The sequence below is a fragment of the Cellulomonas sp. P1_C4 genome (assembly GCF_056406355.1).
In genome coordinates this window covers 1-54,747 of record NZ_JBFUAI010000012.1, presented here as the reverse complement: position 1 = coordinate 54,747, position 54,747 = coordinate 1, and the positions used below count along the sequence as shown (strand labels likewise).

57 protein-coding genes and 4 tRNA genes (1 of these 61 only partly in view) are annotated in these 54,747 nt (G+C 73.6%); 39 read left to right on the top strand and 22 right to left on the bottom strand.

Going from position 1 to position 54,747, the window contains the following annotated elements; genetic code table 11:
* On the bottom strand, positions 1–277 hold the 5' portion of the coding sequence (locus AC1DYZ_RS11030; RefSeq protein WP_477065330.1) for an ABC transporter ATP-binding protein. The gene continues 710 nt to the left of window position 1, outside the view; the window shows 277 of its 987 coding nt (coding positions 1–277); the start codon lies at positions 275–277; the stop codon falls past the left edge of the window.
* A gap of 8 nt (positions 278–285) precedes the next feature.
* Complete coding sequence (locus AC1DYZ_RS11025; protein WP_477065233.1) at positions 286–1,524, bottom strand: LolA family protein; 1,239 nt, start codon at positions 1,522–1,524, stop codon at positions 286–288.
* A gap of 83 nt (positions 1,525–1,607) precedes the next feature.
* Between AC1DYZ_RS11025 and AC1DYZ_RS11020 the strand changes: the two genes are divergently transcribed.
* From AC1DYZ_RS11020 to AC1DYZ_RS11010, 3 genes are all read left to right on the top strand, one after another.
* Positions 1,608–2,261, top strand: coding sequence for a response regulator transcription factor (locus AC1DYZ_RS11020; protein ID WP_456825888.1), 654 nt, complete (start codon positions 1,608–1,610; stop codon positions 2,259–2,261).
* 2 nt (positions 2,262–2,263) lie between these two features.
* The gene (locus AC1DYZ_RS11015; RefSeq protein WP_477065232.1) at positions 2,264–3,580 is read left to right on the top strand and encodes an ATP-binding protein; all 1,317 of its coding nucleotides are present in this window, start codon (positions 2,264–2,266) and stop codon (positions 3,578–3,580) included.
* Between the two features lie 65 nt (positions 3,581–3,645).
* Entirely contained in the window at positions 3,646–4,206 is a 561-nt protein-coding gene (locus tag AC1DYZ_RS11010; RefSeq protein WP_477065231.1) for a DnaJ family domain-containing protein, read from the top strand.
* A 3-nt stretch (positions 4,207–4,209) separates the two neighbouring features.
* On the opposite strand, the gene AC1DYZ_RS11005 is transcribed toward AC1DYZ_RS11010, so the two are convergent.
* From AC1DYZ_RS11005 to AC1DYZ_RS10990, 4 genes are all read right to left on the bottom strand, one after another.
* Entirely contained in the window at positions 4,210–4,434 is a 225-nt protein-coding gene (locus tag AC1DYZ_RS11005; protein WP_477065230.1) for a hypothetical protein, read from the bottom strand.
* Between the two features lie 75 nt (positions 4,435–4,509).
* Positions 4,510–6,015 (bottom strand): MDR family MFS transporter, encoded by a 1,506-nt coding sequence (locus tag AC1DYZ_RS11000; protein WP_477065229.1) that lies wholly within the window; start codon positions 6,013–6,015, stop codon positions 4,510–4,512.
* Positions 6,016–6,133: 118 nt separating this feature from the next.
* Positions 6,134–6,469, bottom strand: coding sequence for a YciI family protein (locus AC1DYZ_RS10995; RefSeq protein ID WP_477065228.1), 336 nt, complete (start codon positions 6,467–6,469; stop codon positions 6,134–6,136).
* A gap of 85 nt (positions 6,470–6,554) precedes the next feature.
* Entirely contained in the window at positions 6,555–7,487 is a 933-nt protein-coding gene (locus tag AC1DYZ_RS10990; protein ID WP_477065227.1) for a DNA-3-methyladenine glycosylase family protein, read from the bottom strand.
* 38 nt (positions 7,488–7,525) lie between these two features.
* On the opposite strand from AC1DYZ_RS10990, the gene AC1DYZ_RS10985 reads away from it, so the two are divergent.
* Positions 7,526–8,422: a DUF72 domain-containing protein gene (locus AC1DYZ_RS10985; RefSeq protein ID WP_477065226.1), complete on the top strand. Its 897-nt coding sequence runs from the start codon at positions 7,526–7,528 to the stop codon at positions 8,420–8,422.
* On the opposite strand, the gene AC1DYZ_RS10980 is transcribed toward AC1DYZ_RS10985, so the two are convergent.
* Positions 8,409–8,777 carry an RNA-binding S4 domain-containing protein gene (locus tag AC1DYZ_RS10980; RefSeq protein ID WP_477065225.1) on the bottom strand — a complete coding sequence of 123 codons (369 nt, stop codon included), beginning with the start codon at positions 8,775–8,777 and terminating at the stop codon, positions 8,409–8,411. The genes AC1DYZ_RS10985 and AC1DYZ_RS10980 overlap by 14 nt on opposite strands.
* A 175-nt stretch (positions 8,778–8,952) precedes the next feature.
* Between AC1DYZ_RS10980 and AC1DYZ_RS10975 the strand changes: the two genes are divergently transcribed.
* Entirely contained in the window at positions 8,953–10,191 is a 1,239-nt protein-coding gene (locus tag AC1DYZ_RS10975) for an amidohydrolase (RefSeq protein WP_477065224.1), read from the top strand.
* Between the two features lie 157 nt (positions 10,192–10,348).
* On the opposite strand, the gene pgi is transcribed toward AC1DYZ_RS10975, so the two are convergent.
* Positions 10,349–12,019 (bottom strand): glucose-6-phosphate isomerase, encoded by a 1,671-nt coding sequence (gene pgi, locus AC1DYZ_RS10970; RefSeq protein ID WP_477065223.1) that lies wholly within the window; start codon positions 12,017–12,019, stop codon positions 10,349–10,351.
* 234 nt (positions 12,020–12,253) lie between these two features.
* On the opposite strand from pgi, the gene AC1DYZ_RS10965 reads away from it, so the two are divergent.
* The 4 genes from AC1DYZ_RS10965 to AC1DYZ_RS10950 all read left to right on the top strand — a co-directional run bounded on the left by AC1DYZ_RS10965 (position 12,254) and on the right by AC1DYZ_RS10950 (position 15,371).
* On the top strand, positions 12,254–12,571 hold the full coding sequence (locus tag AC1DYZ_RS10965; protein ID WP_477065222.1) for a hypothetical protein: 318 nt from the start codon (positions 12,254–12,256) through the stop codon (positions 12,569–12,571).
* Positions 12,571–13,449 (top strand): PfkB family carbohydrate kinase, encoded by an 879-nt coding sequence (locus AC1DYZ_RS10960; RefSeq protein WP_477065221.1) that lies wholly within the window; start codon positions 12,571–12,573, stop codon positions 13,447–13,449. The genes AC1DYZ_RS10965 and AC1DYZ_RS10960 overlap by 1 nt, the downstream gene beginning before the upstream one ends.
* A 79-nt stretch (positions 13,450–13,528) precedes the next feature.
* Positions 13,529–14,671 (top strand): sensor histidine kinase, encoded by a 1,143-nt coding sequence (locus AC1DYZ_RS10955; protein ID WP_477065220.1) that lies wholly within the window; start codon positions 13,529–13,531, stop codon positions 14,669–14,671.
* Between the two features lie 37 nt (positions 14,672–14,708).
* Positions 14,709–15,371, top strand: coding sequence for a response regulator (locus AC1DYZ_RS10950; RefSeq protein WP_477065329.1), 663 nt, complete (start codon positions 14,709–14,711; stop codon positions 15,369–15,371).
* Here the strand turns inward: AC1DYZ_RS10950 and AC1DYZ_RS10945 are convergent.
* Positions 15,368–16,417 carry an LLM class flavin-dependent oxidoreductase gene (locus tag AC1DYZ_RS10945; protein ID WP_477065219.1) on the bottom strand — a complete coding sequence of 350 codons (1,050 nt, stop codon included), beginning with the start codon at positions 16,415–16,417 and terminating at the stop codon, positions 15,368–15,370. The genes AC1DYZ_RS10950 and AC1DYZ_RS10945 overlap by 4 nt on opposite strands.
* Positions 16,418–16,610: 193 nt before the next feature.
* On the opposite strand from AC1DYZ_RS10945, the gene AC1DYZ_RS10940 reads away from it, so the two are divergent.
* From AC1DYZ_RS10940 to AC1DYZ_RS10900, 9 genes are all read left to right on the top strand, one after another.
* Complete coding sequence (locus AC1DYZ_RS10940; protein ID WP_477065218.1) at positions 16,611–17,786, top strand: ROK family transcriptional regulator; 1,176 nt, start codon at positions 16,611–16,613, stop codon at positions 17,784–17,786.
* Positions 17,787–17,872: 86 nt separating this feature from the next.
* Positions 17,873–19,201, top strand: coding sequence for an extracellular solute-binding protein (locus tag AC1DYZ_RS10935; RefSeq protein WP_477065217.1), 1,329 nt, complete (start codon positions 17,873–17,875; stop codon positions 19,199–19,201).
* A 193-nt stretch (positions 19,202–19,394) separates the two neighbouring features.
* Positions 19,395–20,336: a carbohydrate ABC transporter permease gene (locus tag AC1DYZ_RS10930; RefSeq protein ID WP_477065216.1), complete on the top strand. Its 942-nt coding sequence runs from the start codon at positions 19,395–19,397 to the stop codon at positions 20,334–20,336.
* Positions 20,333–21,256 (top strand): carbohydrate ABC transporter permease, encoded by a 924-nt coding sequence (locus AC1DYZ_RS10925; RefSeq protein ID WP_477065215.1) that lies wholly within the window; start codon positions 20,333–20,335, stop codon positions 21,254–21,256. The genes AC1DYZ_RS10930 and AC1DYZ_RS10925 overlap by 4 nt, the downstream gene beginning before the upstream one ends.
* 1 nt (position 21,257) lies before the next feature.
* Positions 21,258–22,256 (top strand): ROK family protein, encoded by a 999-nt coding sequence (locus AC1DYZ_RS10920; protein ID WP_477065214.1) that lies wholly within the window; start codon positions 21,258–21,260, stop codon positions 22,254–22,256.
* Positions 22,256–23,038, top strand: a complete 783-nt coding sequence (gene nagB / locus AC1DYZ_RS10915; RefSeq protein ID WP_477065213.1) for a glucosamine-6-phosphate deaminase — start codon at positions 22,256–22,258, stop codon at positions 23,036–23,038. Before AC1DYZ_RS10920 ends, nagB begins: the two co-directional genes overlap by 1 nt.
* 82 nt (positions 23,039–23,120) lie before the next feature.
* Complete coding sequence (locus AC1DYZ_RS10910) at positions 23,121–23,495, top strand: DUF3039 domain-containing protein (protein WP_477065212.1); 375 nt, start codon at positions 23,121–23,123, stop codon at positions 23,493–23,495.
* On the top strand, positions 23,492–25,303 hold the full coding sequence (locus AC1DYZ_RS10905; protein WP_477065211.1) for a DEAD/DEAH box helicase: 1,812 nt from the start codon (positions 23,492–23,494) through the stop codon (positions 25,301–25,303). The genes AC1DYZ_RS10910 and AC1DYZ_RS10905 overlap by 4 nt, the downstream gene beginning before the upstream one ends.
* 262 nt (positions 25,304–25,565) lie before the next feature.
* Positions 25,566–25,721, top strand: coding sequence for a hypothetical protein (locus tag AC1DYZ_RS10900; RefSeq protein WP_477065210.1), 156 nt, complete (start codon positions 25,566–25,568; stop codon positions 25,719–25,721).
* A 127-nt stretch (positions 25,722–25,848) separates the two neighbouring features.
* Here the strand turns inward: AC1DYZ_RS10900 and AC1DYZ_RS10895 are convergent, their stop codons facing one another.
* Positions 25,849–27,192, bottom strand: a complete 1,344-nt coding sequence (locus AC1DYZ_RS10895) for a nicotinate phosphoribosyltransferase (protein WP_477065209.1) — start codon at positions 27,190–27,192, stop codon at positions 25,849–25,851.
* A 71-nt stretch (positions 27,193–27,263) separates the two neighbouring features.
* Between AC1DYZ_RS10895 and clpS the strand changes: the two genes are divergently transcribed.
* From clpS to AC1DYZ_RS10860, 7 genes are all read left to right on the top strand, one after another.
* Entirely contained in the window at positions 27,264–27,557 is a 294-nt protein-coding gene (gene clpS, locus AC1DYZ_RS10890; protein WP_456825913.1) for an ATP-dependent Clp protease adapter ClpS, read from the top strand.
* On the top strand, positions 27,557–28,207 hold the full coding sequence (locus AC1DYZ_RS10885; protein WP_477065208.1) for a DUF2017 domain-containing protein: 651 nt from the start codon (positions 27,557–27,559) through the stop codon (positions 28,205–28,207). The genes clpS and AC1DYZ_RS10885 overlap by 1 nt, the downstream gene beginning before the upstream one ends.
* 25 nt (positions 28,208–28,232) lie before the next feature.
* Positions 28,233–29,048 carry a glutamate racemase gene (murI, locus tag AC1DYZ_RS10880; RefSeq protein ID WP_477065207.1) on the top strand — a complete coding sequence of 272 codons (816 nt, stop codon included), beginning with the start codon at positions 28,233–28,235 and terminating at the stop codon, positions 29,046–29,048.
* On the top strand, positions 29,045–29,833 hold the full coding sequence (locus tag AC1DYZ_RS10875; protein ID WP_477065206.1) for an MBL fold metallo-hydrolase: 789 nt from the start codon (positions 29,045–29,047) through the stop codon (positions 29,831–29,833). Before murI ends, AC1DYZ_RS10875 begins: the two co-directional genes overlap by 4 nt.
* 131 nt (positions 29,834–29,964) lie before the next feature.
* On the top strand, positions 29,965–30,759 hold the full coding sequence (rph, locus tag AC1DYZ_RS10870; RefSeq protein WP_477065205.1) for a ribonuclease PH: 795 nt from the start codon (positions 29,965–29,967) through the stop codon (positions 30,757–30,759).
* The gene (gene rdgB / locus AC1DYZ_RS10865) at positions 30,756–31,382 is read left to right on the top strand and encodes an RdgB/HAM1 family non-canonical purine NTP pyrophosphatase (protein WP_477065204.1); all 627 of its coding nucleotides are present in this window, start codon (positions 30,756–30,758) and stop codon (positions 31,380–31,382) included. Before rph ends, rdgB begins: the two co-directional genes overlap by 4 nt.
* A gap of 6 nt (positions 31,383–31,388) precedes the next feature.
* On the top strand, positions 31,389–33,062 hold the full coding sequence (locus AC1DYZ_RS10860; RefSeq protein ID WP_477065203.1) for an ABC-F family ATP-binding cassette domain-containing protein: 1,674 nt from the start codon (positions 31,389–31,391) through the stop codon (positions 33,060–33,062).
* 11 nt (positions 33,063–33,073) lie between these two features.
* Here AC1DYZ_RS10860 and AC1DYZ_RS10855 read toward each other — a convergent pair whose 3' ends face one another.
* Entirely contained in the window at positions 33,074–33,628 is a 555-nt protein-coding gene (locus AC1DYZ_RS10855) for an NUDIX hydrolase family protein (RefSeq protein WP_456825920.1), read from the bottom strand.
* Between the two features lie 159 nt (positions 33,629–33,787).
* On the opposite strand from AC1DYZ_RS10855, the gene trxA reads away from it, so the two are divergent.
* Complete coding sequence (gene trxA, locus AC1DYZ_RS10850) at positions 33,788–34,156, top strand: thioredoxin (protein ID WP_370503817.1); 369 nt, start codon at positions 33,788–33,790, stop codon at positions 34,154–34,156.
* Positions 34,157–34,298: 142 nt separating this feature from the next.
* Here trxA and AC1DYZ_RS10845 read toward each other — a convergent pair.
* Both AC1DYZ_RS10845 and bcp read right to left on the bottom strand, forming a co-directional pair.
* Positions 34,299–34,384, bottom strand: a tRNA-Leu gene (locus AC1DYZ_RS10845).
* A 48-nt stretch (positions 34,385–34,432) separates the two neighbouring features.
* Entirely contained in the window at positions 34,433–34,900 is a 468-nt protein-coding gene (gene bcp, locus AC1DYZ_RS10840) for a thioredoxin-dependent thiol peroxidase (RefSeq protein WP_477065202.1), read from the bottom strand.
* A gap of 112 nt (positions 34,901–35,012) precedes the next feature.
* Here bcp and AC1DYZ_RS10835 point away from each other — a divergent pair, with 112 nt between their 5' ends.
* The 3 genes from AC1DYZ_RS10835 to AC1DYZ_RS10825 all read left to right on the top strand — a co-directional run bounded on the left by AC1DYZ_RS10835 (position 35,013) and on the right by AC1DYZ_RS10825 (position 35,786).
* The gene (locus AC1DYZ_RS10835) at positions 35,013–35,309 is read left to right on the top strand and encodes a GroES family chaperonin (protein ID WP_477052384.1); all 297 of its coding nucleotides are present in this window, start codon (positions 35,013–35,015) and stop codon (positions 35,307–35,309) included.
* A 131-nt stretch (positions 35,310–35,440) separates the two neighbouring features.
* Positions 35,441–35,644: a hypothetical protein gene (locus tag AC1DYZ_RS10830; protein ID WP_477065201.1), complete on the top strand. Its 204-nt coding sequence runs from the start codon at positions 35,441–35,443 to the stop codon at positions 35,642–35,644.
* A 66-nt stretch (positions 35,645–35,710) separates the two neighbouring features.
* A tRNA-Lys gene (locus AC1DYZ_RS10825) sits at positions 35,711–35,786 on the top strand.
* Between the two features lie 55 nt (positions 35,787–35,841).
* On the opposite strand, the gene AC1DYZ_RS10820 is transcribed toward AC1DYZ_RS10825, so the two are convergent.
* The 4 genes from AC1DYZ_RS10820 to AC1DYZ_RS10805 form a co-directional block, all read right to left on the bottom strand.
* Complete coding sequence (locus AC1DYZ_RS10820; RefSeq protein ID WP_477065200.1) at positions 35,842–36,243, bottom strand: nuclear transport factor 2 family protein; 402 nt, start codon at positions 36,241–36,243, stop codon at positions 35,842–35,844.
* A gap of 90 nt (positions 36,244–36,333) precedes the next feature.
* The gene (locus AC1DYZ_RS10815; RefSeq protein WP_477065199.1) at positions 36,334–37,338 is read right to left on the bottom strand and encodes a glycine betaine ABC transporter substrate-binding protein; all 1,005 of its coding nucleotides are present in this window, start codon (positions 37,336–37,338) and stop codon (positions 36,334–36,336) included.
* Between the two features lie 73 nt (positions 37,339–37,411).
* The gene (locus AC1DYZ_RS10810; RefSeq protein WP_477065198.1) at positions 37,412–38,188 is read right to left on the bottom strand and encodes an ABC transporter permease; all 777 of its coding nucleotides are present in this window, start codon (positions 38,186–38,188) and stop codon (positions 37,412–37,414) included.
* 1 nt (position 38,189) lies between these two features.
* Positions 38,190–38,864 carry an ABC transporter permease gene (locus AC1DYZ_RS10805; protein WP_477065197.1) on the bottom strand — a complete coding sequence of 225 codons (675 nt, stop codon included), beginning with the start codon at positions 38,862–38,864 and terminating at the stop codon, positions 38,190–38,192.
* Positions 38,865–38,963: 99 nt separating this feature from the next.
* Here AC1DYZ_RS10805 and AC1DYZ_RS10800 point away from each other — a divergent pair, with 99 nt between their 5' ends.
* The 3 genes from AC1DYZ_RS10800 (at position 38,964) to AC1DYZ_RS10790 (ending at position 41,117) form a co-directional block, all read left to right on the top strand.
* Entirely contained in the window at positions 38,964–40,016 is a 1,053-nt protein-coding gene (locus AC1DYZ_RS10800) for an ABC transporter ATP-binding protein (RefSeq protein WP_477065196.1), read from the top strand.
* On the top strand, positions 40,013–40,942 hold the full coding sequence (locus AC1DYZ_RS10795) for an ATP-grasp domain-containing protein (protein WP_477065195.1): 930 nt from the start codon (positions 40,013–40,015) through the stop codon (positions 40,940–40,942). The genes AC1DYZ_RS10800 and AC1DYZ_RS10795 overlap by 4 nt, the downstream gene beginning before the upstream one ends.
* Positions 40,943–41,041: 99 nt before the next feature.
* Positions 41,042–41,117: transfer RNA gene (locus AC1DYZ_RS10790), tRNA-His, on the top strand.
* On the opposite strand, the gene AC1DYZ_RS10785 is transcribed toward AC1DYZ_RS10790, so the two are convergent.
* Positions 41,096–43,366 carry an FUSC family protein gene (locus AC1DYZ_RS10785; RefSeq protein ID WP_477065194.1) on the bottom strand — a complete coding sequence of 757 codons (2,271 nt, stop codon included), beginning with the start codon at positions 43,364–43,366 and terminating at the stop codon, positions 41,096–41,098. The genes AC1DYZ_RS10790 and AC1DYZ_RS10785 overlap by 22 nt on opposite strands.
* Positions 43,367–43,385: 19 nt before the next feature.
* A complete protein-coding gene (gene orn, locus AC1DYZ_RS10780) occupies positions 43,386–44,057 on the bottom strand; it encodes an oligoribonuclease (RefSeq protein ID WP_477065193.1) in 672 nt (223 codons plus the stop codon).
* Positions 44,058–44,128: 71 nt separating this feature from the next.
* On the opposite strand from orn, the gene AC1DYZ_RS10775 reads away from it, so the two are divergent.
* Positions 44,129–44,830: a phosphatase PAP2 family protein gene (locus AC1DYZ_RS10775; RefSeq protein ID WP_477065192.1), complete on the top strand. Its 702-nt coding sequence runs from the start codon at positions 44,129–44,131 to the stop codon at positions 44,828–44,830.
* Positions 44,831–44,833: 3 nt separating this feature from the next.
* Here the strand turns inward: AC1DYZ_RS10775 and AC1DYZ_RS10770 are convergent, their stop codons facing one another.
* Complete coding sequence (locus AC1DYZ_RS10770; RefSeq protein ID WP_477065191.1) at positions 44,834–45,085, bottom strand: hypothetical protein; 252 nt, start codon at positions 45,083–45,085, stop codon at positions 44,834–44,836.
* A gap of 126 nt (positions 45,086–45,211) precedes the next feature.
* Entirely contained in the window at positions 45,212–45,394 is a 183-nt protein-coding gene (locus AC1DYZ_RS10765) for a hypothetical protein (protein WP_477065190.1), read from the bottom strand.
* 155 nt (positions 45,395–45,549) lie between these two features.
* On the opposite strand from AC1DYZ_RS10765, the gene AC1DYZ_RS10760 reads away from it, so the two are divergent.
* Positions 45,550–46,968 (top strand): APC family permease, encoded by a 1,419-nt coding sequence (locus AC1DYZ_RS10760; RefSeq protein ID WP_477065328.1) that lies wholly within the window; start codon positions 45,550–45,552, stop codon positions 46,966–46,968.
* Here the strand turns inward: AC1DYZ_RS10760 and AC1DYZ_RS10755 are convergent.
* Positions 46,930–47,002 (bottom strand) — tRNA-Arg (locus AC1DYZ_RS10755). The two genes, AC1DYZ_RS10760 and AC1DYZ_RS10755, sit on opposite strands and share 39 nt — an antisense overlap.
* A gap of 118 nt (positions 47,003–47,120) precedes the next feature.
* Between AC1DYZ_RS10755 and AC1DYZ_RS10750 the strand changes: the two genes are divergently transcribed.
* The 5 genes from AC1DYZ_RS10750 to AC1DYZ_RS10730 form a co-directional block, all read left to right on the top strand.
* Complete coding sequence (locus AC1DYZ_RS10750; protein ID WP_477065189.1) at positions 47,121–48,887, top strand: GTPase; 1,767 nt, start codon at positions 47,121–47,123, stop codon at positions 48,885–48,887.
* Complete coding sequence (locus tag AC1DYZ_RS10745) at positions 48,884–50,371, top strand: GTPase (protein ID WP_477065188.1); 1,488 nt, start codon at positions 48,884–48,886, stop codon at positions 50,369–50,371. Before AC1DYZ_RS10750 ends, AC1DYZ_RS10745 begins: the two co-directional genes overlap by 4 nt.
* Positions 50,372–50,569: 198 nt before the next feature.
* Positions 50,570–51,085 carry a single-stranded DNA-binding protein gene (locus AC1DYZ_RS10740; protein WP_477065187.1) on the top strand — a complete coding sequence of 172 codons (516 nt, stop codon included), beginning with the start codon at positions 50,570–50,572 and terminating at the stop codon, positions 51,083–51,085.
* A 159-nt stretch (positions 51,086–51,244) separates the two neighbouring features.
* Positions 51,245–52,927, top strand: a complete 1,683-nt coding sequence (ettA, locus tag AC1DYZ_RS10735; RefSeq protein ID WP_456825936.1) for an energy-dependent translational throttle protein EttA — start codon at positions 51,245–51,247, stop codon at positions 52,925–52,927.
* A gap of 112 nt (positions 52,928–53,039) precedes the next feature.
* Positions 53,040–54,747: dynamin family protein (locus tag AC1DYZ_RS10730; protein WP_477065186.1), on the top strand; the 1,708-nt coding region annotated here is incomplete at its 3' end.

Genomic DNA, 54,747 nt, shown 5'->3' with positions numbered 1-54,747 from the left:
GCACGACCGCGCCGGCCTCGGGCATCGGCGAGCCCAGCAGGTACGCGCGCCCGCTGGTCGGGCGGACCAGCCCGAGCAGCATCCGGATGGTCGTCGTCTTGCCCGAGCCGTTCGGGCCGATGAAGCCGTAGACCGCACCGCGCGGCACCCGCAGGTCGATCCCGTCGACGGCCACCTGCCCGGACCGGAACCGCTTGGTGAGCCCGTCGGTGCGGATCGCGAGGTCGACATCAGACGCGACCGAAGCCGCGCTCGGCGGGAGCGCGGCTTCGGTCAGGGGTTCGGTCACTGCGCCGCCAGGGCCTGCAGCGTGGCGCCGGGCACCGCGCCGACGAGCACGCGGCCGTCGTCGGTCACCAGCACGGACAGCAGCGCCGACTGGAGCAGCCGACCCTCGGGCACGGCGGTCGTGAGCGTGTCGTACAGCGCCGAGCTGTCCAGGGAGCCCATCGGCGACCCCGAACCCTCCTCGGGCACGAACTCCTTGTAGAGCTGCTCGGCACCCTGCGAGCCGAAGCTCTTGTCGACGCCGGGCAGGGCGCCCGCCGCGCTTGGGTCGCCGGCGATCAGTCCGGCCACGTCCAGGTCGGAAGCCTGCACGACGGTGTCCCAGCCGGTGCCGGAGACGGTCACGCCGGGCGGCAGCTCCTTGTCGGGCACGGGGCTCGCGGCCGCCGGCTCGTCGGGCAGCGGCACGACGACGTCCCGCGTGGAGGCGCCGGCCGGAGCCGAGAACGCGAGGACAGAGTCGGCGGGCGTCGCGAACGAGACGTCGGTGAATCCGATCTCCAGCGCCGGGGTCTCGGTGTCGGCCTTGCTCCAGACCTGGACGCGCAGCGGGGTCGAGGTCTTCGCGTCCACGGCCACCACGATCCTCCCGACGAGGGTCGCGTCGCTGGTCGGCGTGACCACCAGCTGGTAGGCGGCGTGCCCCGCGACCTCGGTCTGCGCGTCGAGGGTGACCGTCGACGACTGCTTGGCCAGCCCGACCGCCTCCCGGCCGGCCTCGGCGGGCGTCGGCAGGTCGTCCTGGACGGGCAGCTCGCCGGCCTCCGCCTGGGCGGCCAGCTGGTCGTACCGGGCCGCGTCCGCGGCGTCGAGGCTGTAGTGGACGACGGCGTCGTCGGTGCTGGAGTACGTCCACGCCTCCGGGCCGTCCTGCACGACGGAGTACTCGCTGGTCGGCCCGAGCAGGGCGACACGGGAGCGCTGGGCGCCGTCCGACCAGACGCGCATGGTGGAGCTGCCGCTCAGCAGGGCCACCGGGTTCGCGCCGCCGACGTCGCCGAAGGGGAGCTCGGGCAGGCCGAGCCGCGCGGTGTAGACGACGGTGCCGGACAGCGGCGACGGCTCCGCGCTCGCGACCTTTGCGGCGAGGTCCTCGGGGCTGATGGTCGGCAGGCCCGCGTCGTCGGCGGAGGCGAACAGCGGCGGGGCAGCGAAGGCCAGGCCGACCGCGACGGCGGCGACGACGGGGACGGCCCAGCGGGTGCGAGGCGAGAGGGTTCGGCGGGACTCGTTCATGCGACCACTGTGCATCGTGCCTGCTGAGGGCACCCTGAGAGCGCGCGGGCCCCCCGGCGGCCGCCGGGTGCGATGCTCGAGGCATGCGGGTGCTGGTGGTCGACGACGAGCGCGGGCTCGTGCGCGCCCTGCACCGCGGGCTGACCGCCGAGGGGTTCGCGGTCGACGTGGCCTACGACGGCGAGCGCGGGCTCGAGCTGGCCTCGGAGGACACCTACGACGCGATCGTGCTCGACGTCATGCTCCCGCGCCGCAACGGGTACGACGTCGTCACCGAGCTGCGCGCGCGGGACGTCTGGACGCCGGTGCTCATGCTCAGCGCCAAGGACGGCGAGTACGACGTGGCCGACGGGCTCGACGTGGGGGCCGACGACTACCTGACCAAGCCGTTCGCGTTCGTCGTGCTGGTCTCGCGACTGCGCGCGCTGCTGCGCCGGCAGGGGCAGGTGCGCCCGCCGGTGCTGACGGTGGGCGACCTCGTGCTCGACCCCGCGACGCGGCGCGTGAGCCGGGGCGGCGAGGCGGTGTCGCTGACCACCCGCGAGCTGGCGCTACTCGAGTACCTCATGCACCACGCCGACCGCGTCGTCGGCAAGGTCGAGCTGCGGGACCACGTCTGGGACGGCACGGGTGAGGACGTCAACGTCGTCGAGGTCTACGTGGGCTACCTGCGCCGCAAGCTGGGCCGCGACGTCGTGGAGACCGTCCGCGGGGCCGGGTACCGGGTGGCGGGCTAGCCGTGGCGGAGGTGYGACGGGGCGCGTCGCTGCGCCTGCGGCTCACCCTCTTCGCGTCCGGCGCCCTGTGCGTGGCGCTGATCGTGGGAGCGATCGCGCTGACGGTCGTGCTGCGCAGCACGCGCGTCGCCGCCCTGTCCGACGTGGTCCGCGACCGCGCCGCGACCGTGGCCGCGCTCGCGGCCGACGAGCGGCTGCCCGACACGCTGCCGGTGGCGGAGCCGGGCGAGATCGTGCAGCTGATCGACGCCCACGGCGCCGTGCTGGCGACGTCCCCCAACGCGAGCCGGACCCTGCCGGTGCTGACCCCCGACGCGCTCGCGGGTCTCGACGGGATCTCCACCACCGACCAGAGCGCCTACGACGACGTCGCGAGGATCGCCGTGGAGGCGACCACCTACCGGGGGGAGCCGGCCACCGTCGTCGCGAGCGTGCCGCTCACGGAGGTGCAGGGCGTGCTCGATGCCCTGCGGCTCGCTCTCGCGGTCGTCGTCCCCCTGCTGACCGTCGCGCTCGGGCTCGTGGTCTGGATCATCCTCGGGCGCGCGCTGCGGCCGGTCGAGGAGCTGCGCCGCGGCGCGGCCCGCGTGGCGTCGTCGGGCGGACCGGGCTCGCTGCCCGTACCCGCGCGCGACGACGAGCTGGGCGCGCTGGCCCGCACGCTGAACTCGATGCTCGACCGGCTCGAGGCCGGGGCGGCACGCCAGCGGGCCTTCGTCGCCGACGCGGCGCACGAGCTGCGCTCCCCGCTCGCGGCCCTGCGCACCAGCATCGAGGTCGCCCGAGCGCACCCGGCGTCCTACGGCACCGACGAGCTCGCCGCCGACCTGGAGGGGGAGGTGCTCCGGATGCAGGTGCTGGTGGACGACCTGCTGCTGCTCGCCCGGGTCGGCTCGACGCCGCTGGCGCACGAGGACCTCGACCTCGGTGCCGTGGCGCGCGACGTGGTCCGGCCGGGCGGTGCCGTGTCGGTCACCGTGTCCGGGGACGGTCGCGCGCGGGGCGATGCGACGGCGGTGGGCCGAGTGCTGCGCAACCTCGTCGACAACGCCGCGCGGCACGCGGTCGACCGCGTCGACGTCCTGGTCGCTGACGGGTGCGTGCGCGTCGAGGACGACGGCGCCGGGCTCGCACCTGCCGACCGGGAGCGGGTGTTCGAGCGGTTCGTGCGGCTGGACGAGGCGCGGGAGCGCGACGCGGGCGGCAGCGGGCTCGGGCTGGCGATCGCCCGGGAGATCGCGCGGGAGCAAGGCGGCGACGTGGTGCTCGGAGACGCGGCGCTGGGCGGGTTGCGGGCGGAGCTGCGACTGCCGCAGTGAGAGAGGCCGTGCACATCTGCCCCGGGCCGTCGTAGTTTGGGTGGCGACGAGCCCCGGAGGTGACGATGCCCGAGCACGACCCGGTGCGCGACGCCGCCCGGTATCGCGTGGACCGCGACACGGCGCGCGACGGCGAGCCGCAGCAGGCCGACGGCCCGCCGCGGGCGGCCGGCCGGATGGCGAACCGGCACCTGTGGGTCGACGTCGTGGTCGACCAGGCGATCGCCCGCGGGGAGTTCGACGACTTGCCCCTGGCCGGCAAGCCCATCCCCGGCATCGGCGCCCAGCACGACCCCGACTGGTGGCTCAAGGCGCTCATCGCCCGCGAGCAGATCACCGGCGTCCTGCCCGAGGCAATCCAGCTGCGCAAGGACGACGCGGTGCTGCTCGAGCGGCTCGACGCGCTGCGCACCGAGACGGACGTGCGCGAGGCCCTGGCCGAGCTCAACGCGCGGATCGTGTCCGCGCGGCGTCAGCTGATGGGCGGTCCGCCGGTGGTCACGCCGCTGCGCGACGTGGAGGTCGAGGTGCGCCAGTGGCACGCGCGCCGGACGCCGCCGCCCGTGCCGGTCGAGCCGACGCCACCCGCGGAGCCGAGACGCCGCCGGTGGCGACGGGCTCGCTGAGGGTCAGCGGTCCTCGAGGGCCGGCAGGATCGTCGTCGGGATGGCGAAGGCCAGGGTGATCGACAGGATGCCGCCGGCGAAGACCCACGGGGCCGCGTCGCCGAGGTTGAAGGCGACGGTGAACAGCCCGAGGCCCAGCACGAACACGATCGCCGGGAAGACGACGGCCAGGGCGCGACCGGGGTTGCTCGACTCGGTCTCGCGAGGCTCGATCACCGGGTAGCTCATGGTCGTCCTCCTGGACTGCGGTGCCCGACGGGCTGGCGGCCCCGGCGCCGGATCGGCCGGGGACCACCAGCGTAGTCAGTAGGCGAGGGCCTCCGCCGCCTCGTCCGCGGAGTCGTCGTGCGGCGAGGGCGCCGCGCGCACGAAGAACGCGGCGGGGATGGCGACGAGCGAGATGACCGCGCCCACCACGAATGCCGCGTGGATGCCGCCGGCGGTGGCGTCGAGCACGTCCGAGCCGCCGGCCGCGAGCGTCGCGCTCTGGGCGGTGAGGACCGTGATGAACAGCGCCGTGCCCGCCGCCCCGGCCACCTGCTGGACCGTGCCGACGACCGCGCTGCCGTGCGAGTAGAGGTGCGCCGGCAGCGCGCCCAGGGCGGAGGTGAACAGCGGCGTGAACATGAGGGCGAGCCCCGCACTGAGCAGCACGTGCGACGCGAGCATGAGCCACGGCGAGCTCGTCGTGCCCAGGAGCGTGAAGCCCCACGCGCCCGCGCTGACCACGACCGCTCCCGGGACCAGAAGTGGCCGCGGGCCGTACTTGTCGTAGGCGCGGCCGACGCTCGGGGCGAGCAGGCCCATGAGCAGGCCGCCCGGGAGCAGGAGCAGCCCGGTCTGCAGCGCCTCCAGCCCGAGGACGGTCTGCGCGTAGAGCGGGACCAGGATCAGGGTGCCGAACAGCGACATCATGCTGATCGCCATCACACCGACGGAGATGCGGAACGTCGACGACGAGAACGTGCGCAGGTCGAGGAGGGCGTCGTCGACCTTCTGCAGCTGGATCTGCCGCCAGATGAAGATCGCCAGCGCGACGGCGCCGACCCCGAGCGAGACCCACGTGGTGGTCGAGATGCCGGTGGTCGTCGCGGTGCCGAGCCCGCTCAGCCCGTAGACCAGACCGCCGAACGCCAGGGCCGACAGGATGACCGACCCGATGTCGACGCGGGCGAGCTTCGGCTCGGTGAGGTTGGGCATACGGATCGCGCCGAGGGCGAGCGCGCCCACCGCGATCGGCAGCACGAGCGCGAACAGCCACCGCCAGTCGAGGACGCTCAGGACGAGGCCGGAGATGGTGGGGCCGATGGCCGGGGCGACCGAGATGACGATCGAGATGTTGCCCATCGTGCGGCCGCGGGTGGCCGGCGGCGTGACCGTCATGACGGTGGTCATCAGCAGCGGCAGCATGATCGCGGTGCCACCCGCCTGCACCACGCGGCCGGCGATGAGCACACCGAAACCGGGCGCCAGGGCGCAGATCGCCGTGCCGATGCTGAACAGGGTCATCGCGGTGATGAAGGTGGTCCGGGTGGTGAACCGCTGGATCACGAAGCCGGTTACCGGGATGACCACGGCCATGGTCAGCATGAACGCGGTGGTGACCCATTGCGCCGTGCTGGCGGGGATGTCCAGGTCGGTCATCAGGTGGGGGAGCGCGACGCCCATGATCGTCTCGTTGAGGATGACGACGAACGTCGAGGTGAGCAGCAGGCGCACGGCGAGGCGGTCGCGCGGGCCGTGGTCCGGCGCCGTGTTCTCGGTCGTGCTGCCGGGTGGCTGGGTGGTGGTCAGGGTCTCGTCGGTCACAGCGGTGCACCTCGGGAGTGAGAGGGAAGGGTGTGGCGCGGCCGATGGCGGCGCGGACGGTCAGGCCAGTCTGTGCGGCGCGACCCCGTGGGGTCGACGTGTTTCGCGGGGAGGAGAATCAGAGCCCGAGCGGCCAGACCGCGCGGACCTCCACGCGCCCGAACCGGGCCATGGGGTGCTTCGACGCCCGCTCGAGCGCCTCGTCGAGGTCGGCACACTCGAGGACGTCGAACCCGGCGATGTGCTCCTGGGTCTCGGCGAACGGACCGTCCGTGACGAGGAGCTGCGACGAGCGCACGCGCACGGTGCGGGCGTCCTCCACCGGCCGCAGCCTGTCGCCCACGACGGTGAGACCTCGGCGGTCGTTCTCGGCCGCCCAGTCGACGATGTTGTCGTCCTCGGGGCGGTACGGCTCGGCCTCCGGGTCGTCACAGATGAGCAGCAGGAATCGCATGGGTCCTCCAGGTCGGGTCGTTCGATCCTTCACCTGATGGACGAAGCCGGGCGCCCCGGATCGACACGATCCGGCGAGAAACTTCTCAGCGGAGCGGTCGGGCCCGCGGCGCGCGCGGCCCGAAGCGCGGTGCGTTCGCGGCCTGCGTGAGCTCGAGGAGCCGGATCACGCGCTGCCGCTGGCCGGCCCACGGCTCGAGCAGAGTCAGCATCCCGGCGTCGTCGGTGCGCCGCCCGGTGAGCGCCCAGCCGACCAGGTGGGCCAGGTGGAAGTCGCCGACGGAGACCGCGTCGGCGTCGCCGAGCGCGCGCGAGGCGATCTCGGCGACCGTCCACGGGCCGATGCCGCGCACKGTGAGCAGGCGCCGGCGCGCCTCGTCGATCGGCAGGTGTGCGCCCTCCTGCAGCCGGGGCGCGACGACCGCGGCGCGCAGCACCGTGCCGGCGCGCGCCTCCTCCACACCCGCGCGACGCCAGTCCCAGACRGGGACCGCGCGCCACGCCTCGGCTGTCGGCGGMACGCGCAACGTGGCCGGCGCCGGCCCGGGCGCGGGGGCGCCGTGCTGCCGCACCAGCCGTCGCCAGGCCGCCTTGGCGTCCAGGCCGACCACCCGCTGCTCGAGCACGGCGGGCACGAGCGCCTCGAAGACGTTGCCCGACCGCGGGATCCGCAGGCCGGGCAGCCGGTGGTGGGCGTCGCGGACCACCGGGTGCCGTGCGGCGTCGAACCCCGTGGCGTCGTCGCCGGCACCGAGCAGGTCGGGGACCTCCGCGAGGGCGCGTTCCGCGCCGGGTCCCCACGCGGTGACGTGGATGCCGTCGCTGCGCCGGACCAGGTGCCGGGTCGCGGGGCCGTCGGACGTCATCGTGGCCTGCCAGACCGAGCCGTCGGGGACGAACAGCCACGCGGGGTCGCCCCCGCCGCGGCGGAGGTGGCCGAGCGTGCGCCGGACGTCGACCGGCTGCGTCGGCCGGTAGACCGAGGTGAGCCACTGCTCGTCGGCCTGCGTGGGGATCACGTCACCACTATGCGCCGCGGTCACGGCACACTGCCTGCATGACCATCCGCACCGGGATCTCCGGCTGGCGCTACCCGCCCTGGCGCACGGTCTTCTACCCGCCCGGCCTGCCGCAGCGCCGGGAGCTGGAGTACGCCTCGCGGCGGCTGACGTCGATCGAGATCAACGGGTCGTTCTACTCGCTGCAGCGCCCGGAGAACTACACGACGTGGGCGGCGGAGACCCCCGACGGCTTCCTGTTCTCGGTGAAGGGTCCCCGGTTCGTCACGCACATGAAGAAGCTGACCGACGTCCGCGTGCCGGTCGCCAACTTCTTCGCCAGCGGCGTGCTCGCGCTCGGGCCGAAGCTCGGGCCCGTCCTCTGGCAGCTGCCGCCCAACCTCGGCTTCCATCCCGACAAGCTCGCGGCCTTCTTCGACCTCCTGCCGCGCAGCACGGCGGCCGCCGCCGAGCTCGCGACCCACCACGACGAGCGGCTGGACGACCGGGCCTGGACCGCGACCGACGCCGACCGACCGCTGCGGCACGTGCTCGAGGTGCGGCACCCGACCTTCGAGGTGCCGGAGTTCGTCGAGCTCCTGCGCGCGCACGGCATCGGCGTCGTGGTCGCCGACGCGGCCGGTCGGTGGCCCGTGATCGAGGACGTCACGGCCGACCTGGTCTACGTGCGCCTGCACGGCGAGACCGAGCTCTACGCCAGCGGGTACGACGACGAGTCGCTCGACCGCTGGGCGGCGAAGGTGCGGATCTGGGCGGCCGGCGGCACGCCCCCGGACGCGCGCACGCTGGCGGCCCCCGCCGACCCGGCCACCGAGCGGGACGTGTTCGTCTACTTCGACAACGACATCAAGGTCCGGGCCCCGTACGACTCGATGGCGCTCGCGGCCCGCCTGGGCATCACGCCGGCGCCGGAGGACTCGCTCAGCGGCCCTTGAGCCGCTGGATGAGCCGACGGTCGCGCTTGGTCGGCCGGCCCGCGCCGCGGTCGCGCTCGCCGGCTACCACGTGCTCCTTGGGCAGCGGCGCGGGGGAGCGGTCGAGGTAGCAGGTCACCGCGACGGGGGCGCCGACGCGCTTCACCACCGTGCGCTGCACGACGACGATCCGCTCGCGCTCGCCGCCGCGGACGTGCACCTCGTCGCCGGGCACCACCATCGTCGCGGGCTTGGCACGGTCCCCGTTCACACGCACGTGACCGGCGCGGCAGGCGGCCGCCGCGGCGGACCGGGTGGCGAACAACCGCACCGCCCAGGTCCACGCGTCCACGCGCGCTCGCGTCACCTCAGCCACGAGCCGAGCCTCTCACGGCCCRCGGACGACGAACGCGTCGCGGCCGACGAGCCGACCCGCCGTCGGCGGCGGGTCTCGAACCCGACATGGCTGCCGTCCAGGCGACCCGAGACGGCACCCACGTCGGGTTCGGCGTCGGCTCTCGGGGGAAGACGCCCCGACATACGGTGGAGCGATGACCACCACATCCCCGCAGGTCGTCGCCGTCGTCGGCGGCTACGTCGTCCCCGTCGTCTCCGAGCCGATCGACGGCGGCACCGTGCTCGTCGTCGACGGACGCATCACGGCGGTCGGCGCGGACGTCGAGGTGCCGGACGGCGCCCGGATCATCGACGCGACCGGCCGGTGGGTGCTGCCGGGGTTCGTCGAGTCGCACGGGCACGTCGGCCTGCACGAGGAGGGCGAGGGCGCGGCCGGCAACGACACCAACGAGATGACGACGCCCAACGCGGCGGCGGTCCGGGCGATCGACGCGATCAACATCGACGACGAGGGCTTCCGCGACGCGCTGAGCGGTGGGATCACGTCGATCGTCGTGAAGCCGGGATCGGGGAACCCGATCGGCGGACAGTCCGTGGCGATCAAGGCGTGGGGCGGGCGGACGGTCGACGAGCAGGTGATCTCGGAGTCGGTGAGCGTGAAGTCGGCGCTGGGAGAGAACCCGAAGCGCGTCTACGGCGAGCGCAAGCAGACCCCCTCCACCCGGCTGGGGACGGCGCTGGTCATCCGCGAGGCGTTCACGCGCGCGCAGCACTACGCGGCCGCGCGCGCCGCCGCGGCGACCAAGGGCGAGCCGTTCAAGACCGACCTCGCGCTGGAGACGCTCGCCCGGGTGCTGGACGGCGAGCTCGCCTGGGACCAGCACACGCACCGGCACGACGACATCGCGACGGCCCTGCGGCTCGCCGACGAGTTCGGCTACCGCCTGGTCATCAACCACGGCACCGAGGCGCACAAGATCGCCGACGTGCTGGCCGAGCGCGACATCCCCGTGATCTTCGGGCCGATGTTCACCACGCGGTCGAAGGTCGAGCTGCGCGACCGGGCCATCGCGAACCTGGCCACCCTGGCCGCGGCCGGCGTGCGGGTCGCCATCACCACCGACCACCCCGTGGTGCCCATCAACTTTCTGGTCCACCAGGCGACGCTCGCCGTCAAGGAGGGGCTGCCGCGGCAGACCGCCCTCGAGGCGCTGACCGTGAACCCGGCGACGTTCCTGCGGCTGCACGAGCGCGTCGGCGCGCTGGCGCCCGGGCTCGACGGCGACGTCGTCGTGTGGTCGGGCGACCCGCTCGACGTCGCGTCGCGCGCCGAGCACGTGCTCATCGGTGGTCGGACGGTCTACACCTGGGACGATGACAGTGGCCGCGGCGTGGTGGTGGAGCGCGGCACGCGCTTCACCGACCAGAGCTAGCGCCAGCCTCGGCCGCCCCGACGAGCGGCGGAGCCGCACGCACCCATACCCGACGAGCGGCCGAGGGCCAACGAGGCGACTTCGTCCTGCTGGGCAGGACGAAGTCGCCTCGATCGCGTCGGAGGCGCCCGACGTGCGCCGACGAGCTACGGGACCGTTAGTCGCGCAGCTCTAGGTACTTGCTGATCAGCGCGCGCGTCGACGGGTCCTGCGCGTCCAGCGCGGCGGTGTCCCCCTGCACCGCCGGAGCGATCTCGAGCGCGAGCTTCTTGCCCAGCTCGACGCCCCACTGGTCGAACGAGTCGATGCCCCACACGACGCCCTGCACGAACGTGATGTGCTCGTACAGCGCGATGAGCTGACCGAGCACGCTGGGCGTGAGCGACGCGGCGAGGATCGACGTGGTCGGGCGGTTCCCGGAGAACACCCGCGCGGGAACGATGTCCTCGGCCGTGCCCTCGGCGCGAACCTCGTCGGCGGTCTTGCCGAAGGCCAGGGCCTTGGTCTGCGCGAAGAAGTTGGCCAGGAACAGGCCGTGCACGTCGACGCCGCCGTCGGTGAGCGGGTGCGCCGGGTTGGCGACCGCGATGAAGTCGGCCGGGATCAGGCGTGTGCCCTGGTGGATCAGCTGGTAGAACGCGTGCTGGCCGTTGGTGCCCGGCTCGCCCCAGAACACCTCGCCGGTCTGTGTGGTGACGGGGGTGCCGTCCCAGCGCACCGACTTGCCGTTCGACTCCATGGTCAGCTGCTGCAGGTACGCCGCGAACCGGTGCAGGTACTGCGCGTAGGGCAGCACGGCGTGGGTGTGCGCGCCGAGGAAGTTGACGTACCAGACGTTCAGCAGGCCCATGAGGACGGGCACGTTCTGCGCGAACGGCGTCGCCGCGACGTGCTCGTCGACCGCGTGGAAGCCGGCGAGGAAGTCCCGGAAGCCGTCGGGTCCGATCGCGATGGCGAGGGACGTGCCGATGGTCGAGTCGACCGAGTACCGGCCCCCGACCCAGTCCCAGAAGCCGAACGCGTTGGTGGGGTCGATGCCGAACGCCGCGACCTTGTCGAGCGCCGTCGAGACCGCCACGAAGTGCTTGGCGACCGCGGCGTTGCGCGCCTCGTCGTCGTCGGCCGTGCCCAGCTGCTCCCAGAGCCACGCGCGCGCGAGCCGGGCGTTGGTCAGCGTCTCGAGCGTGCCGAAGGTCTTGGACGCGACGATGAACAGTGTGGTCGCCGGGTCGAGGCCCTTGACCGTCTCCGCGAGGTCGCTGGGGTCGATGTTGGAGACGAACCGCACCTCCAGGCCGTCCTGCACGTACGGCTTGAGCGCCTCGTACGCCATGACCGGCCCGAGGTCGGAGCCGCCGATGCCGATGTTGACGACGGTCCGCACCCGCGAACCGGTCACGCCCGTCCACTCCCCGGAGCGGACCTTGTCGGCGAACGCGAACATCTTGGTCAGCTCGGCCTGGACGTCGGTGTCGATGTCCTGGCCGTCGACGGTGAGCGACGGGGACGCGCCGGGCGGGCGGCGCAGGGCCGTGTGCAGCACCGCGCGGTCCTCGGTCACGTTGATGTGGTCGCCGCGCAGCATCGCCTGCAGGCGGTCGGCGAGCCCGACCTCCTCCGCGAGCCGGACGAGCAGCGCGAGCGTCTCGTCGGTGACGAGGTTCTTCGAGAGGTCGACCGTGAGGTCCGCCAGCGGGAGGGTGAGGCGCGCGGCGCGCTCGGGGTCGGCGGCGAACCAGCCGCGCAGGTCAGGGGACAGGGTCGACTCGTGGACGCTGAGCTCCTGCCAGGCGGTCGTGGTCGTGGCGTCGATGGGCGGCGTGGTCACGGGTGTTCCCTCTCTGCCGAGGTCCACCCGGCCACGCGAAGGCGGCGCGGCGGGTGTGCGGCGGTGTGCGGAGTGTTGCGCGACGGCGGTCACGACGTCGGGCTGGGTCCACCGTATTGCGCGCGGACGACCCGACGCACCGCGCGACGACCAGGCGGTCGGATCGCGGCGGTCGGTCGTGGGCACGACGCGCGGACGAGCCCAGCCCGGCACGCCGCGGTTAGGTTGTGGGACATGTCTCGGGTCCCCACCGCCGTCATCGCCGCGCTCACCCTCGTGGTCGGGTTCGCCGTCGCGGAGCTCACCGACGTGCGCGCACTGGGCGGCGTCGTGCTGGTCGCCGGGGTGCTGTGGTGCGCGGTCCGCGCCCGGGCGGCCGGCTGGTGGCGCGTCGGAGCCCTCGTGCTGGTCGGCGCGGTGTGCTTCGCTGGGTCGCACCTGCTGGGGCGTGTGATCGGGGCGTGGCCCGCGGTCATCGTGGCGGCGCTGGTGCTCGGCGCAGCGACGTTCGCGCTGGTGGACCGACCGGTCGTTCGGCCGGCGACGGTCTGATGGGGAGCGCCGCCTTCCTTGTCTGCTGCGGTCTGGCGACGCTCGACGTCGTGCAGGTGGTCGACCGGCTGCCCCGTGCCGACGAGAAGGTGGTGGCCCGGAACCTCGACGTGACGTTCGGCGGGCCGGCGGCCAACGCCGCGGCGACGGCCGTGGCGCTGGGTGTGCGCACGCGCCTGGTGACCGCGCTCGGGTCCGGGCCGGTGGCCGACCTGGTCCGCGACGGGCTCGTCGCCGCGGGTGTCGAGGTCGTCGACCTGCTGGCTGGGAGCCCCGGCTCGCCCGCGGTGTCGACCGTGCTGGTGACTGCCGGGACGGGGGAGCGGGCAGTGGTGTCCGTCAACGCCACGGGTGTCGAGGCCCTGCCGCCCCCGGCGCTGGACGTGCTCGACGGAGCGACCGCGCTGCTGGTCGACGGGCACCATCTCGAGGCCGGACTCGCGCTCGCCACCGCCGCGCACGACCGGGGGATCGCGGTGCTGCTCGACGGCGGCAGCTGGAAGCCCGGGCTGGACCGGCTCCTGGCCGTCGTCGACCACGCGGTCCTGTCCGCGGACTTCGCGCTGCCCGACGCACCCGAGGACCTCCTGGACCGGGTCGCAGCCCTCGGCCCCGGCACCGTCGCGCGGTCGGCCGGCGCGGGCCGGGTGCGCCTCCGCGTCGCGGCACCCGACGGACGCGTCTCGTGGTCCGCCATCGACCCACCGGTCGTGCAGGTGGTCGACACGCTCGGGGCCGGCGACGTCCTGCACGGCGCGACGGCCGCCGCGCTCGCGCAGGGGCAGCCGATCCCCGCCGCGCTGGCCGAGGGCGTCCGGCGGGCGTCCGAGTCGGTGCGATGGCCGGGTGCGCTCGGCTGGGTGCGCGCGTCGACCTGAGGGGTCCCGCGGACGGCGGAGGCGCAGGTAGGCCGTTCGGCCGAGCCATCGAGGGCCGGGCCGTGCCTAGGCTGCACGCGTGATCCCCGACGCCCTCCGTCCGCTGTGGACGGCACCCCGACCCCCGGGCGCTCCCGCGCGGGTCTGGCGGGACTGGGTGCTGGTCGGGCTGCTGGTGCCGGTCGCGGTGCTCGAGGCTGTGCAGCGGCACGACGTGCCGTGGAAGGCCGTGTCCTTCGTCGTGGCCCTCGTGACAGTTCTCGCGCTGCTGTGGCGTCGGACGCACCCGCTCGCCGTGGTCGCCGTCGTGTTCGGCAGCCTGGCGGTCGTCGACGCGGCAGCCCTGGTGGCCGGGGTGGGCGAGTGGGGACCGTACACCTCGGCCTGCATCCTCCTGGTGCCGTACGCGCTGGTCCGCTGGGGGAGCGGACGCGAGATCGTCCTCGGGCTGGGCATCGTCGCGATCGCCCTCGCGCTGGGGATCGCCGGCCACTGGACGGGCATCGGGGACGCCATCCTCGAGGTGGTGTTCCTGCTGTCGCCGGCCGCGATCGGTGCGTGGGTCCGCTACGGCGCCACGTCGCGGGTCCGCGAGCAGGAGCAGGTCCGGCTGCGCGAGCGCGAGCAGCTCGCGCGGGAGCTGCACGACACGGTGGCCCACCACGTGTCCGCGATCGCGGTCCGCGCGCAGGCGGGTCGGGTCGTGGCCGCGACGAACCCCGACGCGGCCGTCGAGGCTCTGCGCGTCATCGAGACCGAGGCGTCCCGGGCGCTCACCGAGATGCGGCTCATGGTGGGCGCCCTGCGCGGCGGCGGCGCCCCCGAGCTGGCCCCGCAGCAGGGCGTGGCGGACATCGAGCGGCTCGCGCGCGCCGTCGGCGGCCCGCCCCGCGTCGAGCTGGAGCTCTCGGGGGACCTGGACGACCTGCGCCCCGCCGTCGGCGTCGCGGTCTACCGCCTGACGCAGGAGTCGATCACGAACGCGCTCCGCCATGCGCGGCACGCCTCGCGGATCGATGTCCGCCTCGTCGGGGACGACGACTGCGTGCGGCTGACCGTCCAGGACGACGGCGAGATCCAGGCGCGCAGCGGGACCGGCTACGGGTTGGTCGGGATGACCGAGCGGGCGACCCTGCTCGGCGGCACCCTCGCCGCGGGGCCGGGCACGGACCGCGGCTGGACGGTCGCCGCGGTCCTGCCGCGAGAGGGCGCGGTCCGATGAGCGCTCCAGGCGCGCCGACGAGGACGGGTGCATGCCGATGACGATCCGGGTGCTGGTGGCCGACGACCAGGAGATCGTCCGCACGGGCCTGGCGATGATCCTCGCCGCGCAGCCCGGGATCGAGGTGGTCGCCCAGGTCGCCGACGGGCGCCAGGCGGTGGCCCGGGCGCGCGAGCTGCGGCCCGACGTGTGCCTGCTCGACATCCGGATGCCCGAGATGGACGGCATCGAGGCCACGCGACGGCTGGCCGGACCGGACGTCGCCGACCCGCTCGCGGTCGTCGTCATCACCACGTTCGACCTCGACGAGTACGTGCACGGCGCCCTGAGGGCCGGCGCCCGCGGCTTCCTGCTCAAGGACGCCGGCCCCGAGCTGCTGGTCCAGGCGGTGCACGCGGCGGCCGCCGGTGACGCGCTGATCGCGCCGAACGTCACGGTCCGGCTGCTCGCGGCGTTCGCGGCGGGTGGGGACGGGCGGCCGCCGGCGCAGCCCATCGCTCCGCTCACGGTCCGCGAGGAGGAGGTGCTGGTCACGGTCGCGCGGGGGAAGACCAACTCCGAGATCGCCGAGGAGCTCCGCATCAGCCTCGGCACCGTGAAGACCCACCTCGGCAGCCTCATGGACAAGCTCGGTGCCCGGAACCGCGTGGAGCTGGCGATGTGGGCCTACGAGACGGGCCGCATGGGGCGCTCCAGCTAGCCGGCGAGCGCCTCGCGGACCAGCGGCGCGACCTTCGTGCCCAGCAGCTCGATCGAGCGCAGGGACTCCGCCTGCGGGACGCCCGAGAGGTCCATCTGGAACGACTGCCGGTCGTGGTGCAGCACCTCGTGCAGGGCGACGATCCGCTCCGCAACCTGCTCGGGCTCGCCGACGAAGTACGCGCCGCCGCGCGCCGCCTGCGACTCGTACGAGATGCGGTTGGGCATCGGGAAGCCACGCTCGGCCGAGATCTTGCTCATCGAGGCCAGCCAGTACGGGTAGAAGAAGTCCCGGGCCGCCTTGCCGTCGTTCGCGAAGAACCCCATGCCGGCCACCGACACGAAGCGGTCGGCGGCGTCGTGACCGGACTCGGCGTGCGCGCGACGGTAGAGGTCGACCAGCGGCGCGAACTGGGCGGGCTGGCCGCCGATGATCGCGTAGCTGATGGGCAGCCCGAGCACCCCGGCGCGCACCGACGACTGCGGGTTGCCGCCCGTGGCCACGGCGATGCGCAGGTGCTGACCCCGTCCTGGGTGGTCGAACGGGCGGGGGAGGACCAGGGCGTCGTCGAGCGCGGGCCGGAAGCGGCCGCTCCACGTCACGCGTTCCTGGGCGTCGAGCCGCAGGAGCAGCTGGATCTTCTCGTCGTAGAGGTCGTCGTAGTCGTCGAGCGACGCCCCGAACAAGGGGTACGACTCGATGAACGAACCGCGCCCGGCGAGCAGCTCGACGCGCCCCTCGGACAGCAGGTCCATCGTCGCGAACTGCTGGAACACGCGGACGGGGTCCTCGGTGGACAGGACCGTCACGGCGCTGCCGACGGTGAGCCGGGACGTCTGCGCGAGGGCCGCGGCGATCACCGTGGACGGCGACGAGATGGCGTAGTCGGGCCGGTGGTGCTCGCCGATCCCGACGTAGTCGAGGCCCACCTCCTCGGCCAGCCGGATCCGTTCGAGCACCTCGCGGAGGCGCTGACCGGGGGAGACCTGGGCCCCGGTGGTGGGGTCGGGGTGGACGTCGCCGAACGTGTACAGGCCGAGTTCCATGACGATGCGAACGCATCGACCGCTTCGCCTGTTCCCGCGTTCCCGCTGGTGAGGGCGCTGTACCAGGTCACCGCGTCGGGCCCGCGAGTGAATCGTTTTCCTGTGAGTCGGCCAGGTGAACGTCCGGTCACGATGTGGTCACAGTCACAGACGAGAGTTGACTTCGATTAGTAAGGAAGGTCTACTAACAAACGTGACAGCGACCACGCAGCCCCTCGCGGCAGCCCGCGGAGTCGGTCGGGCACTGCGCCCGACCGGCAAGGTGCTGCCCGAGCACGCTCGTGCGCACAACCGGTCGCTCGTCCTCGCGCACCTGTTCCACAGCGGGACCGCGTCCCGCGCCGACATCGCCCGCAGCACCGGCCTGACCCGTGTCACCGTGTCGGGCCTGGTGGCCGACCTCATCGCCGAGGGGCTGGTCGAGGAGCTCGGCATTCGTGCCGAGGGCAAGGTCGGCAAGCCGGCCACGCTCGTCGGGATGCGAACCGCGGACTTCCAGATCATCGCCGTCGACCTGACCGACGACTCGCGCCTGCTGGGCGCCGTGATGACCCTGGTCGGTGGCGTCGTCGACCGCCGCTCGGTCGCCCTGGAGGGGCGCACCGGCGACGCCGCGGCCGACCTGCTCGAGAGCCTCTGCCGCGACCTGCTGGCCGCCGCGACCCGTCCGGTCATCGGCATCGGCATCGCGTCGCCCGGCGTCATCGACCTCGCGGGCACCGTCGTCCAGGCGCCGAACCGGGGCTGGTACGACCTCCCGCTCGCCGCGAACCTCACCCGGGCGCTGGGCGTGCCCGTGCACGTCGCCAACGACGCCAACACGCGCGCGCTGGGCGAGTTCACCTACGGCTCCGCCGCCGGGTCGGGCTGCATGGTGCTCACGGTCGGGGAGGGCGTCGGCGCCGGGATCGTCGTCGACGGCGCGCTCGTGCTCGGCCGCCACCACGCGGCCGGCGAGATCGGCCACGTGACGGTGGTCGACGGCGACGTGCGCGACGAGCCCCCGCTCGACTGCGCGTGCGGCCGCTCCGGCTGCCTCGAGACCGTGCTGAGCGTCCCGGCCCTGCGCCGACGGACCGCCGGTCTGTCCCCCCAAGACTCCGACGCCGCGCTGGCGTCGGTCGGACGGCTGCTGGGCATCGCCCTGGCACCCGTCGTCAGTGCGCTCGACCTCGCCGAGGTCCTGTTCTCCGGTCCGCCGGAGCTGCTGGACGGACCTCTGCGCGACTCGGCGCTCGCCACCATCCGTGCGCGGACCATGCCCGTCATCGGGCACGGTCTCGCCATGCGGATGGGATCCCTCGACGAGGACGGGGCTCTCGCTGGTGCGGCAGTCCTGGTCCTGTCGGGCCAGCTGGGGGTCTCGTGACGACCCCCAGCCGGCCCCTTGCAGGTCGGAAGAAACCCCCGGCGACGCCGTCCGGCGCTCGTCTCGTTCACGGGAGGAACCCCAACGTGAAGATCCTACGTTTCGCGGCCGTCGGCGTGGCGGCTGCGCTCACGCTCGCGGCCTGCGGCTCCGGCGACGACGCTGGCGACGACGCCAGCGCTCCGGCCGGTACCCCCGAGCCCGCCACGATCAAGCTGTGGCTCAACGGCACGGACACCCCGCAGGCGCTGCGCGACTACCTCACCACGACCTTCGAGTCGGAGAACCCCGGCTCGAAGCTCGTCATCGAGGAGCAGGACTGGAGTGGGCTCGTCCCGCGTCTGCAGACCGCGCTCGCCTCGGAGGACCAGACCCCCGACCTGGTCGAGATCGGCAACACGCAGTCGCCGACCTTCACCTACGCCGGCGCCTTTGCCGACATCACGGACATGTACGACGAGCTGGGCGGCGAGAAGCTCCTCCAGGGCTTCGTCGACGCCGGTAGCGCGGACGGCAAGTTCTACGCCGCCCCGTACTACTCCGGTGCCCGCGCCGTGTTCTACAACAAGGACGCCTTCGCCGCGGCCGGGGTCGAGGTCCCGACCACGCTCGAGGAGTTCACCGAGGTCGCGAAGAAGCTGCAGACGGACACGCAGTCCGGCTTCTGGCTGCCCGGCCAGGACTGGTACAACGGCGCGGCCTGGATCTACACCAACGGCGGCGACCTCGCGGTCAAGGAGGGCGACTCCTGGAAGGGCGCGCTCTCCTCGCCCGAGTCGATCAAGGGCCTCGAGGAGGTCCAGGACCTCTTCCAGAACGCCACGCACGCTCCGGCCGACAGCGACTCCAACGAGCCGTGGGTCCCGTTCAACGCGGGCCAGGCGGCCATGTTCTCCGCGCCGACGTGGGCGCGGTGGAGCATCGACCTGCCCGCCTGCAACAAGGGCGTGGCGGCCGACGACAAGTCGGACGCGGCCAAGGCGCTGCTCGCCGAGCAGCAGAAGTGCAACGAGGAGCACACCGGTGTCTTCCCGCTGCCGGGTCTCGACGCCGGTTCGTACGCGAACGGCTTCGCGGGCGGCTCGAACATCGCCGTCGCGGCGAAGTCCAAGCACCCTGAGCTGGCCAAGAGCCTCCTGAAGATCATCTTCACGGAGGAGTTCCAGAACCAGCTGGGCCAGAACGGCCTCATCCCGGGCAACACGGAGTACGCCGCCTCGATGGGTGACGACGTGTACGCCCAGGCCGCTGTCGCCGCCGCGCTCAACGCCAAGCTCACGCCGGCGGCCGAGAAGTGGGCCGACGTCGAGGGCGACCGCATCCTGGAGGACTTCTTCCAGAAGCTCGCCACCGGTGCGGACGTCAAGGAGAGCGCCGCTGCGACGGACAAGCTCCTCGAGAGCGCGCTGAACTGATCCGGCTCCGGCCGGCCGCGTCCCCMCCCCGGGCGCGGCCGGCCGGGACCTGGATCGGCCGGACGACCTTCGGCCGATCTCCCGCTCGACGATCACGGTCCGCCGGTCCTCGATCGGCCGACCACCTGATCCGGGCACGACCGGGCCTGCCGACGCAGGCCGGCCCGGTCGTGCCACCAGACAGGAGTTCCCCATGGCAGCCTCTGCCCCCGCGCTGCAGCAGGACGACGTCGCCGTCGCCCACCCGCGCCGCCGCCGACGCAAGGTCGGCGTGTACGGCCTGCTCGTCCCGGCCGCCGTCCTCATGGGCGTCGCCCTCGGCTACCCGCTGATCCGCCAGTTCGTCATCTCCTTCCAGGAATACGGCCTGCGCCAGCAGTTCGGTCAGCCCGCCGAGTGGGTCGGCCTCCAGAACTACGTCGACCTCCTGACCGACCCCTACGTGTGGCAGGTCATCGGTCGCTCGATCGCCTTCTGCCTGATCAACGCCGCCGTGACGATGCTCATCGGCATCGCGTTCGCCGTTCTCATGTCGCGGGTCAGCACGACCTCGCGCATCACGCTGCAGGTCTCCCTCCTGCTGGCCTGGGGCACCCCGGTGCTCGCCTCGATGACGGTCTGGCAGTGGCTGTTCGACTCGCAGTACGGCGTCATCAACTGGGTCCTGGCGAACGTCTTCGGTCTCGACGACATGGCCGGGCACTCGTGGATCATCCAGCCGCTGTCGTTCTACTTCGTCGCGACGGTCATCGTCGTGTGGATGTCCGTGCCGTTCGTCGCGTTCTCCGTCTACGCCGGCCTGCTCCAGGTGCCGGAGGAGACGATGGAGGCGGCCCAGCTGGACGGCGCCTCGTCGCGCCAGCGGTTCTGGAACATCACGATGCCGATGATCCGGCCGGTGCTCTCGATCGTGCTGCTGCTGCAGGTGATCTGGGACCTCAAGGTGTTCACGCAGATCTACGTGCTCCAGCGGGCCGGCGCGCCGACGCGCGAGACCAACCTGCTGGGCACCCTCATCTACTCCTACGCCAAGGAGTTCTCGCTGGCCGGCGCGCTCGCCACGATCATGCTGGTGCTGACGCTCGCCCTCACCGGGTTCTACATCCGGCAGATGCTGAAGGAGGACGAGCTGTGAGCGCCGTCGACGTCCCGGCACCCGCGCCGCAGGCCACGCCGAGCGAGATCCCGCTCCGCAAGGCGACGAAGTCGTCCGAGGCCGGCCGTGCGCAGTCCCGCGGTGGCCGCCGCGCCCTCAGCGCCCTGGCGATCGTCCTCGCGGTCCTGTGGGTCTTCCCCATCTACTGGATGATCAACAGCGCGTTCCTGCCGCTCAACAAGCTGCAGACGCCGGACCCGACGTTCTTCCCGCTGGGCGGCACGCTCTCGAACTTCCGGCGGGTGCTGAACGACCCGACGTTCTGGGCCGCGATGCGCATCTCGCTGGCGGTCGTCGTCATCGTGCTGCTCGCCGCGCTGATCTTTGCGTTCCTGGCCGCGCTGGCCGTGAGCCGGTTCCGGTTCCGGGGCCGCAAGGGCTTCATCCTCACCATCCTCGTGGTGCAGATGATCCCGGCCGAGGGGCTGTTCATCTCGCAGTACCAGATGCTCGACGGCTGGAACCTGGTCAACAAGGTCGCCGGCCTGGCGCTCGTCTACACCGCGGCGATCCTGCCGTTCACCATCTGGATGCTGCGCGGGTTCGTCGCCGGGGTGCCGATCGAGCTCGAGGAGGCCGGCATGGTCGACGGGCTGTCGCGCACGGGCGCCTTCTTCCGCATCACGTTCCCGCTGCTGGCGCCCGGCCTGGTCGCCGCCGGTGTGTACGGGTTCCTGCAGGCGTGGAACGAGTACACCCTCGCGCTCGTCGTCATGACCGACCCGTCGCAGCGCACGCTGCCGCTGTGGCTGCAGGGGCTCGTCGAGTCCAACCGCGCCACCGACTGGGGCGTCGTGATGGCCGGCTCGGCGCTCATCGCGATCCCCGTCATCGTGTTCTTCCTGTTCGTCCAGAACAAGATGACGTCCGGGCTCGTCGCGGGTGCGGTGAAGGGCTGACGTGAGCGCGCAGGGGATCCCGACGCCGCAGGGGCGGGCGTCGGACGGGAACGCACGTCCGTGGTCCGTCGGGCTGGACGTCGGCGGCACCAAGGTGCTCGGCGTCCTGCTGGACGCCGACGGCGTCGCGCGCCACCAGCTGCGTTCGGCCACCACGGGCGGAGCGGACGGCGTGGTCGAGACGATCGTGGGCGTGGTCCAGGAGCTCGCCGCGAGTGCCGGCGTGCCGGTCGCCGAGCTGGCGGGCGTCGGGATCGGTCTGCCCGGCGTCGTCGACGCCGCCGACGGCACCGTCGAGCATGCGGTCAACCTCGGCATCGAGCGTCGCACCCCGCTCGCGGCCCTCGTCTCCGAGCGGCTGGGGCTGCCCGTCCGGGTGGAGAACGACCTCACGGTCGCCGTCGTCGGCGCCGCGCACACCGTCGACGGTCGCCGCGCGGCCGCGGATGCCGACGTCGTGCACGACCTCGCGTTCCTCGCGCTCGGCACGGGGCTCGCCGCGGGCCTGCTGCTCGAGGGTCGCCTGCGCCGCGGCTCGACGGGCGGCGCGGGGGAGATCGGGCACCTGACGCTGGTCCCCGGCGGTCTGCCCTGCAAGTGCGGGCAGCTCGGCTGCCTGGAGCAGTACGCGTCGGGCTCCGCCCTCGACGCCGCGTGGCCCAGCCGATACGGGCGGCCGGCGCCGGAGGAGCTCTTCGTCGCGGCGGAGGCGGGCGATGCCCGGGCCGTCGAGATCCGGGACCAGTTCGCCTGGGCCGTCGCGTCGGCCGTGCGGATCCTGGTCCTGACCTGCGACGTGGAGATGGTCGTCATCGGCGGCGGCGTCAGCGCCCTGGGGCAGCCGCTCCTGCGGGCGGTGAAGGCGGAGCTGGCGCGCGAGGCGCAGGCGTCGCCGTTCCTCGCCTCGATGGGGCTGGCCGAGCGCGTCAGCCTCGCGCCCGCCGACGTGCCGGTCGGCGCCGTCGGTGCCGCGCTGCTGGGCAGAGGGGAGTACGTCTGATGGAGGTCGTCATCGCACCCGGCGCCGAGCTGGGTCGGCTCGCCGCCGCGGCGATCGAGCAGCTGGTGCGCGCCGAGCCCGATGCGGTCCTGGGCCTGGCGACGGGCTCGAGCCCGCTCGCGGTCTACGACGAGCTGGCCCGCCGGCATGTCGAGCACGGCCTGTCGTTCTCCCGCGCCCGCGCGTTCATGCTCGACGAGTACGTGGGCCTCGCCGCCGACCACCCGCAGCGCTATCGCAACGTCATCGACGCCGAGATCGCCTCCCGCGTCGACTTCGCACCGGGCGCCGTGCAGGGGCCGGACGGTCTCGCCGAGGACCTGGTCGCGGCCTGCGCGGCCTACGAGGACGCGATCGCGGCGGTCGGCGGCGTCGACCTGCAGCTCCTCGGCATCGGCACGGACGGGCACATCGCCTTCAACGAGCCGGGGTCGTCGCTGGCCTCGCGCACGCGCATCAAGACGCTTACGCGCCAGACGCGCGAGGACAACGCCCGGTTCTTCGGCGGCGACATCGACCAGGTGCCGCAGCACTGCCTCACCCAGGGCCTCGCGACGATCATGGCCGCGCGCCACCTGGTCCTGCTGGCCACCGGCCGGGGCAAGGCCGAGGCCGTGCACCAGCTGGTGGAGGGACCCGTCAGCGCCATGTGGCCGGCGACGATCCTGCAGCACCACCCGCACGTCACGGTGCTCGTGGACGACGCCGCGGCGAGCCGCCTGCAGCTCGCCGACTACTACCGCGAGACCTTCGCGTCGAAGCCGGACTGGCAGGGTCTCTGAGGCTGTTCGGCATGCGCCCGGTGACCTTCCGCACCCCGGACGGACCGGGGTCGTGTCGGCCCTCCGACGTACACTCGTCGCCATGAGCGAGCCCCTGCCTCCGAGCACCGGACCCGACGACCCGTTCTCCTCGGACCCGGGGACGTCGACCAGCGTGCTGGAGCGCGAGGAGACCGTCGAGCAGGTCGAGCCGGGGGATCACGAGCGGTTCGCGCACTACGTGCGCAAGGAGAAGATCCTCGACTCCGCCATCAGCGGCAAGCCCGTGATCGCGCTCTGCGGCAAGGTCTGGGTGCCGGGCCGGGACCCGAACAAGTTCCCCGTCTGCCCCGTGTGCAAGGAGATCTACGAGGGTCTTCGTGAGCCGCAGGACGGCGACAAGAACGAGGGCGGCAAGGGCTCCGGCGGCGGTCGCAAGTGGGGCTTCGGCCGCAACCCCGGCAGCGGCGGCGCGTGACGGCCGCCCCGCGCCCGTCGTCCCTCCCGTCCACCCACGCCTCCTCGTCGGCGGCCTCCCAGCTCCCGCCGGCGTTCCCTGCGCGTGCGCCGTGGGGGACGGCGGGAAAGCTGCGCGCCTGGCAGGCCGAGGCGATCGAGCACTACCGGACGTCCAACCCGCGCGACTTCCTCGCCGTGGCCACGCCGGGCGCAGGCAAGACGACGTTCGCTCTGCGGATCGCGACCGAGCTGCTCGAGGCCAAGCTCGTGCGCCGCGTGACGGTCGTCGCGCCGACGGAGCACCTCAAGCGGCAGTGGGCCGACGCCGCGGCGCGCGTGGGCATCACGCTCGACCCCAACTTCAGCAACGCCCAGGGGCGTCACGGCCACGGGTTCGACGGCGTCGCCGTGACCTACGCCCAGGTGGCCAGCAAGCCCGCGCTGCACGCCGCGCGGACGGCGGCCGCTCCCACTCTGGTGATCCTCGACGAGGTGCACCACGGCGGTGACGCGCTGTCGTGGGGCGACGCGGTGCGCGAGGCGTTCGAGGGCGCTACGCGCCGGCTCGCGCTGACCGGGACGCCGTTCCGGTCCGACACCGCGGCGATCCCGTTCGTGCGGTACGACCGCGACCTCCAGGGCATCCGCCGGAGCGTCGCGGACTACACCTACGGCTACGGAGACGCGCTGCGCGACCACGTCGTGCGACCGGTGATCTTCCTGTCCTACAGCGGCTCGATGCGCTGGCGCACCAAGGCCGGCGACGAGATCAGCGCCCGGCTGGGGGAGCCGCTGACCAAGGACATCACCGCGCAGGCCTGGCGCACGGCGCTGGACCCGAACGGCGAGTGGATCCCGAGCGTGCTCGCGGCCGCCGACCGCCGGCTGTCCGAGGTGCGGCGCGCGATTCCCGACGCGGGCGCGATGGTCATCGCGACCGATCAGACGGACGCCCGGGCGTACGCCGGCCACCTCGCCCGGATCACCGGGAAGTCGCCCACCGTCGTGCTGTCGGACGACGACGGTGCGAGCGACCGGATCGACGAGTTCTCCGCGGGCGACTCCCGCTGGCTGGTCGCCGTCCGCATGGTCTCGGAGGGGGTCGACGTGCCGCGCCTGGCGGTCGGCGTCTACGCCACGAGCACGGCGACGCCGCTGTTCTTCGCGCAGGCCGTCGGCCGGTTCGTGCGCGCGCGGCGTCGCGGCGAGACGGCCTCGGTGTTCCTGCCCAGCGTCCCGCAGCTGCTCGCGCTGGCCCACACCCTCGAGCTCGAGCGCGACCACGCCCTGGACCGGCCGAAGACGCTCGAGGAGCAGGGCGTGGACGTCGGTCTGGACGACGACGCGCTGGCCGAGGCGAACCGCGAGCGCAACGGACCGGACGAGCTCGGGCCGGACGGCAAGCAGGGCGCGTTCGAGGCGCTGGAGGCGCAGGCGTCGTTCGACCGCGTGCTGTTCGACGGCGGCGAGTTCGGCACGGGCGCGGAGATGGGCTCCGAGGAGGAGCTCGACTTCCTGGGCCTGCCCGGGCTGCTCGACGCCGACCAGGTCTCCGCGCTCCTGCGCCAGCGTCAGGCGGACCAGATCAGCGGCCGGAAGAAGGCGCCGGAGGCGCTGGCCGAGATGGACCACCGCAAGCAGGCCGAGCTGCGCAAGGAGCTGTCGCAGCTGGTCGGTGCCTGGGCGCGCAAGAGCGGGCAGCCGCACGGCTCGGTGCACAACGAGCTGCGCCGCCGGTGCGGGGGACCCGAGGTCGCGCTGGCGGATCCCGACCAGCTCACGGCCCGCGTGGCCATGGTGCGCGGGTGGTTCGTCGGCAAGCGCTGATGCCTGCCTTCGGTGAGCATCGCGCGAGTACATCCGCTACCTGGATGAAACAAGGCGCATCTCACCATGTGGACCTGCTCAAAAACACGTAAAGCCGCAGGTCACAGCCCTGGACGCGCGACCACATAGCATTTCGGTTCGCCCACGCAACTTTTCCCTCGACGTGCCGAGGTCGGGATCCCCTGCCAGATTTGTTCTGTGACACACGGCGCCGGGTACCCCCGGATGCCGGATCGGTGACCACAGATCGAAAGGGTCAACCATGCCTACCTGGCTCATCCTCATCCTTGTCGGTGTCGTCCTCGTCGTCCTCGGCGTCGCGACCAACATCGGAACCTGGCTCATCTGGATCGGCGTGATCGTGCTCGTCGTCAGCCTGATCCTCGGGCTGGTCGGTCGGGGCCGCTCGCGCGTCTAGCCAGGGTCAGGTCACGACCGGGCGTGCTGACCGCCGCCCCCGCACCGGATCGACCCTCCCGCCGCGCGGACCCTGACGGGAACGCGCGGCACGCAGTCCGCAGTACCGACGCTGCGGCTCGGGCCCCTCAGTCCCCGAGCCGCAGCGTCACGGTCGGCACCGCTGCCTCGTCGGCAGACAGCCGTCGCGCCCCGCGCGGCAGCTCGTCCCGCGAGGCGCGGTGCCTTTCCGTCGCGTGGCGCACGCCGTCCTCGCCGACCCAGCGCGGGTCGACCACGCCCCCGGCGACGAGCGGGACGTGCAGCGGGCGCAGGGACGCGTCCGCGGGCGACCAGGCCCGGACCTCGTCGTCGGAGCCCTCGACCAGCACCTCCTCGACCGCCCGGCCGTCGGTGCCCAGCCGCCGGGCCGCCGCCTTGCGGCCACCCACGCTCACCTTCCCCCGCGCGGCCTTGGCCACCGGGGCGAGCACCCCGTCGGCACCCTCGCGGGCGACGAGCTTGTAGACCATCCCGCACGTCGGCGCCCCGGATCCGGTGACGACCGACGTGCCGACGCCGTAGCTGTCCACCGGGGCGACCGCCAGCGCGGCGATGGCGTACTCGTCCAGGTCGGACGTCACCGTGATCTTCGTGCTCCGCGCGCCGGCCTCGTCCAGCTGGGCACGGACCTCCTGCGCGAGGACGCCGAGGTCGCCGGAGTCGAGCCGTACCGCCCCGAGCGCCGGACCGGCGGCGGCCAGGGCGAGCTCGACGCCGCGCCGCACGTCGTAGGTGTCCACCAGCAGGGTGGTCCCGACGCCCTGGGCGGCGACCTGCGCGGCGAACGCGGCCGCCTCGTCGTCGTGCAGCAGCGTGAACGCGTGCGCCGCCGTGCCGATGGTCGGCAGGCCGTACCGGCGTCCGGCCTCGAGGTTCGAGGTGCCGACGAAGCCCGCGACCACCGCAGCGCGCGCCGCCGCGACCGCCGCCTCCTCGTGCGCGCGGCGCGACCCCATCTCCAGGACGGGCCGGTCGACGGCGGCGCTGGTCATCCGGGACGCGGCGGACGCGACCGCCGAGTCGTAGTTGAGGATCGAGAGCACGAGCGTCTCCAGCAGCACCGCCTCCGCGAAGCTGCCCTCGACCACCATCACGGGCGACGAGGGGAAGAAGGCCTCGCCCTCCGCGTACCCGACGATCGAGCCGGTGAACCGGTAGTCGGACAAGAAGGCCAGCGTCGCGTCGTCGACGACGCCGGCCTGGGCCAACCAGTCGAGCTCGGCGGCGCCGAACCGGAACCGCTCGAGCGACTCCAGCACGCGGCCGGTGCCGGCGAGCACCCCGTAGCGCCGACCGTGGGGGAGGCGTCGCGTGAACACCTCGAAGACGCACCGCCGTTGCGCGGTGCCGTCGGCCAGCGCGGCCTGCAGCATGGTCAGCTCGTAGCGGTCGGTCAGGAGCGCGGCGCTGGGCGCCTGCGGGGCCGTCATGGCCCCAACGTAGGCGGGCGGGGGTCCGCGCGCGTGCCCGACCCGGCCGTCCCGCGCCTACAGTGGGCCGCGTGCCAGTGCAGACCCTCCCCGACGCAAGCGTCGAGGAGGCACAGGAGGCCGCGGTCGCCGACCCGTGGGTGACGATCGTGTGGAACGACCCGGTCAACCTCATGAGCTACGTGACGTACGTGTTCGAGTCGTACTTCGGTCATCCGCGCGAGAAGGCCGAGCGGCTCATGCGACAGGTCCACGAGCAGGGCCGGGCGGTGGTCTCGACGGGATCGCTCGAGGCGATGGAGGTCGATGTGCAGGCGATGCACGGCTTCGGGCTCTGGGCGACGCTGCAGCGCAGCGGGCAGTGATGCGGGGCTTCAGGCGTCGCCGGGGGATGTACGCCGCACGGCTCGACGAGGACGAGCGCGAGGTGATCGCCGCTCTGGTCGCGGACGTGGCCGAGCTGCTGGGTGCCGGCCGCCTCGAGGCGCCCGGCCAGAGCTCCGTCCCCGCCGCTGACGGCACGCCGCGCATGAGCATGGAGCCGCTGGCGCCGCCGTCGGACCCCGCCGTGCGACGGTTGCTTCCCGACGCCTCCCGCGACGACCCGGAGGTCGCCGCCGAGTTCCGCCGGCTCACGGAGGACGACCTGCGTGCGGACAAGATCGCTCGGCTGACCCGGCTGTGGGTCGCGCTGACCACGCCGACCGAGGGCTGGCGGGCGGACGCGTTCGTCGTGGACCCAAACGACGCCAAGGACGTCGCCGCCTCGATCACGGACCTGCGGCTGGTGCTCGCGGAACGCCTGGACATCCGCACCGACGAGCAGGCGGAGCGGCTGTACGACGCGCTGCTCGTCTCCCCGCAGGCGGACGTCGACGACGTGCCCGAGGTGCTCGACCCGGCGGCCCACCGCTACCTCGTCGCGGTGTACGGCGCGCTGAGCTGGTTGCAGGAGTCGCTGGTCGAGGTCCTGCTGCACGACTTGCGCGCCTCCGGGCGCCGGGGCGGACCGTGACCGCGCAGCGGTTAGGCTCGTCGGCGTGAACGACGCCCCCCTCGGCATCTTCGACTCCGGCGTCGGTGGCCTCACCGTGGCGCGGTCGATCCTCGACCAGCTGCCGCACGAGTCCACCCTCTACATCGGGGACACCCTCAACACCCCCTACGGCAGCAAGCCGCTCGCCGCGGTGCGCGCGCACGCGCTCGAGGTCATGGACGACCTGGTCGACGCGGGCGTGAAGCTGCTGGTCATCGCGTGCAACACGGCGTCCTCGGCCATGCTGCGCGACGCCCGCGAGCGGTACACGCTGCGCCGCGGGATCCCCGTCGTCGAGGTGATCCTCCCCGCGGCCCGCCGCGCCGTCGCGGCCACCCGGTCGGGTCGGATCGGGGTCATCGCGACCAAGTCCACGGTCGAGTCGCGCTCGTACGACGACGCGTTCGCCGTGGCCCCCGGCGTCGAGCTGACCACCCAGGCCTGCCCGCAGTTCGTCCAGCTGGTCGAGGCGGGCATCACCTCCGGTCCCGAGGTCCTTGCCGTCGCCCACGAGTACCTCGACCCGGTCCGCGCGGCCGGCGTGGACACCCTGGTCCTCGGCTGCACGCACTACCCCCTGCTCACGGGCGCCATCTCCTACGTCATGGGCGAGGAGGTCACGCTGGTGTCGAGCGCGGAGGAGACGGCCAAGGACGTCTACCGCACGCTGGTGGCGCACGACCTGGAGCGCGACCCGGCGGTCGGTCCGCCCACGCACCGCTTCCTGGCCACGGGTGACCCGACGCAGTTCCGCACCCTCGCGCGCCGCTTCCTCGGCCCGGAGGTCGAAGCCGTCGAGTCCAGCTCGGTGCTGCGGTGAGGCTCACGGTCCTCGGCTGCGCCGGGTCGTTCCCCGGCCCGGACTCCGCCGCGTCCGGCTACCTGGTGCAGGCCGACGACGCGGACGGACGCACCTGGACCGTCCTGCTCGACCTCGGCAACGGCGCCCTGAGCGCGCTGCAGCGGTACGGCGACCCCACCGCGCTCGACGCGATCGGGCTGTCCCACCTGCACGCGGACCACGTGGCGGACATGGCCGTCCTCAACGTGCTGCTCCGGTACCACCCGGGCGGCCCGTGCCCGCCCGTCGCCGTGCACGGCCCCGTGGGCACCGCCGAGCGGCTCGACCAGCTGGTCGGCAAGGACCCCGCCACGAGCACGGACGAGCAGTTCGTCGTGTCGGAGTGGGCCGTGGGTTCCCCTGTGGTCGTCGGGCCCCTGGCGCTGGAGCCGGTGCCGGTGAACCACCCCGTCCCCGCCTTCGGCATCCGCGTCACCGGGCCGAGCGATGCCGATCCTGCCCGCGCCGTGACGCTCGCCTACAGCGGCGACACCGACGCGTGCCCCGGGCTCGACGCCCTCGCTGACGGCGTCGACCTCCTGCTCGCCGAGGCGGGTTTCCTGGACGGGCGCGACGACGCCCTGCGCGGCATCCACCTGACCGGGCGGCGGGCCGGCGAGGCCGCGGCCCGCGGCGGCGCCCAGCGCCTGGTCCTCACGCACATCCCCGCCTGGAACGACCCCGCCGTGGTGCTGGCGGAGGCGTCCGCCGTGTACGACGGCCCGATCGAGCTGGCGCGCCCGGGCGGCGTCCACGTCCTCTAGCCCGCGACGTCCGCACTCGAGAGGGTCCTGGCCCGCAGGAGTGCGGACGTCCGTGGGTCTTTGGCCCGCCCCGACCTGCGGAGTGCGGACGTCGTCGGGACGTGTCGGGGTGCGCGGTTAGGCTCGTCCGCATGACTTCTGCTCCCACCACCACACCTGTCGCGCGCGTGCGCGCCGACGGCCGCGCCGCCGACGAGCTGCGTCCCGTGACCCTGACCCGCGGGTTCCTCGAGGCGGGCGAGGGCAGCGTCCTCGTCGAGTTCGGCGGCACCAAGGTGCTCTGCGTCGCCTCGTTCACGCCGGGCGTGCCGCGCTGGAAGAAGGGGTCCGGCGACGGCTGGGTCACGGCCGAGTACTCGATGCTCCCGCGCGCGACCTCCAGCCGGTCCGACCGCGAGTCGGTCAAGGGACGCATCGGCGGCCGCACGCACGAGATCTCCCGCCTCATCGGCCGCTCGCTGCGCGCGATCATCGACGTCTCGGCTCTGGGCGAGAACACGATCGTGCTCGACTGCGACGTCCTGCAGGCCGACGGCGGCACCCGCACGGCGTCGATCACCGGCGCGTACGTCGCGCTGGCCGACGCGGTCGCGTGGGCGGTCGAGAACAAGCACATCCCCAAGAACAAGGTGGTGCTGCGGGACTCGGTGGCGGCGGTGAGCGTCGGCATCGTCGACGGCCTGCCGGTGCTGGACCTCCCGTACGTCGAGGACGTCCGCGCCGAGACCGACATGAATGTCGTGGTCACCGGCTCGGGCACGTTCGTCGAGGTCCAGGGCACCGCCGAGCACGCACCGTTCGACCGCGCGGAGCTCGACTCGCTGCTCGACCTCGCGGTCGCGGGCACCGCGCAGCTCACCGCGCTGCAGGTCGCGGCGCTGGCGTCGGCCCCCGGCGACGGGTCGGCCACCCGGTCGCCGCGGTGAACCTCCCGGCGGGCGCGCGGCTCGTCCTGGCCACGCACAACGCGCACAAGGTCGGCGAGCTGCGCGCGATCCTCGCGCCGGTGCTGCCGGGTCTCGACCCCGCGTCGGTCGTCGGCGCCCGGGACGTCGGGGCCCCCGAGCCGGTCGAGGACGGGCTAACGTTCGCGGACAACGCGCTGATCAAGGCGCGGGCGCTCGCGGCATTCACGGGCCTGCCGGCGGTCGCGGACGACTCGGGACTGGCGGTCGACGTCCTGGGCGGCGCGCCCGGCATCTTCTCCGCACGCTGGGCCGGCAAGCACGGCGACGACGCGGCGAACCTGGCACTGCTCCTCGCGCAGCTGGCCGACATCGCCGCTCCGCACCGCGGTGCCCGCTTCGTGTGCGCGGCCGCGCTGGTGACGCCCGACGGGTTCGAGCACGTCGAGACGGGCACGCTCGAGGGTGTCCTGGCGACGCAGCCGCGCGGCGCGGGCGGCTTCGGGTACGACCCGATCCTTGTGCCGACCGGTGAGACCCGGTCGTGCGCGGAGCTGACGCCGGAGGAGAAGAACGCGATCAGCCACCGCGGCACGGCCTTCCGTGCGCTGGTCCCCACGCTCGCGCGGGTGCTCGGCGGATGACCTGCCGTGAGTGAGGACCTCCCCTCGGTCGACGTCCAGCTCGTCGCCGACGCCGTCACCTACGGCTACCCTGGCCACGCCGTGCTCGACCGCATCGACCTCACGGTCAGCGCGGGGGACCGGGTCGGGATCGTCGGCGAGAACGGTGCCGGCAAGACGACGCTGCTCCGCGTGCTCGCCGGGGAGCTCGATCCCCAGGCGGGGACGGTGCGCCGCACGGGCACGCTGGCGTCGGTCGAGCAGGAGCTCGACGCACCCGGCTCGGCGACGGTCGGCACGTTCGTCGCCGAGGCGCTGGCCGGGGTGCGGGCCGCCGCCGCGGAGCTGGAGGCGGCGATCGCCGCGTTCGACCACGAGTCGGGGGAGATCGCCCGGCTCACCGCGGCCGTCGCGAGGTTCGAGCACCTGGCCGCGTGGGACGCGGACCGCCGGGTCGACGAGGCGCTCACGCGCTTCGGCGCCCCGCGGGACCCGGACCGGCGCCTGGACGAGCTCAGCGTCGGGGAGCGGTACCGCGTGCGGCTCGCCTGCCGGATCGGTGAGCGCGCGGACCTGCTGCTGCTCGACGAGCCGACCAACCACCTCGACGTCGCAGGAATCGACTACCTCACCGCGCAGCTGCGGCACTGGCCCGGTGCCGTCGTCATCGTCACGCACGACCGTCGCCTGCTGGACGACGTGATGACGGCGATCCTCGACCTGGACCCCTCGATGGACGGGCGGCCGGCGCTGTATGGGGCGACGAGGTACTCGGACTACCGGTTCCTCAAGAGCCAGATGGTCCGGCGCTGGCGCGCGCGGTACCGGGCCGAGCGCAAGCGCGCGATCGCGCTGGCCGAGCGGCTCGACTCGACGTACGAGAACCTCTCCGACGAGTGGCGCCCGCCCAAGGGCTCCCAGACCCACCGGCGGGCCACCCGGGCGCGCGGGCATGTGAAGGCCGCGGACCGCCTCATCCAGAAGCTCGAGGCCGAGGCCGTCGAGGTGCCCGCCCCGCCGCTCGTGCTCTCGTTCCCCGACCTGCCGTCGCTGCCGGCGCAGCCGCAGCCCGGGCCGCTGCTCGACGTGCGTGCACCGCTCGTGGTGGGGCGGCTCGACCTGGCGGGCGTGCGGATCGACGTCCCGGCGTGCGGGCGGCTGCTGGTCACCGGACCCAACGGCTCGGGCAAGTCGACGCTCCTGGCGGCCCTCGCCGGATCGGTCGCACTCGACCGCGGGGTCCGCACGATCGCCCCCGGGGTCCGGCTCGGCGTGCTGGCCCAGGAGGGCCCCACCGAGCACGCGGCCGCCGTCGTCGCGCACCCGCGGGCCGCGGGCGTGGCCGAGCAGCTCTCGGGGTTCGACGCCTACGCCCGGCACGCGCTGACGCTGCTCGAGGCCTCGCTGCTCGACCCCGCCCAGCTGGTCCCCGTCGCGGCGCTCGGGCTGCTCACCGAGGAGGACCTCGACCGCCCGCTGCGCGAGCTGTCCGTGGGGCAGCGCCGCCGGTTCGACCTGGCGTGCGCGTTGCTCGCGGCGCCGCACGTGCTCATCCTCGACGAACCGACCAACCACCTCTCGGTCGGTCTCGTCGACGAGCTCACGGCCGCGCTGCGCGCGACGTCCGCCGCGGTCGTCGTCGCCACCCACGACCGTCGCATGCGGGCGGATCTCGCGGACTGGCCCGAGCTCAGCCTCTGAACGGGAGCGGGTCAGGGCAGGCGGCCGACGTGTCCCATCGCCTGCCGCAGGAGCAGTCCCTGGCCGCCGTTCATCTCGAACTGGATCTGCTCGGAGCACGCCTCCTCGGGCGTCATCCACGCCAGGTCGATCGCGTCCTGCTGCGGCCGGCAGTCGCCCAGCACGGGCACCACGTACGCGAGCGAGACCGCGTGCTGGCGAGCGTCGTGGTACGGCGTCACCCCCGGCGTGGGGAAGTACTCCGCGACCGTGAACGGCTGCGGGGACGACGGGATCTGGGGGAGCGCGACGGGCCCGAGGTCCTTCTCGATGTGCCGCACGAGGGCGTCGCGCACGCGCTCGTGGTACATCACGCGCCCCGAGACGAGGGCACGGGACATCACGCCCTCCTGGGTCACGCGCAGCAGCAGGCCGACCTGGACGACGTCACCTGAGTCGTCCACGCGCACGGGGATCGCATCGACGTAGAGGATGGGCAGCTGGGCACGGGCGCGGGAGATCTCGTCGGCACTCAACCAGCCGGCGGGGCGTTCGGGGCCGCGGGGGTACTCGGCGGAAGCGGTCACCGACCATGTCTACCCCGTCGCAGAGGCCGACGCCGACGCGGCGCGCTCACCCACCCGGATCGCGTCCAGGTGTGGATCGCTACACCCTCGGGAATAGTCGTCGGTGGTTGCGTGCTCTACCTCCCAGCAACTGGCAGCAACCGAGACTGGAGGAACGTCATGGCGACGACTGAGCTGACCGGCAGCACGATCGGCCAGACCATCAAGGACAACGAGATCGTCCTGGTCGACTTCTGGGCGGAGTGGTGCGGACCGTGCAAGCGCTTCGGCCCCGTCTTCGAGGACTCCTCGGAGAACCACCCGGACGTCGTGCACGCGAAGGTCGACACCGAGGCCGAGCAGGAGCTCGCCGCCGAGCTGCAGATCTTCTCGATCCCGACCCTCATGGCCTTCCGCGACGGGATCCTGGTCTTCAACCAGGCCGGCGCGCTGCCCGCTCCCGCGCTGGAGCAGGTGGTCGAGGCCGTGAAGGCGCTCGACATGGACGAGGTGCGCGAGAAGATCGCCGCGGCCGCGACGACCGCCTGACCTGATGCACAGCACGGCCGGTCCCCGACGGGGACCGGCCGTTCTGCATGCTCGGTCCGACGTGGCGTAGGTCTGGAGCTCGGCGGCCCGGTGGGCGCCCGTGCGTGCGGAAGCGCCGGTCTCGCTACCGCGCGGGCTGTTTTGGTGCGGGAGACGGGAGTCGAACCCGCACGCCCTCTCGAGCACCAGGACCTAAACCTGGCGTGGCTGCCATTTCACCACTCCCGCGCAGCGGAAGTTTCCCACATGCGTGGCGTCGGGCGGGGAGGCCTCGCCTCAGGCGACCTTGAGGTCCCGGCGCAGCTTGGCGACGTGCCCGGTGGCCTTGACGTTGTACTGCGCGAGCTCGACGCGGCCCTCGGCGTCGACGACGACGGTCGAGCGGATCACGCCGACCACGGTCTTGCCGTAGTTGAGCTTCTCGCCCCAGGCGCCCCAGGCCTCGAGCACGGCGTGCTCCGGGTCGGAGCCCAGCGGGAACGTCAGGTGCTCCTGCTCGACGAACGCGGCGAGCTTGTCGACGGAGTCCGGGGAGACACCGACGACCGCGAACCCGGCTCCCTGCAGGGACGCGAGGTTGTCCCGGAAGTCGCACGCCTGCGTCGTGCAGCCGGGCGTCATGGCGGCCGGGTAGAAGTACACGATCACGCGGCGGCCGCGCAGGTCGGAGAGGGTCACGGTCCCGCCGTCGGCGGTCGGCAGCGTGAAGTCGGGGGCGAGGTCGCCGACGGCGAGGCGAGGCACGGTGTCTCCTGGCGTGGGTGGATGCGGGCTGGCGTCAGCCTACGACGGCCCGCGAGGTAGCGTCGGGCGCGTGAGCACCCCCACGTCCGGGCAGGCCGAGCTGCCCATCCGCATGCTGAACGACCGCCTGCTCGTCTCGCTCGACGGCGAGGCGGGGGAGCGGCGCTCGTCCGCCGGCATCGTCATCCCCGCGACCGCGGTCGTCGGCAAGCGCCTCGCCTGGGGTGCGGTCGTGGCCGTCGGGCAGCACGTCCGGCAGGTCCAGCTGGGCGACCGCGTGCTCTTCGACCCCGAGGACCGCGCCGAGGTCGAGCTCAGCGGCGCGACGTACGTGCTCCTGCGGGAGAAGGACGTGCACGCCGTCGCCGAGCCGCGCGCCACCGGTGAGGGAACCGGGCTGTACCTCTGAGCGTTCCCTCTACGCGGCGTGCCGGTCCCGGCGGCGTCGGCGTAGCGACTTGCCCCACCGGGATCGCGGTGGTGGCATGAGTGGATGGGACATCCCGGACGAGCGTCCGGGGGCCGAGGAGGTCGACCGAGATGACTGAGCACGACGCCACCCCCGCGGTCCCCGACGACAGCGAGGCCACGCAGCACGTCCTCGACCTGCTTGCCGAGCACGTCCCGCTGGCGCTCATCGTCGACCTGGCGACGCCCGAGGCGACGTCCGCCGAGATCCTCGAGGCGGAGGGTCTGCCCGACCAGGAGTGGTGGGAGCAGCCTCCCCTCGCCGAGGATGCGTGACGGTCGTCACGACGGCGCCTTTCGATTGGCAGATCGGGCGTCCGGCCTGCTAGCGTTCTCAACCGCGCGCCATTAGCTCAATTGGCAGAGCAGCTGACTCTTAATCAGCGGGTTCGGGGTTCGAGTCCCTGATGGCGCACCACCCGGAGGGCCTCCCACCAGCGACAACGCTGGAGGGAGGCCCTCCGTCGTCGGTGCTACCGGGGCCGGGAGAGGTGCTCGACAGCGGCCTCGATGTCCTCGTCGGCGTCGGCGACGGGTTCCATGTACAGCCGGCCCGCGACGATCTGGCCGTCGCGGATGTCGAAGATCGTGACGCCGCCCATCGCGAAAGGTGAGCCGTCGGCGAACGTGCCCCGCCACCGCCACTCGCCCCACTCGCGGTCGCCGTCAGACGCGCACGCGACCAGCTCCGACGAGTAGTCGGGAACCCCCACGAACATCGAGGTCCAGTTGGCGAGCACCTGCGCCCGCCCGACGAACGTCCGGCCCGGGTGGACGGGCTGGGCACTGTCGTAGTCGACCGCGAAGAGCGCCGCGAGGCGGGCCGGGTCGTGGGAGTTGCCGGCCTCGTGCAGGCGCTCGTGCATCGTCGCCATCCCACCGAACGTAGTCCTGTGCGCGGCGGACGTCAGCAGGCCCGGCCGGATCTCCCCGGCCGGGCCTGCTGCTGACTGGTCGGTCGTTCGTCAGCTGTCGGCGGCGAGGGACCCGTCGCTCGACAGCACCAGCCCGATGGCCGCCTCGCCCTGGCGAACGGCCTGGCCGATCAGGCCGAAGTCGTACGACTTGAAGTCGGCGAACTCGATCCCGTAGGTGTCCTCCAGGCCCAGCTGGCAGAACGGCCGCTCCGGGCACTCGGCGGGGCCGGCCAGCACGAGCCCGCCGCAGGTGGCGGCCAGGTCGCTGAGCGTCTTGAGGTCGTGCTTCGCGGCGAACTCGCTCGTCACCGCGAACGCGTTCTGGTCCTGCGCCGCGGACGGCTTGCCCACGACAAGGCCGGCGGCGTCCGCGAGCGGGGTCAGTGCGGTCACCGTGGCGTCGACGTCGGCGGACGCGACCGACGCCGCGTCGGCGCCGTTCTGCTGCGCGTTGAGGAAGTCGGCGAGCGTGGCGGCGTACTCGGGGACGGCCGTGAGCGTGCCGTCCGCCAGCGGCGGCAGGTACGTCTCCCGGTTGCCGATGGTCCGCACCTCGACCGTGTAGCCGGCGCTGCGCAGCACGGCGGCGTAGATCTCGGCGAGCGTGGCGCTCTCCGAGAAGTTGGCGGCGCCGACGACCAGCGACGTGCCCGCGCCGGGTGTTTCCGTCGCGGCCAGCTTCTCGGTCTCGACGAAGTCGGCGGCCACTTCGCTGGAGGTCTTCCGGTCGATGTCGACGGCCTTGTTGAGCTCGATGAGCTTGTCGGTGTCGAGCGCCGCGGAGACCGTGTCCAGCAGCTCGATCACGGACGGGTTCGCCGCGGCGGCGGCCTTGTTCACCGCCGGGATGATGTTGTCGGCGTTCTGCAGGCCCTTGTCGTCCTCGAGGACGACCAGCTTGTCGCCGGCGATCGGGTCGCAGGTGGCGAGCCCGGAGCTGCCCGACGAGGTCGGTTCGGCCTCGCCGCCGCCCGAGCCGGGAGCGCCGCACGCGCCGAGGGCCAGGGTGGCGACGGCGATCAGGGTCAGGGTGGTGGAGCGTCTCGCTCGCATCGTGCTCTCCTCGGGGAGTCGGCGGGGGGAGGGAACGGTGTCCCGGGGTGACGGACGGGAGCCGTCGACGTGGTCAGGAGGATGGGCCGGTCCTATTCGATCCGCTCGCCGCGGGCTGGGCAAGCCCTGAGGACGTGGTACTTGACCGGCGCGTTCGCCCGCTGGGGTCCTCCGAGGTGTCCCGAGCGAGCGCGCGCAGGCCCCGGGGCGTCATGAAGTGCTGGACGATCGCGAGCAGACCCTCGGACACGAGGCACAGCGCCGCGACCAGGATCCCGCCCGCGAGCACCTGCCCGTAGTCCTGGGTGCCGAAGCCCGTGACCACGATGGTGCCGAGGCTCCGGCCGCCCACGAGGGCCGCGAGCGGGACGGTCGCCAGCACCTGCACGGACGCCGTGCGGATGCCGGCCGCGATGAGCGGGACGGCGAGGGGGAGCTCGACGGCCCACAGGCTGCGGCGGCCGGACATGCCGACCCCGCGGGCCGCGTCGCGCACGTCGGCGTCGACCTCGCCGAGACCCGTGACCGAGTTGGTCAGCAGCGGCGGGACGGCAAACACAGCGCACGCGAGCACGGTGGCCGTGTTGCCGAACAGCCCGCTGGCCGCCAGCAGCGTGAGCAGCGCCAGGGTGGGCAGCGCCCGCGTCGTGTTGGCGACGACGACCCCGGCCGTGCCCCCGCGGCGGCGGTGGCCCAGCCACAGGCCCACCGGGAGGGCGACGACGGCGGCGAGGAGCACCGCGAGCACCGACACGATGATGTGGTCGCGCGTCAGGGCCAGGACCCCGTTGCGACCCGTCCAGTTGAGCGGGTCGTTGAGCCAGGCGATCGCTTCGCTCAGGATGTCCACGTCACACCGGCCTCTCGACGCGCGCCCACGGCGTGAGCCGTCGCCCGACGAACGCGAGCACCAGGTCGCAGACCAGCGCGAGCAGCAGGCACAGCACCGTCGCCGTCATGATCTCGGCGTGGTAGTTGCTGCGGAACCCGCGGAACATCAGCTGCCCGAGGCCGCCGTAGCCGACCACGACGCCGACCGTGACCAGCGCGACCGTGGTGACCGTGGCCAGCCGGAGGCCGGCGACGATGCTGGGCAGCGCCTGCGGGAGCTCGACCGCGAAGAGCATCCGGGTCCGGCCGTAGCCCATGCCGCGCGCGGCGTCCTTCACCGCGGGGTCCACGCCCTGCAGGCCGACGAGGACGTTCCGGGTGAGCACCAGCAGCGCGTAGGACACGAGGCCGATGAGCACCGTGACGCGGCCGATGCCCGTGTACGGGGCCAGGATGGCGAACAGGGCGAGGGACGGCACCGTGTACAGGACGCCGGCGACGCCGAGCACCGGACCCGCCAGCCGGGGCCGCAGGTGTGCGAACGCGCCGAGCGGCAGCGCGATGACGAACGCGATGACGACGGCCTCGACCGTCAGTGACGCGTGCTGCTCGAGGGCGCGCCCGATGTCCGCACTGTTGTGCTGGACGTACTCCCACGAGAACCACGGGTTGGGCGGGGCCTGGGCCAGACGCATCCCGTGAACGTACCGGGGCCCTCCGACAGGCGCGCCCCCAACGGGCTACGTCGTCAGCAGGCGGTGCGGTTGTCGGACGCAGGCACTAGCGTCCGGGAGGTGGCAGACGACCCGGCGATCGCCTTCGAGCACGTCAGCAAGTCGTACGCGCGCAACGAGACGGGCTCCGGCGCGGCCGTCGACGATCTGTCCCTCCAGGTGCTCCCCGGCGAGGTGCTGGTGCTGGTCGGGCCGTCCGGCTGCGGCAAGTCGACCACGCTGCGCATGGCGAACCGCCTGGTGGAACCGACATCGGGCCGCATCCTGCTCGAGGGCGAGGACGTCACCAGCGTGGACCCGGTGGGCCTGCGACGCCGGATGGGCTACGTGATCCAGAACGTCGGGCTGTTCCCGCACCGCACGGTCGCCCAGAACGTCGCGACGGTGCCGGGGCTGGTCGGCTGGGACCGCAAGCGGACGAGTGCGCGCGTGGACGAGCTGCTCGACCTCGTCGGCCTCGACCCGGACCGTTACGCCCGCCGGTACCCGCACGAGCTCTCGGGCGGCGAGCGCCAGCGCGTCGGCGTCGCGCGGGCGCTGGCCACGGACCCCCCGGTGCTGCTCATGGACGAGCCGTTCGGCGCCGTGGACCCCGTCGGGCGCCGCCGCCTGCAGACGGAGTTCGCCCGCATCCAGCGGACCGTCGGCATCACGGTGATGCTGGTGACGCACGACATCGACGAGGCCGTGCGGATGGCGGACCGCGTCGCCGTGCTCAGCCCCGGCGCCCACATCGAGCAGCTGGCATCCCCGCTCGACGTGGTGGCCCGTCCGGCCACCCCCGCGGTCGCGGACCTGGTGGGTCGCGGGCGCACGGCCCGGCTGCTCGCGCTCGGGCGCCTCGAGCCGGCGGACCTCGACCCCGTGGACCCGGCGAGCGTCGGACCGGAGACCGAGGACGGTGCGTTGCGTGTGGGAGCCGAGCTCGGCGACGTCCTCGCCGCGTTCGTCGGCGCCGACGGGCCGCTGCCCGTGCGGGACGGTGACGGCCGCGTCGTGGGCAGCGCCACCCCGGCCACCGTCGTGCGGGCGCTGGACCGCCTCACCGAGGCGGCAGACGAGACGCACGCCACAACCGGCGGCGACACCCCCGTCGGTACGCTGCGCACGTGAACACGCAGCCGCAGACCGCCCGCCTCGCGCTCGCCACCTGCGCGGCGCTGCCCGAGCTCGACACCGACGACCACGCCCTGCGTGACGCGCTGCTCGAGCGCGGCATCCCGACGGACGCCGTCGTGTGGGACGACCCGACCGTGGACTGGGGCACGTACCCGCACGTCCTCATCCGCTCGACGTGGGACTACACCGACCGGCCCGCGCAGTTCGCCGACTGGACCCGCAAGGTCGAGCGCTCCAGCACCCTGCTCAACCCCGCGGCGGTCGTCGGCTGGAACATCGACAAGACCTACCTGCGGGACCTCGAGAAGGCCGGGCTGCCCATCGTCCCGACCATCTGGCTCGACCCCGAGCGCAACCACGACTCCCGCGCCATCCACACGCGGTTCCCGGCGTTCGGCGACTTCGTCATCAAGCCGACCGTCAGCGCCGGCTCGCGGGACACGGGCCGGTACGACGCGGGCATCACGCAGCAGCGGTCGCTCGCGATCACGCACGCGAAGAACCTGCTCAGCGTCGGGCGCCGCGTGATGATCCAGCGGTACCTGCGCAACGTCGACACGGTCGGCGAGACGGCACTGGTGTTCGTCGACGGCCAGTTCAGCCACTCCGTCCGCAAGGGCGCGCTGCTGGACGGGCCCTACCGCGAGCAGCTCGCGGACGAGCTGTACCGCCAGGAGATCATGACGGCGCGCGAGGCGAGCGAGGCCGAGCGCGAGGTCGCAGAACGCGTGGTCGCCGCCCTGCCGAGCATCGTGCCGGGCGCCGACGGACCGCTGCTCTACGCGCGCGTCKACCTCATCCCGGACGACGACGGCAACCCCGTGGTCCTCGAGGTCGAGCTCACCGAGCCGTCACTCTTCTTCGCGCACGGCGAGGGTTCCGCGCAGCGGTTCGCCGACGCGGTCGTCGCTCGCCTCTGACGCACCGGAGTGGCCGAGGCCACTACGGACGGGTTCCAGAAGTGGTCTCCGGCTCGGGTACACTTCTGGACGCCCCGGCGTGCGCGTCGGGGGATCGTGGTGGCTATAGCTCAGGTGGTAGAGCACCTGGTTGTGGTCCAGGGGGTCGCGGGTTCAAGTCCCGTTAGCCACCCCATCGCGTCGGGCGTCGACCAGCTGGTCGGCGCCCGACGTCGTTCCCGGGGCCGTCTCCGCGCCCAGGCACAGCCGCTCGACCGGCCCGCTGAGCCTGGCCGACAGCGCCGCGGTGTCGTCGAGGAACAGCCCGACCCACGCCAGCTGGAGCTCGCGGCGCGCCACCGCGTCGCTGCGTGGCCGGCGGGCCGCCGCCAGGAGCCCCACGACTCGCTCCTGCGTGTCGGCGGGCAACGGCGGGGGCACCGGGAGGCCCCGCTGCACGAGCGCGCCGGCGATGCCGTGGTACCAGCCCTGCGCGCCTGCCGAGCGGCTGAGCAGCAGCGCGGGGATCTGCCCGTCGCCGTCGGGCGGGAGGGGGTCCGGATGCGGGAACCGGTCCATCGCCTCGGCGACGAGGCGCAACCGACCCACGCCGTTGACCACCGCCGTCACCGTCTCCAGGCCCTCCGGTCGGATCCCGCGCTCGGCCAGGTACTGTCGCAACGCACCGTCGAGCCGCAGGGCCGCGGAGGCGGCTGCCGGCTCCGCGGTGCGAGGCAGCTCGGGGGTGATCGTGCGGCGCACCGTGTCCGCGAGCAGGTCGGCGGCCGTCCGGTACGCCTCGGCCAGCGCGTGCCGCACCCGGGCGTCGGCGCTCCCCGGCCACAACAGCAGCCCGACGACCAGGGCGGCCGCGCACCCGATCGCGACGTCCTGCACGCGCACGAGCCCCACCTCCCAGCCGACCGGCGCCAGGATGTTGAAGAGGATGAGAACGGCGACCGTGAAGGCGGCCTGACCCGCGGCGAACGACACCGTCTGCGGTGCGAACCCGGCGACCAGCACGGCCAGGGGCAGCAGCACCCACAGCGTCGCCGGACCCGAGCCGACGAGCAGGATCAGCCCGCCGCCGACGACGAACCCCGCGACCGTGCCCAGCAGCGCGCGCAGGACGGTCGACGTGGTGGTCAGCGCCGAGGTCCGCAGCACCGACATCGCGCCGAGCACCACCCAGAAGCCATGGTCGACGTGGCTGAGCTGCGCGACGAGGACGGCGACGGCCAACCCGGCGCCGATGCGCAGGCTGTTCTGCAGCCACACGGAGTCGCGGTGCACCTGCTGCGCGGCCAGGCGACCCGCCGCCGTGACGGGTCCGACCGCGAGCGGCGTGGCGCCGCGACCGAGCAGCCGGTCGACCAGGGGCCGGGCATCGGCCGCCGCCGAGGCCGCAGCGGTCCGGCCCGCGAGCTCGGCGGCATAGGCCCACGCGTGTGCCCGCTGCGCGTGGTGGTCGACCTGGTCGGCGGTGGGCGGGACACCGTGCACGAGCTCGTCGGCCAGCTCGTCGACGKCCGCCCGAYGGGTGTCGGCCAGCGCCGCGAGGGCGGCGTCGAGGTGGCKCCGGGCGTCGGCGGACGCGGCCGAGTGCGGGTCGGGGCGCAGCACCGCGCCCGATGCCGTGAGCACCGCGGCGCACGACCGGACCACCTGGAGGGTCCACGCCGGCCAGCCCGCGACCGCCGCGGGGTGGGACACGCGGACCAGCTGGTGCAGCCACTCGAGCTCGTCGGAGAGGCGCAGCAGCAAGCGGCTGCCGGTGGTGAGGGTGACGGGCCGGTAGGCGGTGCCGCGCAGCGCCCGGCGCAGGTCGGCAAACCCAGTAGACACAGGGTCCACCTCGTCGGCCGGGCGCGCGTCGCACAACGCCGCCAGCTGGGCACCGAGCGCGCCGCAGGCGGCCGCCGAGGTCGACCGCAGCCGGTCGTGCTCGCGGGGCGGCCAGAGCAGCAGCGCCGCCGGCACGCAGACCACGGCGGCGAGGCCCCACCCGAGCAGCCGGGACGGGATCTCCGACGTCGCGGCGGGCACCGTCACCGGCAGGATGAACAGGAGGAGCGTGGCGTTGCGCGCGGACGCGATCGCCGCGGAGACGGTCCCGGCGAAGGCGACCAGGGTGCCGACGACGAGCATCCCGAGCGTGGCCGCCCACCACGACGCCGAGACCAGCGTGCCGAGGCAGATCAGCACGCCCCCGACGACCACCAGGCCGGCGTACGAGCCGAGCCGACCCGCCGGGCTGCCGGGGAAGTCGGCGAACAGCAGGAGGGMGAACGACCCGAAGACCCCGAACGTGACCACCTGCGGGTCGTGGAGGAGCAGGTCCGAGATCGCGAGAACCGTCGTCGCCGCGAGCGTGAGCCGCAGGGCCCGGTGCTGGGCGTATGCCTCGGGGTCGTGGCGGCGCAGCCATCGTCGAAGACGGTGCACCTGACCTCCGACCCCGCGCTCAGCCTTCCGGCAGCAGCGCGCCCTTGACCGACGTCGCGACGACCTCCGCGGCGATCTTCTTCGCGGCCGCGGAGTCGGGGCCGGGCTGGGCGGGCAGGAGCGCCGCCCGGTAGTAGCGCAGCTCGTCGATGCTCTCGAGGATGTCCGCGAGCGCGCGGTGGCCGCCGTTCTTGCGCGGCGAGGCGAAGTAGACCCGCGGGTACCAGCGGCGGGCGAGCTCCTTGATCGACGACACGTCGATCACTCGGTAGTGGAGGTGGCCGACGAGCTCGGCCATGTCGCGGTCGAGGAACGCCTTGTCGGTGCCGACCGAGTTTCCCGCCAGCGGCGCCTTCCCGGCGTCCGGCACCCAGGCGCGGATGTACTCGAGCACCTTGGCCTGCGCGTCCTCGAGTGTCGTCCCGCCGGCCAGCTGCTCGAGCAGGCCGGACGTGGTGTGCATGGTCCGGACGAAGTCGTTCATCTGCTCGAGCGCCTCGCCGGGCGGCGCGATGATGACGTCGACGCCCTCGCCGAGCACGCGCAGCTCCGAGTCGGTGACGACCGCGGCGACCTCGACCAGGGCGTCGGCGCCGAGGTCCAGGCCGGTCATCTCGCAGTCGATCCAGACGATGCGGTCGGCACTCTCGTGTCCGGGGGTGGCGGGCGCGGGAGTCGGCGTGCTGGTCACGCAGGTCAGCCTAGGGGGCGACGCGGGGTTCCTGCGCTCGCGCGGACACGTGGCGCCGGTAGCGTCGGCTCGTGCCCGACGACGAGAGCCCCCCGCCGCAGTGGCTCGTGGCCCTCCGTGCGCGCCCGACGCTCTGGGCGGTGCTGCCGGGCCTGCTGCTCGTCGTGGTGGGCCTCGCCGTGTTCTTCGGTGTGCTCGACGCCGTCCGGGAGAAGGACGACCTGTGGAACCTCGACCAGCCGATGCTCGACTGGATGGTCGCTCATCGCACCACCGGTCTGACCGCGGCGCTGGCCGCGATCACGTTCGTGTCGGGGCCGATCGTGCTGCCCATCGTCGTCGGCGTGGCGTGCGTGGTGTGGGGCATGGTGCGGCGCGAGTGGTGGCGGCCGGTGCTGCTCGCGTCGGCCATGGTCGGCTCGACGCTGCTCGGCCTCGCCGTCAAGGGGCTGGTCGACCGCCCGAGGCCGCCGTCCGAGACGATGGTGGTGCCGGGCGCCGAGGTGACGGCATCGTTCCCGTCGGGGCACACCCTCGGGACGGCGACGCTGCTGCTCGTCGCCGGTTACCTCGTCTGCAGCCGGAACCCGTCGGTCTGGCGGATCGTGCTCTGGGGCGTCGCGACCGTCGTCGGCACCGCGCTCGTCGCGCTGAGCCGGCTCTACCTCGGGTACCACTTCCTCACCGACGTCGTGGCGGCGGCCGGGCTCGCGGTCGCGGTGCTCGGCGTGGTGTCCGTGGTCGACCGGCTGCACACGGGTCCGCCGGGCTGAGCCCTAGACAGCGGTGTCGTCGTGACCCGGGACCGTCGAGGCCAGCCAGCCCGCGACCGGGACGACGACGGCGATGGCGCCGGCGATCCAGAAGCTCGCGGTCCACGAGGTGCCGGCCCAGCGCAGGACGCCGAGCGTGGCCGCGCCGGCCGCGAGCCCGAGGCCGATGCGTTCGAGCCAGAGGACGACGTGCCGCGCGAGGCGCTTGGGCAGCGGCTGCTCGGCTGCCGGGTCCGGCGTGGCGTGCCGGCCCATCAGCGGGTCCCTGGGCGCCGTGGGCGCAGGCAGGGCAGCGGCGACATGGCGTCATGGTGGCACGCGCGACGACGGGCGCGGACCACCCCGCGTGTGCAGGGTGGTCCGCGCCCGTGGTGGTGCGGGTCAGCGAGCGTCGACGAGCTGTGGCTGGCGCGCCGGGACGCGCCGCGGATCCGGTGGCCGACCGATGTTCTCGGACGGCTGTCTGACGTGCCGCGCGGCAGCGCGGACGCGTGCGTGATGGGACTGAGCGAGGCGCTCGGAGTGATCCTGGCGCGCGAGCTCGAGATAGATGTTCGGGTTCACGGTGTGCTCCTGGGCATGACGGTGTCAGGGCCGAAGGCCCGGACTATGGGTGGTGTGGGAGTACTCGACCACGTCGGTGTGGTCGTCGTCACATCATTTTTCTGCCGGTTTCTCCCGATTTCGTGAGGCCGTCCTTCGATGCCGACGCTGGCGGGATGTCGACGGACGTCGCCTGTCTGCCGCATGGTCGTGAGGGGAGTGCCGGGAGAGGCTGCAGCGTGCCCGTCCTCGCCGCCCCGACCGCGCCTGCCGACGCCCAGCCACGCATCGGTCTGGCGCTCGGCTCCGCCCTGTACGTCGCGTCCGTGCTCGGGACCGGGATCCTGCTGCTGCCCACGCTCGCCGCCCGGGCGGCCGGCCCCGCCTCCCTGGTCGCCGTCGCCGCCGTCCTGCTGGCCTCGGTCCCGCTGGCGGCGACGTTCGCCGCCCTGGCCACGCGGCACCCGGACTCGGGCGGCGTCGCGACCTACGTCCGGCTCGCCCTGGGAGCGACCGCGGCGCGGATGACCGGCTACTGGTTCTTCTTCGGCGTGTGCGTCGGCTCGCCGGTCGTGGCGCTGCTGGGTGCGCAGTACGTCGTCGCCATGCTCGGCGGCACGCAGTGGCAGGTGTACGCCGTGGGCGCCGCGTTCCTCGTCCCGCCGCTGGTCACGAACGCGGTCGGGCTGCGCCTGGCGGGGCCCGTCCAGCTGATGCTGACGGGCGCGCTCGTCGTCCTGGTGGTCGGGGTCGTCCTGGTCTCGTTGCCCGCGGCCGACCCCGTGGCCCTCGTGCCGTTCGCGCCGCGCGGCTGGACCGGCGTCGCCGCCGCCGCGAGCCTGTACGTCTGGGCGTTTGCCGGCTGGGAGGCCGTCACGCACATGGCGGGGGAGTTCCGCGACCCGCGGCGCACCATCCCGCGGGCCACCGCGATCGCGCTCGTGGTCGTCGGTGCCGCGTACCTCGCGCTGCAGTACGTGACCGTGACCGTGCTGGGCGAGGCGGCCGCGTCGTCGGACGTCCCGCTGATGGATCTGGTCGACGTGGGGCTGCCGGGTGTCGGGCGGGTGCTGGTGGCGCTCGTCGCCGGGATCGTCACGCTCGGCGTGCTCGGCACGTACCTCGGGGCGTTCGCCAAGCTGGGAGCGTCGCTCGGCCGCGACGGCGACCTGCCCCGCTGGGTGGCGCGGGGAGCGCAGCCGGGCGGCGTGCCGCGACGTGCGCTGGTCGTCGTCGCCGTGCTGGCCGCGGTGTACTTCGCGATCGCCGTCGCCACCGGCGGCGAGCTCGCGCCGTTCGTGCTGGTGCACACCAGCTGCATCGTCGCCATCTACGCCGCCGGGACCGCGGCGGCCGTGCGGCTGCTCCCGCGGGGGACCCGGGGGTGGTGGGCGGCCGTGCTCGCGTGCGCGCTGTCGCTGGTGCTCGTCGTGCTCGCGGGATGGCACCTGGTGGTGCCGCTGGGGCTCGCGCTGGTGGCGGTGGCGGTCGGTGCGACCCGCCGACGCAGGGTGCCCCGGCGGGACTCCACCGGCGCGGCGCCGGCCGATGGTGGGCGCCCCCGGCAGGACTCGAACCTGCAACCGACGGATTAGAAGGCCGTTGCTCTATCCGTTGAGCTACGGGGGCTGGGCGTGCGCCCACAGCCTAACGGCGAGGCGCGGGATCCTCGGTTCCGGGCGAACCGCACGCATCCGCCCCGCGTGGCGCGTTTTGCCAGGTCAGATCGCACCGCGACAATGGTCGCGTGAGCGCGCAGCCCGGCACGGCGCCAGTGCAACCCGCGCAACCAGTGCGGCCGCTGGCTGCACCGGCGCGCCATGCCGCCGTGGACCCGCGCGACGTCCTCGCTCGACCTCTCGCGGCGACCTCCCTGCTGGACGCGGTGCGTGACCTGCGCCGCGACGTGGAGGCGACCGGCTTCCCGCTGGAGATCGACGGCATCACGTCCGCCCGGGCCTCGCGCGCGCGCCTGGTCGACCAGCTGGGCGAGCACCTGGTGCCGCGCCTCACGGAGCTGTCCGCGCCCGCGGTCGTGGTGGTGTCGGGGTCGACGGGCGCCGGCAAGTCCACGCTGGTGAACTCGCTGGTGCGGGCCGAGGTGAGCACGGCCGGCGTGCTGCGGCCCACCACCCGGCGTCCCGTGCTCGTGCACCACCCGCTCGACACGGAGCTGCTGTCGCACCACCCGGTCCTCGAGTCGGTGACGGTCGTCTCCGACGAGCACGTCCCGCGCGGCATCGCGCTGCTCGACGCCCCCGACCTGGACTCGGTGCTGGAGTCGAACCGGGAGTCGGCCCACCGGCTGCTCGAGGCGGCGGACCTCTGGCTCTTCGTGACGACGGCTGCGAGGTACGGCGACGCGCTTCCGTGGCGGGTGCTCCAGGGCGCGGTCGAGCGCGGGGCGTCGATCGCGATGGTGCTCAACCGGGTTCCTCCTGAGTCGCTGCCGACGGTCCGCGGGGACCTGCTGGACCGGCTGCGTGGGCACGGGCTGCAGGGGTCGCCGTTGTTCGTCGTCCCGGACCTGGGCCCGCACGAAGGCTTGCTCCCGGCGCCCGTCGTCGCGCCGATCCAGCGCTGGCTAGCGATGCTGGCCGGGCCGGACCGGGCACGCACGGTGATCGGCCGCACGCTGCGAGGGTCCCTGTCGGCGCTGCGCCCGTGGGTCGACGAGCTGGCCGAGGCCGTGCAGGCGCAGGCGGACGCGGCGAGCAGGATCGCGGCCGTGCTCGACGAGGTCATCGAGGCGCCGACCGCGCAGGCGGCGGCGTCCATCAGGGGCGGGGCCGTCGCGGACGGCGCCGTCCGGGCGCGCTGGTCGGAGCTCACGGCGGACGGCGCCCCGCTCGCGGGGATAGTCCGGTCGTCGGGTCGCGTGCGTGGGTCGGCGCGCGAGGGCCGTGCCCGGGCCGCCGCTGCCGCCCCGCTCGTCGACGACCTGACGCACTCGGCGGCCGCCGTGCTCACCGCGGCCGGTGCGCAGACCGAGGAGGTGCTGCGCGCGGCGCTCACCGCGCCCGAGCAGCCCGAKGGCGGCGCGTCGGTCGACGCGGCGTGGGTGGCCACCGGGTTGCGGGCCGGACGGCGGGCGGCGGCCGAGCAGGCCGCGCGTGCGTGGACCGCGCAGGGCCCGCGGGTGGTGCGGGCTGCGCTCTCGAGCGGTCCGGCGGAGTCGTCGGCCGACGGCGTCGCCCGCCCCCGCCGGGACGTCGCGCKGGAGGCTCGTCGGCGGCGCAAGGCCGAGCACGCGCTCGGGGACGACGGGCTGGCCGCTGTGGCGCTCGCCGCCGCCGCCGGTGTCCGCGACGCGCACGACCTGCTGGTGGACCTGATCGACACCGCCGGTGAGCGGGCCGTCGAGGAGCTGCGCGACGACCTGGTGGCGCAGGTCGCCGGCCAGGTGGCGGTCGAGCGTTCCGCCGTCGGCGACGTGCTCGCCGACCCCGACCTCGCCGAGGACGCCGCGTCGCGGCTCCGCCTGCGGCTCGCCGTGCTGAAGGGACTCACGTGACCGCGCTGCCCGACGGACCGCTGCACGGCGACGAGACGGCCGCGCTCGCGGTCCGAGTCGACGCGCTGGACCGCGCGCTCGCGGTCGGCGGCACGCGCCTTGCTCCCGCCGTCGTGGCGAGTGTCGTCGCCACCGTGGACGGCGTGCGCGAGCGCCTCGCCCTCGGGGTGGACCACACCGTCGTCGCCCTCGTGGGCGGCACCGGGTCCGGCAAGTCCAGCCTGTTCAACTCGATCTGTCGGCTCGACTTCGCGGACGTCGGGGTGCGTCGCCCCACCACCTCCGAGATCACCGCGTGCGTCTGGGGGCACGACGGAGGTCCGCTGCTCGACTGGCTCGGCGTCGTGCCCGACCGCCGCATCGAGCGCGAGAGCCTGCTCGACGGCGAGTCGGAGGCCGCGCTGCGCGGGCTCGTGCTGCTCGACCTGCCCGACCACGACTCGATCGCGCCCGAGCACCGCGAGGTGGTCGACCGCCTGCTGCCGCAGGCCGACCTGCTCGCCTGGGTGGTGGACCCCCAGAAGTACGCGGACGACGCCCTGCATAGCGGCTACCTGCGCCGGCTCGTCGGCCACGAGGCGTCGATGGTCGTGGTGCTGAACCAGGTGGACACCGTGCCCGAGGACGTCCGGGAGGAGCTGGTGGCCGACGTCGAGCACCTGCTGGTCGACGACGGTCTCACCGGCGTGCCGGTCCGCGAGGCGTCAGCCCGCACCGGCGAGGGCATCGGTGTGCTGCGCGAGCTGCTCGCGACCGCCGTGAGCTCGCGCTCGTCCGCCGCGCGTCACGCGGGTGCGGAGATCAACGACGCCGCAGCGCTGCTCGCCGCCGAGGTCGCCGCCCGAGAGCCCGCGCCCGCCGCCCTGTCCGTCGTCGACGTCGTCGACCGGCTGTCCACCGCGATCGGGCTGCCGTCCGTGGCCGCCGGTGTCGCCACGGCCGTCCGCGCCGGATCGGCCGGGGCGCCCGGGTTCGGGGTCGTGCAGGAGGACACGGTCGGGCTCGCCCGTGCTGCCTGGCTGGACGCCGTCACCAGCGGGCTGCCTCGCCGGTGGGGGCAGGACGTCGCGTCACGGATCGCCTCGACCGCCGAGATGCGGCTCGCGGTGACCGACGCGGTCACGCATCTCGCCGTGTCGACCCGGCGCTCCGCCCTGTCGCGGTTGCTGCTGGTCGCCGCCGTCGTGMTCGCGGGTGCGGCGGTGCTCGTCGGGTCGATCGCGGTCGGGTCGCTGGTCGGGGGGACGCGCTCGAACAGCTGGGCGCCGGTCGCGGCGGTGGTCCTGCTCGTGGCCGCGGTGGCGGCCGCGATCTGGTCCGTCGTCGCCCGTCGCGCGGCCGCTCGTCGGCGGTCCGCCMGGGTGCTGCACGACGGGCGGGTGGCGCTCGAGAGCGTGGCTCGCGCGCGGCTCGCCGTGCCGACCGAGGCCGTGCTGTCCGAGCACCGCACCGTGCGCGAGCTGATCGCGACCGCCCGCGGCTGAGCCGTGGTGGGTGCGGCCGCGCACTGCGTTGCGTCGTGGCCGGGCCACCGCCGACGGCGCGACTGAGCCGCCCACAGCCCCGCGTCCCGCGTGCGCCGTCCACGTTCTCGTCAGACCGCCGCACGACGGGTCCGCGCACGGACAGCCTGGTCGCACCAGCCCCGCAGCCGTCGGGGCGCCGCGCACTGGAGGCATCGCATGAGCACGCAGACCTTGGACCTGACCGTGGTGGGGTGGATCGGCACCGAGCCCAAGATCTTCCACGAGACCGACGGCGGCGTCCCGTACGCGACGTTCCGCGTGGGGAGCACGCGCCGCTGGTTCGACAAGGGCATCGGTGCCTGGCGGGACGCGCAGACGGAGTGGTTCCACGTGAAGGTGTTCCGCGCGATGGCCGTGAACGCCGCGCGCTCGCTGCGCAAGGGTGACCCGGTGATCGTGCAGGGCCAGCTCTCGACCGAGGAGTGGGCCGGGCCGGAGGGGCCGCGCACCACGCTCGTGCTCGAGGCGAGCGCGCTGGGGCACAACCTGGTGTTCGGCAGCAGCCACTTCGCGCGGACGGTGAGCGCGGCCGCGGCGGCGGGCTCCGACGACGCCCCGGCTGACGTCTCCGACCTGGAGGAGCTTCCCGACGACGACGAGGCCGGCCTGGCTCCGGTTGACGGGCCCGAGCTGGACGTCGAGCCGGAGCTCGCGCTGGCCGCGGCCAGGTGATCGCCTAGGCTGGGGCACCGGCGCCCGACGAGGCGACAGGTCGGACCGCGCGCACGCGTGCTGCGCGGTCGGCCCGCCGCCGGCGGTGCCGGTCAGCAGTGCCCCGAGCCAGGTCAGCGCCKGGGCGACCCCACGATCACCGAGGCGGACGAAGAGCCAGTGGCTGAGTTCATCTACTCCATGTACAAGACGCGCAAGGCGCACGGCGACAAGGTCATCCTCGACGACGTCACCCTGAACTTCCTGCCGGGCGCCAAGATCGGCGTCGTCGGTCCCAACGGTGCCGGCAAGTCGACGATCCTCAAGATCATGGCTGGCCTGGACCAGCCGTCGAACGGCGAGGCGCGCCTGAGCCCGGGGTACACCGTCGGGATCCTGCAGCAGGAGCCGCCGCTGAACGAGGCGAAGACCGTGCTCGGGAACGTCGAGGAGGGCGTCGCCGAGATCAAGGGCAAGCTCGACCGCTACAACGAGATCTCGGCGCTGATGGCCGAGCCCGACGCCGACTTCGACGCGCTGCTGGCGGAGATGGGTGTGCTGCAGGAGGCCATCGACGCCGCCGACGCGTGGGACCTCGACGCCCAGCTCGAGCAGGCCATGGACGCGCTGCGCTGCCCGCCGGCGGACGCGGACGTCACGGTCCTGTCCGGTGGTGAGCGCCGCCGGGTCGCCCTCTGCAAGCTCCTGCTGGAGAAGCCGGACCTGCTGCTCCTCGACGAGCCGACCAACCACCTGGACGCCGAGAGCGTGCTCTGGCTCGAGGCGCACCTCAAGGACTACCCGGGCGCGATCCTGGCCGTCACCCACGACCGGTACTTCCTCGACCACGTCGCCGAGTGGATCTGTGAGGTCGACCGCGGCCGCCTGTACCCCTACGAGGGCAACTACTCGACCTACCTGGAGAAGAAGGGCGAGCGCCTCGCCATCCAGGGCAAGAAGGACCTCAAGCTCGCCAAGCGACTCAAGGACGAGCTCGAGTGGGTTCGGTCCAACGCCAAGGGCCGCCAGACCAAGTCGAAGTCGCGCCTCGCGCGCTACGAGGAGATGGCTGCGGAGGCGGACCGCACCAGGAAGCTCGACTTCGAGGAGATCCAGATCCCGCCGGGCCCGCGCCTGGGCTCGATCGTCCTCGAGGCCAAGGACCTGGAGAAGGGCTTCGACGGGCGCGTGCTCATCGACGGTCTGAGCTTCACGCTGCCGCGCAACGGCATCGTCGGGGTCATCGGCCCGAACGGCGTCGGCAAGACCACGCTGTTCAAGACGATCGTCGGGCTCGAGCCGCTGGACAAGGGCGAGCTCAAGGTCGGCGAGACGGTGTCGATCTCGTACGTCGACCAGTCCCGGGGGGGCATCGACCCCAAGAAGACGCTCTTCGAGGTGGTCTCCGACGGGCTCGACTTCCTCAAGGTCGGCAACGTCGAGATGCCGTCGCGGGCCTACGTCGCCGCGTTCGGGTTCAAGGGTCCGGACCAGCAGAAGCCGGCCGGCGTGCTGTCCGGTGGTGAGCGAAACCGCCTCAACCTCGCGCTCACGCTCAAGCAGGGCGGCAACCTGCTGCTGCTCGACGAGCCCACCAACGACCTGGACGTCGAGACCCTCGGCTCGCTGGAGAACGCCCTGCTGGAGTTCCCCGGCTGCGCGGTCGTGGTCTCCCACGACCGGTGGTTCCTCGACCGGGTGGCGACGCACATCCTGGCCTACGAGGGGACCGAGGAGAACCCGGCGAACTGGTACTGGTTCGAGGGCAACTTCGCCTCCTACGAGGAGAACAAGGTCGCGCGGCTCGGCGCCGACGCGGCCCGCCCGCACCGGGTGACGTACCGCAAGCTGCGCCGCGACTGAGTGCTCGACCAGGCCGCCCGTTCCTTCTGGGAGCGGGCGGCCTCGTCGTCGGTGCGCCGCCTGCGACCTGCGCCGATACGCTCGACACGACCTGCGAGAGGCGGTGCCGGCGATGGAGCACGACGAGCTCGTCGACGCGCTGCTCGCGCTGCGCACGGAGGTGGCCGACCTGCGCCTCCCGCTGGAGGCGGCGACCGCCGTGGCCGGTCGGGCGGACCGGACGAGGGTCCTCGACCAGCTCGACGACTACCTGCTGCCGCGCCTGCGCGACCCCGGCGCCCCGGTGCTCGTGGTGGTCGGGGGCTCGACCGGGGCAGGCAAGTCGACCGTGGTGAACTCCCTCGTCGGCGCGGAGGTCAGCCCGTCCGGGGTGCTACGGCCGACCACCCGGTGGCCGGTGCTGGTGCACCACCCGCTGGACGTGCGGTGGTTCAGCTCGGACCGGGTGCTGCCGTCCCTGAGTCGCGCGACCGCCGCGCCGGAGGCCGGGACCCGGCCGGGTCTACGGCTCGTGGCGTCGGAGGCGCTGCCGGTGGGACTCGCGCTGCTGGACGCTCCGGACGTGGACTCGGTCGAGGAGGGCAACCGCATCCTGGCCGCCCAGCTGCTGGGCGCCGCGGACGTGTGGCTGTTCGTGACCACCGCCGCGCGGTACGCCGACGCGGTGCCGTGGGAGCTCTTGGCGGACGCTGCGCGCCGCGGCACCCACCTGGCCCTCGTGCTGGACCGGGTCGACGCCGGCGCCGAGACCGCGGTCGGCGACCACCTGCGCCAGATGCTCGCGGATGCGGGCCTCGCGTCGGCGACGGTCGTCGTGGTGCCGGAGGTGCAGCTCGAGAACGGGCTCCTGCCGGAGTCGGCCGTCGGCCCCGTCGCCGACTTCCTCACCACCACGGCCACCGATCCGCAGGTGCGCGCGGCCGCGCTCGCGGAGACGTGGGACGGCGCCGTGGCCGACGTGTCCCGCCGGGCTCTCGACCTCGCCGCGGCGGCGGACGACCAGCGGGCGGCGGACGTGCGCCTGCGCGGGGCGGTCACGGCCGCGTACGCCGCGGCGGCCGCGCAGGTGGAGGCGGCCACCTCGGACGGGTCGTTGCTGCGCGGCGAGGTCCTCGCCCGGTGGCAGGACGTCGTCGGCACGAGCGAGTGGTTCCGGTCCCTGGAGGAGGGCGTCTCGCGGTTGCGCGACCGCGTCGTCGGCTTCGTGCGCGGTCGCCGACCGGCGGAGCCGGCGCTGGTGGAGGCCGTCGCGCACGGTCTCGCGGCCGTCCTGCAGGACGCGGCCGAGGCCGCCGCCGAGACCGCGCACTCCGCCTGGCGGCACGACCCGGCGGGGCGGGCGCTGCTCGACGGGCTCGCCCTGTCCCGGGCGTCGGGTGACCTGCGCACGCGCTCGGCAGCACAGGTGCGCGCCTGGCAGAGCGACGTGCTCGCGCTGGTGGAGACGGAGGGCGCCGGGCGGCGGACGGCCGCGCGCGCGTACTCGTACGGGATCAACGGCCTCGGCGCCGTCCTCATGGTCGCGGTCTTCGCATCGACGGGCGGCCTCACCGGTGCGGAGGTGGGCATCGTCGGCGGGACTGCGCTCCTCGCGCAGCGCGCGCTCGAGGCCGTGTTCGGCGACGACGCCGTCCGCCGGCTCACGCGGGAGGCCCACGAGCGGCTCGCCGTTCGCACCGACGCGCTGCTGGACGAGGAGGCCGCCCGGTTCACGCGGCAGCTGGACGCGACGGGCGCGGCGTCACGCGACGGCGACGGCCTGCGCGGCGCCGCCGCCCGGCTGCACGCAGCGATGGTTGCCCGTCCGGCGGCGGCGGCCT

Excerpts from the sequence above, each read along its gene's own strand:
- AC1DYZ_RS10805 (WP_477065197.1), bottom strand. The coding sequence starts at position 38,864 with ATGCGTCTGGCCCAGGCCCCGCCCAACCCGTGGTTCTCGTGGGAGTAC.
- AC1DYZ_RS10995 (WP_477065228.1), bottom strand. The coding sequence starts at position 6,469 with ATGCGATTCCTGCTGCTCATCTGTGACGACCCGGAGGCCGAGCCGTAC.
- AC1DYZ_RS10945 (WP_477065219.1), bottom strand. The coding sequence starts at position 16,417 with ATGGAACTCGGCCTGTACACGTTCGGCGACGTCCACCCCGACCCCACC.
- AC1DYZ_RS10740 (WP_477065187.1), top strand. The coding sequence starts at position 50,570 with ATGAGCACGCAGACCTTGGACCTGACCGTGGTGGGGTGGATCGGCACC.
- AC1DYZ_RS10930 (WP_477065216.1), top strand. The coding sequence starts at position 19,395 with ATGGCAGCCTCTGCCCCCGCGCTGCAGCAGGACGACGTCGCCGTCGCC.
- AC1DYZ_RS11025 (WP_477065233.1), bottom strand. The coding sequence starts at position 1,524 with ATGAACGAGTCCCGCCGAACCCTCTCGCCTCGCACCCGCTGGGCCGTC.
- rph (WP_477065205.1), top strand. The coding sequence starts at position 29,965 with ATGACTTCTGCTCCCACCACCACACCTGTCGCGCGCGTGCGCGCCGAC.
- AC1DYZ_RS10895 (WP_477065209.1), bottom strand. The coding sequence starts at position 27,192 with ATGACGGCCCCGCAGGCGCCCAGCGCCGCGCTCCTGACCGACCGCTAC.
- AC1DYZ_RS11020 (WP_456825888.1), top strand. The coding sequence starts at position 1,608 with ATGCGGGTGCTGGTGGTCGACGACGAGCGCGGGCTCGTGCGCGCCCTG.
- AC1DYZ_RS10950 (WP_477065329.1), top strand. The coding sequence starts at position 14,709 with ATGACGATCCGGGTGCTGGTGGCCGACGACCAGGAGATCGTCCGCACG.
- AC1DYZ_RS10910 (WP_477065212.1), top strand. The coding sequence starts at position 23,121 with ATGAGCGAGCCCCTGCCTCCGAGCACCGGACCCGACGACCCGTTCTCC.
- AC1DYZ_RS10815 (WP_477065199.1), bottom strand. The coding sequence starts at position 37,338 with ATGCGAGCGAGACGCTCCACCACCCTGACCCTGATCGCCGTCGCCACC.
- trxA (WP_370503817.1), top strand. The coding sequence starts at position 33,788 with ATGGCGACGACTGAGCTGACCGGCAGCACGATCGGCCAGACCATCAAG.
- AC1DYZ_RS10985 (WP_477065226.1), top strand. The coding sequence starts at position 7,526 with ATGACCATCCGCACCGGGATCTCCGGCTGGCGCTACCCGCCCTGGCGC.
- AC1DYZ_RS10770 (WP_477065191.1), bottom strand. The coding sequence starts at position 45,085 with ATGGGCCGGCACGCCACGCCGGACCCGGCAGCCGAGCAGCCGCTGCCC.
- AC1DYZ_RS11010 (WP_477065231.1), top strand. The coding sequence starts at position 3,646 with ATGCCCGAGCACGACCCGGTGCGCGACGCCGCCCGGTATCGCGTGGAC.
- AC1DYZ_RS11005 (WP_477065230.1), bottom strand. The coding sequence starts at position 4,434 with ATGAGCTACCCGGTGATCGAGCCTCGCGAGACCGAGTCGAGCAACCCC.
- AC1DYZ_RS10900 (WP_477065210.1), top strand. The coding sequence starts at position 25,566 with ATGCCTACCTGGCTCATCCTCATCCTTGTCGGTGTCGTCCTCGTCGTC.
- AC1DYZ_RS10960 (WP_477065221.1), top strand. The coding sequence starts at position 12,571 with ATGGGGAGCGCCGCCTTCCTTGTCTGCTGCGGTCTGGCGACGCTCGAC.
- AC1DYZ_RS10830 (WP_477065201.1), top strand. The coding sequence starts at position 35,441 with ATGACTGAGCACGACGCCACCCCCGCGGTCCCCGACGACAGCGAGGCC.
- AC1DYZ_RS10975 (WP_477065224.1), top strand. The coding sequence starts at position 8,953 with ATGACCACCACATCCCCGCAGGTCGTCGCCGTCGTCGGCGGCTACGTC.
- AC1DYZ_RS10965 (WP_477065222.1), top strand. The coding sequence starts at position 12,254 with ATGTCTCGGGTCCCCACCGCCGTCATCGCCGCGCTCACCCTCGTGGTC.
- AC1DYZ_RS10885 (WP_477065208.1), top strand. The coding sequence starts at position 27,557 with ATGCGGGGCTTCAGGCGTCGCCGGGGGATGTACGCCGCACGGCTCGAC.
- nagB (WP_477065213.1), top strand. The coding sequence starts at position 22,256 with ATGGAGGTCGTCATCGCACCCGGCGCCGAGCTGGGTCGGCTCGCCGCC.
- AC1DYZ_RS10835 (WP_477052384.1), top strand. The coding sequence starts at position 35,013 with ATGCTGAACGACCGCCTGCTCGTCTCGCTCGACGGCGAGGCGGGGGAG.
- AC1DYZ_RS10820 (WP_477065200.1), bottom strand. The coding sequence starts at position 36,243 with ATGGCGACGATGCACGAGCGCCTGCACGAGGCCGGCAACTCCCACGAC.
- AC1DYZ_RS10760 (WP_477065328.1), top strand. The coding sequence starts at position 45,550 with ATGTCGACGGACGTCGCCTGTCTGCCGCATGGTCGTGAGGGGAGTGCC.